This window comes from Companilactobacillus mishanensis (genome assembly GCF_003946505.1).
Taxonomy (GTDB): Bacteria; Bacillota; Bacilli; order Lactobacillales; family Lactobacillaceae; genus Companilactobacillus; species Companilactobacillus mishanensis.
In genome coordinates, this window is sequence record NZ_RHON01000005.1 from 173,015 (window position 1) to 230,685 (window position 57,671).

The 57,671-nt window shown below is 37.2% G+C and carries 59 protein-coding genes, 1 tRNA gene and 1 pseudogene (2 of these 61 running past the window's edge); 12 read left to right on the top strand and 49 right to left on the bottom strand.

Annotated elements, in window-relative coordinates; genetic code table 11:
* The 12 genes from selB to prdC all read right to left on the bottom strand — a co-directional run.
* On the bottom strand, positions 1 to 305 hold the 5' end (the start) of the coding sequence (gene selB / locus EKM63_RS07500) for a selenocysteine-specific translation elongation factor (protein ID WP_125705268.1). The gene continues 1,606 nt to the left of window position 1, outside the view; only the first 305 of its 1,911 coding nucleotides appear in the window; it begins with the start codon at positions 303 to 305; its stop codon lies off the left edge, out of view.
* A gap of 9 nt (positions 306 to 314) precedes the next feature.
* Entirely contained in the window at positions 315 to 581 is a 267-nt protein-coding gene (locus tag EKM63_RS07505) for a DUF3343 domain-containing protein (protein WP_125705270.1), read from the bottom strand.
* 10 nt (positions 582 to 591) lie between these two features.
* Positions 592 to 1,188 (bottom strand): sulfurtransferase-like selenium metabolism protein YedF, encoded by a 597-nt coding sequence (gene yedF, locus EKM63_RS07510; RefSeq protein ID WP_125705272.1) that lies wholly within the window; start codon positions 1,186 to 1,188, stop codon positions 592 to 594.
* Between the two features lie 13 nt (positions 1,189 to 1,201).
* The gene (gene selD, locus EKM63_RS07515) at positions 1,202 to 2,236 is read right to left on the bottom strand and encodes a selenide, water dikinase SelD (protein ID WP_125705274.1); all 1,035 of its coding nucleotides are present in this window, start codon (positions 2,234 to 2,236) and stop codon (positions 1,202 to 1,204) included.
* Positions 2,237 to 2,284: 48 nt separating this feature from the next.
* Positions 2,285 to 3,208 carry a sulfite exporter TauE/SafE family protein gene (locus tag EKM63_RS07520; RefSeq protein WP_125705276.1) on the bottom strand — a complete coding sequence of 308 codons (924 nt, stop codon included), beginning with the start codon at positions 3,206 to 3,208 and terminating at the stop codon, positions 2,285 to 2,287.
* Between the two features lie 14 nt (positions 3,209 to 3,222).
* On the bottom strand, positions 3,223 to 4,239 hold the full coding sequence (locus EKM63_RS07525; RefSeq protein ID WP_125705278.1) for a proline racemase family protein: 1,017 nt from the start codon (positions 4,237 to 4,239) through the stop codon (positions 3,223 to 3,225).
* Positions 4,240 to 4,249: 10 nt separating this feature from the next.
* A complete protein-coding gene (locus EKM63_RS07530) occupies positions 4,250 to 4,729 on the bottom strand; it encodes a glycine/sarcosine/betaine reductase component B subunit (protein ID WP_125705280.1) in 480 nt (159 codons plus the stop codon).
* 12 nt (positions 4,730 to 4,741) lie between these two features.
* Positions 4,742 to 5,482, bottom strand: coding sequence for a proline reductase cluster protein PrdD (gene prdD, locus EKM63_RS07535; protein WP_125705282.1), 741 nt, complete (start codon positions 5,480 to 5,482; stop codon positions 4,742 to 4,744).
* Positions 5,483 to 5,544: 62 nt separating this feature from the next.
* On the bottom strand, positions 5,545 to 6,270 hold the full coding sequence (gene prdB / locus EKM63_RS11545; protein ID WP_125705284.1) for a D-proline reductase (dithiol) protein PrdB: 726 nt from the start codon (positions 6,268 to 6,270) through the stop codon (positions 5,545 to 5,547).
* Positions 6,270 to 6,572 carry a CBO2463/CBO2479 domain-containing protein gene (locus tag EKM63_RS07545; protein WP_125705286.1) on the bottom strand — a complete coding sequence of 101 codons (303 nt, stop codon included), beginning with the start codon at positions 6,570 to 6,572 and terminating at the stop codon, positions 6,270 to 6,272. The genes prdB and EKM63_RS07545 overlap by 1 nt, the downstream gene beginning before the upstream one ends.
* 19 nt (positions 6,573 to 6,591) lie before the next feature.
* Positions 6,592 to 8,562, bottom strand: coding sequence for a D-proline reductase (dithiol) proprotein PrdA (gene prdA, locus EKM63_RS07550; protein ID WP_125705288.1), 1,971 nt, complete (start codon positions 8,560 to 8,562; stop codon positions 6,592 to 6,594).
* Between the two features lie 21 nt (positions 8,563 to 8,583).
* Positions 8,584 to 9,933, bottom strand: a complete 1,350-nt coding sequence (gene prdC, locus EKM63_RS07555) for a proline reductase-associated electron transfer protein PrdC (RefSeq protein ID WP_263852859.1) — start codon at positions 9,931 to 9,933, stop codon at positions 8,584 to 8,586.
* Between the two features lie 225 nt (positions 9,934 to 10,158).
* Between prdC and EKM63_RS11315 the strand changes: the two genes are divergently transcribed.
* Positions 10,159 to 10,255: transfer RNA gene (locus EKM63_RS11315), tRNA-Sec, on the top strand.
* A 123-nt stretch (positions 10,256 to 10,378) separates the two neighbouring features.
* On the opposite strand, the gene alr is transcribed toward EKM63_RS11315, so the two are convergent.
* From alr to EKM63_RS07575, 4 genes are all read right to left on the bottom strand, one after another.
* The gene (gene alr, locus EKM63_RS07560; protein ID WP_125705292.1) at positions 10,379 to 11,488 is read right to left on the bottom strand and encodes an alanine racemase; all 1,110 of its coding nucleotides are present in this window, start codon (positions 11,486 to 11,488) and stop codon (positions 10,379 to 10,381) included.
* A 2-nt stretch (positions 11,489 to 11,490) separates the two neighbouring features.
* On the bottom strand, positions 11,491 to 11,847 hold the full coding sequence (acpS, locus tag EKM63_RS07565; RefSeq protein WP_125705294.1) for a holo-ACP synthase: 357 nt from the start codon (positions 11,845 to 11,847) through the stop codon (positions 11,491 to 11,493).
* A 112-nt stretch (positions 11,848 to 11,959) separates the two neighbouring features.
* Positions 11,960 to 13,516 carry a DEAD/DEAH box helicase gene (locus EKM63_RS07570; protein ID WP_125705296.1) on the bottom strand — a complete coding sequence of 519 codons (1,557 nt, stop codon included), beginning with the start codon at positions 13,514 to 13,516 and terminating at the stop codon, positions 11,960 to 11,962.
* 79 nt (positions 13,517 to 13,595) lie between these two features.
* Positions 13,596 to 14,957: a UDP-N-acetylmuramoyl-tripeptide--D-alanyl-D-alanine ligase gene (locus EKM63_RS07575; RefSeq protein ID WP_125705298.1), complete on the bottom strand. Its 1,362-nt coding sequence runs from the start codon at positions 14,955 to 14,957 to the stop codon at positions 13,596 to 13,598.
* Between the two features lie 90 nt (positions 14,958 to 15,047).
* Here EKM63_RS07575 and EKM63_RS07580 point away from each other — a divergent pair, with 90 nt between their 5' ends.
* Positions 15,048 to 16,274, top strand: a complete 1,227-nt coding sequence (locus tag EKM63_RS07580) for a multidrug efflux MFS transporter (RefSeq protein WP_125705300.1) — start codon at positions 15,048 to 15,050, stop codon at positions 16,272 to 16,274.
* 23 nt (positions 16,275 to 16,297) lie between these two features.
* Here EKM63_RS07580 and EKM63_RS07585 read toward each other — a convergent pair whose 3' ends face one another.
* The 6 genes from EKM63_RS07585 to EKM63_RS07610 form a co-directional block, all read right to left on the bottom strand.
* Entirely contained in the window at positions 16,298 to 16,546 is a 249-nt protein-coding gene (locus EKM63_RS07585; RefSeq protein ID WP_125705302.1) for a type B 50S ribosomal protein L31, read from the bottom strand.
* A 99-nt stretch (positions 16,547 to 16,645) separates the two neighbouring features.
* The gene (gene abc-f / locus EKM63_RS07590) at positions 16,646 to 18,145 is read right to left on the bottom strand and encodes a ribosomal protection-like ABC-F family protein (RefSeq protein ID WP_125705304.1); all 1,500 of its coding nucleotides are present in this window, start codon (positions 18,143 to 18,145) and stop codon (positions 16,646 to 16,648) included.
* A gap of 240 nt (positions 18,146 to 18,385) precedes the next feature.
* Positions 18,386 to 19,660 (bottom strand): UDP-N-acetylglucosamine 1-carboxyvinyltransferase, encoded by a 1,275-nt coding sequence (locus tag EKM63_RS07595; protein WP_125705306.1) that lies wholly within the window; start codon positions 19,658 to 19,660, stop codon positions 18,386 to 18,388.
* 53 nt (positions 19,661 to 19,713) lie between these two features.
* Positions 19,714 to 21,327 (bottom strand): CTP synthase, encoded by a 1,614-nt coding sequence (locus EKM63_RS07600; protein ID WP_125705308.1) that lies wholly within the window; start codon positions 21,325 to 21,327, stop codon positions 19,714 to 19,716.
* Positions 21,328 to 21,486: 159 nt separating this feature from the next.
* On the bottom strand, positions 21,487 to 22,146 hold the full coding sequence (gene rpoE, locus EKM63_RS07605; RefSeq protein WP_125705310.1) for a DNA-directed RNA polymerase subunit delta: 660 nt from the start codon (positions 22,144 to 22,146) through the stop codon (positions 21,487 to 21,489).
* A gap of 46 nt (positions 22,147 to 22,192) precedes the next feature.
* Positions 22,193 to 22,633 (bottom strand): DUF1934 domain-containing protein, encoded by a 441-nt coding sequence (locus EKM63_RS07610; RefSeq protein ID WP_125705312.1) that lies wholly within the window; start codon positions 22,631 to 22,633, stop codon positions 22,193 to 22,195.
* A 58-nt stretch (positions 22,634 to 22,691) separates the two neighbouring features.
* Between EKM63_RS07610 and EKM63_RS07615 the strand changes: the two genes are divergently transcribed.
* The 3 genes from EKM63_RS07615 (at position 22,692) to EKM63_RS07625 (ending at position 26,649) form a co-directional block, all read left to right on the top strand.
* A complete protein-coding gene (locus EKM63_RS07615) occupies positions 22,692 to 23,516 on the top strand; it encodes a lipoate--protein ligase family protein (protein ID WP_125705314.1) in 825 nt (274 codons plus the stop codon).
* Positions 23,506 to 24,846 (top strand): HD domain-containing protein, encoded by a 1,341-nt coding sequence (locus EKM63_RS07620; RefSeq protein WP_125705319.1) that lies wholly within the window; start codon positions 23,506 to 23,508, stop codon positions 24,844 to 24,846. The genes EKM63_RS07615 and EKM63_RS07620 overlap by 11 nt, the downstream gene beginning before the upstream one ends.
* Before the next feature lie 111 nt (positions 24,847 to 24,957).
* Complete coding sequence (locus EKM63_RS07625; RefSeq protein WP_125705321.1) at positions 24,958 to 26,649, top strand: glycerol-3-phosphate dehydrogenase/oxidase; 1,692 nt, start codon at positions 24,958 to 24,960, stop codon at positions 26,647 to 26,649.
* Positions 26,650 to 27,060: 411 nt separating this feature from the next.
* On the opposite strand, the gene EKM63_RS07630 is transcribed toward EKM63_RS07625, so the two are convergent.
* Together EKM63_RS07630 and EKM63_RS07635 are read right to left on the bottom strand one after the other, a co-directional pair.
* Complete coding sequence (locus EKM63_RS07630) at positions 27,061 to 27,321, bottom strand: hypothetical protein (RefSeq protein ID WP_125705323.1); 261 nt, start codon at positions 27,319 to 27,321, stop codon at positions 27,061 to 27,063.
* A 108-nt stretch (positions 27,322 to 27,429) separates the two neighbouring features.
* Positions 27,430 to 27,963, bottom strand: coding sequence for an SLAP domain-containing protein (locus tag EKM63_RS07635; protein WP_125705325.1), 534 nt, complete (start codon positions 27,961 to 27,963; stop codon positions 27,430 to 27,432).
* Positions 27,964 to 28,131: 168 nt separating this feature from the next.
* Here EKM63_RS07635 and mscL point away from each other — a divergent pair, with 168 nt between their 5' ends.
* Complete coding sequence (gene mscL / locus EKM63_RS07640; RefSeq protein WP_125705327.1) at positions 28,132 to 28,554, top strand: large conductance mechanosensitive channel protein MscL; 423 nt, start codon at positions 28,132 to 28,134, stop codon at positions 28,552 to 28,554.
* A 29-nt stretch (positions 28,555 to 28,583) separates the two neighbouring features.
* On the opposite strand, the gene EKM63_RS07645 is transcribed toward mscL, so the two are convergent.
* From EKM63_RS07645 to EKM63_RS11485, 12 genes are all read right to left on the bottom strand, one after another.
* Positions 28,584 to 29,570, bottom strand: coding sequence for an ornithine cyclodeaminase family protein (locus tag EKM63_RS07645; protein WP_125705329.1), 987 nt, complete (start codon positions 29,568 to 29,570; stop codon positions 28,584 to 28,586).
* 294 nt (positions 29,571 to 29,864) lie between these two features.
* Positions 29,865 to 30,848: a ribose-phosphate diphosphokinase gene (locus EKM63_RS07650; RefSeq protein WP_125705331.1), complete on the bottom strand. Its 984-nt coding sequence runs from the start codon at positions 30,846 to 30,848 to the stop codon at positions 29,865 to 29,867.
* A 15-nt stretch (positions 30,849 to 30,863) separates the two neighbouring features.
* Positions 30,864 to 32,252, bottom strand: coding sequence for a bifunctional UDP-N-acetylglucosamine diphosphorylase/glucosamine-1-phosphate N-acetyltransferase GlmU (gene glmU, locus EKM63_RS07655; RefSeq protein ID WP_125705333.1), 1,389 nt, complete (start codon positions 32,250 to 32,252; stop codon positions 30,864 to 30,866).
* Between the two features lie 74 nt (positions 32,253 to 32,326).
* Complete coding sequence (purR, locus tag EKM63_RS07660) at positions 32,327 to 33,169, bottom strand: pur operon repressor (RefSeq protein WP_125705335.1); 843 nt, start codon at positions 33,167 to 33,169, stop codon at positions 32,327 to 32,329.
* Between the two features lie 187 nt (positions 33,170 to 33,356).
* Positions 33,357 to 33,632: a Veg family protein gene (locus EKM63_RS07665; protein ID WP_125705337.1), complete on the bottom strand. Its 276-nt coding sequence runs from the start codon at positions 33,630 to 33,632 to the stop codon at positions 33,357 to 33,359.
* 82 nt (positions 33,633 to 33,714) lie between these two features.
* Positions 33,715 to 34,605, bottom strand: a complete 891-nt coding sequence (rsmA, locus tag EKM63_RS07670; protein ID WP_125705339.1) for a 16S rRNA (adenine(1518)-N(6)/adenine(1519)-N(6))-dimethyltransferase RsmA — start codon at positions 34,603 to 34,605, stop codon at positions 33,715 to 33,717.
* Entirely contained in the window at positions 34,592 to 35,170 is a 579-nt protein-coding gene (rnmV, locus tag EKM63_RS07675) for a ribonuclease M5 (RefSeq protein WP_125705341.1), read from the bottom strand. The genes rsmA and rnmV overlap by 14 nt, the downstream gene beginning before the upstream one ends.
* Positions 35,171 to 35,173: 3 nt before the next feature.
* Positions 35,174 to 35,938 (bottom strand): TatD family hydrolase, encoded by a 765-nt coding sequence (locus EKM63_RS07680; protein ID WP_125705343.1) that lies wholly within the window; start codon positions 35,936 to 35,938, stop codon positions 35,174 to 35,176.
* Positions 35,938 to 37,959 (bottom strand): methionine--tRNA ligase, encoded by a 2,022-nt coding sequence (gene metG, locus EKM63_RS07685; protein WP_125705345.1) that lies wholly within the window; start codon positions 37,957 to 37,959, stop codon positions 35,938 to 35,940. Before metG ends, EKM63_RS07680 begins: the two co-directional genes overlap by 1 nt.
* 64 nt (positions 37,960 to 38,023) lie before the next feature.
* The gene (locus EKM63_RS07690; protein WP_164504930.1) at positions 38,024 to 38,725 is read right to left on the bottom strand and encodes an NAD-dependent protein deacylase; all 702 of its coding nucleotides are present in this window, start codon (positions 38,723 to 38,725) and stop codon (positions 38,024 to 38,026) included.
* A 37-nt stretch (positions 38,726 to 38,762) separates the two neighbouring features.
* A complete protein-coding gene (locus tag EKM63_RS11480; RefSeq protein WP_225418272.1) occupies positions 38,763 to 39,296 on the bottom strand; it encodes a hypothetical protein in 534 nt (177 codons plus the stop codon).
* Positions 39,297 to 39,317: 21 nt separating this feature from the next.
* Positions 39,318 to 39,719, bottom strand: coding sequence for a hypothetical protein (locus tag EKM63_RS11485; protein ID WP_225418273.1), 402 nt, complete (start codon positions 39,717 to 39,719; stop codon positions 39,318 to 39,320).
* Between the two features lie 42 nt (positions 39,720 to 39,761).
* Here EKM63_RS11485 and EKM63_RS07700 point away from each other — a divergent pair, with 42 nt between their 5' ends.
* On the top strand, positions 39,762 to 40,271 hold the full coding sequence (locus EKM63_RS07700) for a YbhB/YbcL family Raf kinase inhibitor-like protein (protein ID WP_125705349.1): 510 nt from the start codon (positions 39,762 to 39,764) through the stop codon (positions 40,269 to 40,271).
* On the opposite strand, the gene EKM63_RS07705 is transcribed toward EKM63_RS07700, so the two are convergent.
* From EKM63_RS07705 to EKM63_RS07715, 3 genes are all read right to left on the bottom strand, one after another.
* Positions 40,268 to 41,194 (bottom strand): Ppx/GppA family phosphatase, encoded by a 927-nt coding sequence (locus EKM63_RS07705; protein WP_125705351.1) that lies wholly within the window; start codon positions 41,192 to 41,194, stop codon positions 40,268 to 40,270. The two genes, EKM63_RS07700 and EKM63_RS07705, sit on opposite strands and share 4 nt — an antisense overlap.
* Positions 41,195 to 41,264: 70 nt before the next feature.
* Positions 41,265 to 42,038: an ABC transporter permease gene (locus tag EKM63_RS07710; RefSeq protein ID WP_125705353.1), complete on the bottom strand. Its 774-nt coding sequence runs from the start codon at positions 42,036 to 42,038 to the stop codon at positions 41,265 to 41,267.
* Positions 42,038 to 42,679 (bottom strand): ABC transporter ATP-binding protein, encoded by a 642-nt coding sequence (locus EKM63_RS07715; RefSeq protein WP_125705355.1) that lies wholly within the window; start codon positions 42,677 to 42,679, stop codon positions 42,038 to 42,040. Before EKM63_RS07715 ends, EKM63_RS07710 begins: the two co-directional genes overlap by 1 nt.
* Positions 42,680 to 42,901: 222 nt before the next feature.
* Between EKM63_RS07715 and EKM63_RS11320 the strand changes: the two genes are divergently transcribed.
* Both EKM63_RS11320 and EKM63_RS07720 read left to right on the top strand, forming a co-directional pair.
* Complete coding sequence (locus EKM63_RS11320; protein WP_153494244.1) at positions 42,902 to 43,039, top strand: hypothetical protein; 138 nt, start codon at positions 42,902 to 42,904, stop codon at positions 43,037 to 43,039.
* A gap of 568 nt (positions 43,040 to 43,607) precedes the next feature.
* A complete protein-coding gene (locus EKM63_RS07720; protein WP_125705356.1) occupies positions 43,608 to 44,432 on the top strand; it encodes a 2-keto-4-pentenoate hydratase in 825 nt (274 codons plus the stop codon).
* Positions 44,433 to 45,089: 657 nt separating this feature from the next.
* On the opposite strand, the gene EKM63_RS07725 is transcribed toward EKM63_RS07720, so the two are convergent.
* The 7 genes and pseudogenes from EKM63_RS07725 to trpS form a co-directional block, all read right to left on the bottom strand.
* Positions 45,090 to 45,293, bottom strand: coding sequence for a helix-turn-helix domain-containing protein (locus EKM63_RS07725; protein ID WP_125705358.1), 204 nt, complete (start codon positions 45,291 to 45,293; stop codon positions 45,090 to 45,092).
* On the bottom strand, positions 45,290 to 45,766 hold the full coding sequence (locus tag EKM63_RS07730; protein WP_125705360.1) for a DUF2975 domain-containing protein: 477 nt from the start codon (positions 45,764 to 45,766) through the stop codon (positions 45,290 to 45,292). Before EKM63_RS07730 ends, EKM63_RS07725 begins: the two co-directional genes overlap by 4 nt.
* A gap of 9 nt (positions 45,767 to 45,775) precedes the next feature.
* Positions 45,776 to 46,255: a DUF2975 domain-containing protein gene (locus EKM63_RS07735; protein ID WP_125705362.1), complete on the bottom strand. Its 480-nt coding sequence runs from the start codon at positions 46,253 to 46,255 to the stop codon at positions 45,776 to 45,778.
* A 125-nt stretch (positions 46,256 to 46,380) separates the two neighbouring features.
* Positions 46,381 to 47,103, bottom strand: a complete 723-nt coding sequence (locus EKM63_RS07740) for a DUF4811 domain-containing protein (protein ID WP_125705363.1) — start codon at positions 47,101 to 47,103, stop codon at positions 46,381 to 46,383.
* A pseudogene (locus EKM63_RS07745) lies at positions 47,103 to 48,601 on the bottom strand (MDR family MFS transporter). The gene EKM63_RS07740 and the pseudogene EKM63_RS07745 overlap by 1 nt, the downstream one beginning before the upstream one ends.
* Before the next feature lie 50 nt (positions 48,602 to 48,651).
* On the bottom strand, positions 48,652 to 49,086 hold the full coding sequence (locus EKM63_RS07750) for a MarR family winged helix-turn-helix transcriptional regulator (RefSeq protein ID WP_125705365.1): 435 nt from the start codon (positions 49,084 to 49,086) through the stop codon (positions 48,652 to 48,654).
* A gap of 132 nt (positions 49,087 to 49,218) precedes the next feature.
* A complete protein-coding gene (gene trpS / locus EKM63_RS07755) occupies positions 49,219 to 50,235 on the bottom strand; it encodes a tryptophan--tRNA ligase (RefSeq protein WP_125705367.1) in 1,017 nt (338 codons plus the stop codon).
* 282 nt (positions 50,236 to 50,517) lie between these two features.
* On the opposite strand from trpS, the gene helD reads away from it, so the two are divergent.
* Positions 50,518 to 52,794: an RNA polymerase recycling motor HelD gene (gene helD, locus EKM63_RS07760; protein WP_125705369.1), complete on the top strand. Its 2,277-nt coding sequence runs from the start codon at positions 50,518 to 50,520 to the stop codon at positions 52,792 to 52,794.
* A gap of 136 nt (positions 52,795 to 52,930) precedes the next feature.
* On the opposite strand, the gene EKM63_RS07765 is transcribed toward helD, so the two are convergent.
* Positions 52,931 to 54,061, bottom strand: coding sequence for a hypothetical protein (locus tag EKM63_RS07765; protein ID WP_125705371.1), 1,131 nt, complete (start codon positions 54,059 to 54,061; stop codon positions 52,931 to 52,933).
* A 169-nt stretch (positions 54,062 to 54,230) separates the two neighbouring features.
* Between EKM63_RS07765 and EKM63_RS07770 the strand changes: the two genes are divergently transcribed.
* Positions 54,231 to 55,052 (top strand): Cof-type HAD-IIB family hydrolase, encoded by an 822-nt coding sequence (locus EKM63_RS07770; protein WP_125705373.1) that lies wholly within the window; start codon positions 54,231 to 54,233, stop codon positions 55,050 to 55,052.
* 102 nt (positions 55,053 to 55,154) lie between these two features.
* Here EKM63_RS07770 and EKM63_RS07775 read toward each other — a convergent pair whose 3' ends face one another.
* Entirely contained in the window at positions 55,155 to 55,820 is a 666-nt protein-coding gene (locus EKM63_RS07775) for a CPBP family glutamic-type intramembrane protease (RefSeq protein ID WP_125705375.1), read from the bottom strand.
* A gap of 123 nt (positions 55,821 to 55,943) precedes the next feature.
* On the opposite strand from EKM63_RS07775, the gene EKM63_RS07780 reads away from it, so the two are divergent.
* Positions 55,944 to 57,095, top strand: coding sequence for an acyltransferase (locus EKM63_RS07780; RefSeq protein WP_125705377.1), 1,152 nt, complete (start codon positions 55,944 to 55,946; stop codon positions 57,093 to 57,095).
* Between the two features lie 170 nt (positions 57,096 to 57,265).
* On the opposite strand, the gene EKM63_RS07785 is transcribed toward EKM63_RS07780, so the two are convergent.
* On the bottom strand, positions 57,266 to 57,671 hold the end of the coding sequence (locus EKM63_RS07785) for a collagen-binding domain-containing protein (protein WP_125705379.1). The gene runs 1,517 nt beyond the window's last position; only the last 406 of its 1,923 coding nucleotides appear in the window; its start codon lies off the right edge, out of view; it ends in the stop codon at positions 57,266 to 57,268.

Genomic DNA, 57,671 nt, shown 5'->3' on the forward strand with positions numbered 1-57,671 from the left:
TCTTTAGTCTGTGGCATGATACCCTCAGCAGCATCAACAACTAGCAAAACTAGATCGATACCACTTAATCCAGCAATCATATTCTTTAAAAATCTCTCATGACCTGGCACATCGACGATTCCGACTTGTTCATGATTCGGTAAATCAAAAAAGGCGAAGCCTAAATTGATAGTTAAGCCACGCTTTTTTTCTGCTTCCATAGTATCAGTATCGATACCTGTTAAAGCTTTGATTAAAGTCGTTTTACCATGATCAACATGTCCGGCCGTTGCAATAATAATTTGATCTTGACCAATTGTTTCCATGATATCCCCCTACTGGTCCAACTCGTAAGTGCTTTTAACACCGACTCTGTTGCCCTTGTAAATCTGTTGATAGCTAAAACCTTTATCAGCTAGTAATTGAAGAATGGCGTTCTTTTCGTCGTAATTAAATCTAACACTCATTCCACAACCTGCAGAAATACTGCCGGGAGTTGAAATAATACTTGAGGTATAGTCAGGGTTTTCATGCAAAATATCCTTGATTTGAATAGCCTCATGCGTTGTATTAAATGTCATTAATCCAAAAGTTTGTCCCATTTTTCTGCCTCTAATCTGGTCTAACAATACGATTATGTTTTCTCATTGTTTCAACAATATTGAACATATTTGTAACTGAACCTACAGCAACTTTATCTTTCAATCCAAAGTAATCAAGACAAGCTCCACAAGCTTGGATCTCAACTCCTCCTTCTTCAAGTGCTTTAAGGTCTGTCAAATAATCTGAACCTTCTGTAACCAAATGAACTCCACCGTTATAGCAAAGAATCTTATCTGGTAATACATCTTGTTCTGTCAATGAATAAACAAAACCGTGAAGTAAGTTTTTACCTAAAGTTTCATCACCGTGACCCATAGTATCTGTGTTGATAACTACGATATATGATTCACCTTGTTCGTTGAAACCATTAATAGGAACATCGCCTTCAACAGTTTTATCAGTCTTCTTTAATGTAACTGTAAATTGACCATTGTCTCCATTTTCAACATTGTAATCATATTTCTTTTGATCAGCTAACTTTTTCAAGTTTTCTGGAGCCATGTCATCATCTACTAAGATTTCAACAGCGTCATTCTCTTTCAAGGCTTGCTTAGCCATGATAATTGGAGCTGGACAAACTTTATCTAATGCATCGATTTTTTTCATAATAGCACCCCTCTTAATTAACAGTAATTTCTTTATCCTCTTTATCCACAACTTTCCCGATACGAGCACTTCTCAAGCTCAACTTGTTGAGCTTACCGAGAACTTCGTCGGTATATTGAGGATCAATACTAAACAATAGCCCACCAGAAGTTTGAGGATCATACAAAACTTCTTCTAAGGCATTATCATCAAACGTAAAGTTGATCTTACCATCTAAGAATTTACGATTACGTTGTCCACCACCAGTTACTAGCAATTCATCAGCTGCCTCATAGGCTGAAGGAAGAATCGGTATATCTGTTGCGTTTAAAACAGCTGAATGTTTGCCGTTCAAGAATTCGTTCAAATGACCTAGTAAACCAAATCCTGTGACATCGGTACATGCTGAAACTGGATATTCTTTAATGATCTCAGAAGCATATTTGTTCAATGTTGTCATACTTTCAACTGCACCATCGAAAGCTTCTTTGCTGACAGCATCTGCACCATATGCTGAAGTGATGATTCCTACACCAAGTGGTTTAGTCAAAATCAAATCGTCGCCAGAGTTGCAGGTATTATTTCTGAGGATCTTTTTCGGATCAACAATTCCATTTACAGATAATCCATACTTTGGACGTTGATCTTGGATCGAATGACCTCCGGCTAAGAAACCGCCAGATTCAGTCACCTTTTCAAGACCACCTTGTAAGATTTTCTTTAAAATATTTTGATTCATTTCTTGTGGAAAACAAACAATGTTTAGAGCTGAAACAACCGTTCCACCCATTGCCCATACATCGCTTAATGCATTTGCTGCAGCAATTTTTCCAAAGATGTAGGGATCACTAACCATTGAAGGGAAGAAATCGATAGTTTGAATAATTGCTGTGTCGTCGTTAACTTTCAAAATAGCAGCGTCATCAGTCGTTTCAAAATCGACCATGACATCAGGTTGTTTATCTTGATGAAGATCTTTTAAGAGATTCTCCAATTTTCCTGGTCCCATTTTTGCGTTACAACCACCACAAACAAATAATGTTTCACCTTTATCTACGGTTGAATCCATAATAATCATCCCTCACGTTCAATAGATTAGTGACCCTCTCAAATCACTTTACTTAGGGTCAGATTCAGTACTTTCATCAGCGTTAGCTTGTTGTACTGATTCTGATCTTTGTTTGATACCTTGATATAACATTGATAAACCTGTGTATGTAACAACCACAATGATCAACCATGTTAAAACATTTAAATCCAAACTCTTAACAAACAAGACAGCAATTGCAACACCGATAACACCACCGATAGTGATACCTAAACTGGCATTACGGTTGTAGTTACCAGATTTAATAAACTCGTAACTAGCAATTGGCATCAAGACAGCAGCTGATGTCATCATGATTGGGAAAGCAACAGCTGGACTCATTCCAAGCATGTAAACTAATGCCATACATGGAGCATAAAGACCAACACCTGCAGTCATCAATGCACCAAGAATGAAGTTACCAACTACAGCAATAACAAGGTTGATACCGTGTAAACCAATAGCTGTATTTCCAGCACCTAAAGCACTTAATACACCTAATTGTGAAAGCAACATCAATACGGCTGTTGCAACTAGTGCAATTCCCATAACGATTCTAACGATTTTCTCGTTAAACTTAGTCATGACTTTCGAACCGATAGCCGAACCAACACCTGCAGCTACAACCATGGAAATAAGGGTTGGACCCTCGACCTTGATTGTGTTAGTAAAAAGGAATGCTTCAACAATAACAGGTATTGAACAGGCAACTGTTAAGGTACCTGGAATAAGCTTATCTGACTTCAAGTACTTTGTAGCTTTAAGTAACAAAGTAGTTGGAGCGTAACTTCCGATACCCAGAGCATCCAAGAAGTTAGTAACAAAACCGATACCTGTGGCAACTGGAATACTTCCGTCACTCTGATGCTTGTGCTTTATCAAATCTCTACCAAAAATAATGGCAACGTAAACTAGTAAAATACCTAATACAATTTGGATTAAGCGTAATATCATAATAATTCCCTCCCCTATTTCAATTCGAATCCGTTAGACAATGGATCTGTTGGGTCGAACACAAACTGGTTAAACCCAGTGATCCATGCTGATCCAGTAACTTCAGGAATTATAGCTGGTATGTCGCCCTCCTTTGTCTCTTTTACAACACGACCATAAAACTTGGTCTTCAAAATACTTTCGTAAACAAACTTTTCATCAATACCAAGTTTACCTTTGGCATGTAATGTTGCCATCTTTGCACTTGTTCCGGTACCACAAGGTGAGCGGTCAACTTGACCATCACCAAAGATAACGACGTTTTGAAGTGTTGATCCAGCATCTTTTGGTTCACCATACATTTCGACCAAATCAACTGTCTTGATGTGTGACAATGTTGGATGTTGAACTTCAACTTGTTCGTTAACTGCATGAAGAATCTTCATACCAATATCGGCAAGTTTTTGAGAATTATCAGCTTCGATTTTTTCGTTAACTTCAGAAACTGGCAAGATAGCGAAGAAACTTCCACCAAATGAGATATCCAAAGTAACTTCACCAATATCTGGTACATTTACTTTGACATCTTTTTTATATAAGAATGAAGGAACATTTTGGAAAGAAACGCTTTCCACTTGATTTCCTTCCTTCAAGTGTGCAGTTGCATGAATCAATCCAGCCGGTGTATCCAAAACAACTTTCTTTTCAGTTGCTCCAGGTTCTACATCTACCATACCTGTTTCAACGATAGCTGTCACGGCTGCAATCGTATTATGTCCACACATGTTTAAATAGCCACCAGTATCCATGAAAACGATACCATAATCTGCTTCAGGATTCACTGGTTCCATCAAGAATGCACCGAACATTTCGCCATGACCACGTGGCTCTAACATTACTGCAGTCCTGATATCATCATAATTATCAATTAAATATTGTTTCTTTTCAGCAATCGTATTTCCCTTAAGTCTCGGGACGCCGCTTGTAATAATACGTGCGGCTTCACCAGCTGTATGAGAATCGATTGCTGTCATCATCTTTGTAAATTGCATGACTGTCCCCCTAATGAACTACTTGTCCATCATGTCTCATTTTAAGTTTTAACAATCCCAATGCTTTGTGCGCGTCTTTGGAATCCAAATTATTTTCACCGACAACCTCAGTTTCAATTCCCGCGGGAGATTTGTTGATGTCCTCGACGAATTTGGTGTACTCGTTTTCCACCACAAATCCCGCTTGCGCTCCAATAAATTTCAATCCAACTATACTGATACCTTTGTCACCGATTTCTGCCATTGTATTAATGAAGTCAACATCTGAGTTGCCCCAACCATCGGCAGAAATTATAGCTCCATTGGCACGCATGGCATCAAGCCACACGCTAACTCTCTTACCAACAAGATTTTTTAGATAATTGTCCTGAGGTGTACCAACTAAGATCACACCTAGAAAATCTACATCAGGATCATTTGATACCTCTCTTACAAGCGGATCATGAAAATGATGTAAAGTTGTTTCTTTTGTGGAAGGTCCTATTCCCATAACTTATCCCTCCTAGACCAGAGCATGAATAGCACCATCGCGGTATTCATTAGCAGTTAATAAAACTGGCATGTTATCCATATCGATAATGGAAATACCCTTTTCTATTCCTGCTGGCTCCTTTGGAAAAATTATATTATCGTACATGGCACCCTGACCGGCTACTTCTTTTACGACAGCAACCTTTGGTTGACCAGGATTCTGGGTATCTACATATTCAATGTCATCAGTAGCATCTCTGCCCATCAACATTTTCAATTCTTCTCTTATTGGTTGTAAAAATTTATCAGCAGTTCTAAACACCATTTCACAGGTGTCACGGTTAAATTCAAAATTCTCTTTCAAAACGACGTCGATCAAAATTACTACGTCATCTAAATCTGGAGTACCATCACGTCCAAACATGATTTTCTGATCTAAATAACCATCTGAAGACCCAAATTCATGTAACTGAACTCCAGTCTCATCAGCACCAGTCAAAATTACATTGACGCCTGTCAGTGTGTGAGTGAGCCCATATCCTAATTCTCCCAATACTTTGGTTGAGATAGGCATGACATCCATAATGGTATTTATTTCAAAATGACAATCCCTTGGGTCTACCAATTTGATAGTCATTTCTTTAAGTCGATCATCCAAATCAAATAGTGCATGATCCGGTATCTCTAAACTATTTTTTGTAAGGTGATATTCTGTTCCAAACTTAACGCTTTGCATTGAAAATGCCTTGATGTTCAACGTATTTTTTTTCATAGGAATAGCTCCTTATAAATAATAAAGGAGGGCATACTTATGCCCTCCTAAAATACCCAAAATTAAATTTTGGCTAAATATTCATATGGTAAAGGTACGATCTTTCCAGGTGAATCAAGAACTTCAAACTGTTTCAACGTATCTTTAACTATTCCTGTTTGCATTTCGACGTTATTAGGTTCTCCGGCGTTAGCCCCCATTGGTACACGAGGTGCAACGGCTCTTGGTGAACCATTTTGACGAACTACAGGAGGTAAAGCTGCTATTAAGATTGTAGGAATCCCAACGGATTCAATTGCTCTCTGCACGATCACGGCAGATCTATGACAAGTTCCTCAACCAGCTGTCATGATGACGCCGTCAACGTCTTCAGCTTTAAGTTTTTGTGCAATTTCTGGACCAGTACTGTCAGTGAAGGCTTCGATGTCTCCACCACCACCCATGAATCCATATTCAATAGGTGCTAGTCCTCTAATAAATCCTGCATCCTTCAATTCACGTAATCTATCAATTGGGAACATGCAGTTGATATCTTTATTAACATCACTGTTATCATATCCACCATGAGAAACCATCAATTCATCAGATGGTGTATCCCAAGGTATCTCTCTATATGTTGTATCACCAGCCAAGTTAAAGCGTTTATCTGATTTCAGATGAACACCAGCAGCTGTGGCGATAGCAATATTCATTTCTTTTAATGGCTTTGTAACGGGAGCCCAGACAGGCTTCGGCGTAATTGGAACAAATATTTCTGACTGTAGGCCATCATATTTCTTTAAGGTCATTACTTTTCCTCTCTTTCCTTAGTGCGCTGTTTAATTTCTTCTCTATGTTCTTTATAATCTTTGAAAGCTTGCACATAATCTGGATTTGGGGTTTCGGATAATACTTCTGGGTAAGACATTAAGAAACCAACTTCGTGCCCAACTTGTGGGTCGTGTTCACAGATCAACATTCGCTTAGGGACAGTTAAGGTTCCCAGACGACCTTTTAATTCGATCGTGACACCTGCATCGGTCACCTCCGAAATAACTCCTTCGTAGACTGACTCTGTTGATGCATAGTTTAGCTTATCGTATTCATCCATTCCTAATACCCTTCATTCATTATTCTTTTTCGTAAATTTCTAGTCTCTTCTTACTCTTAGGTAATGATTGCTCATTAGGTTCAACGTCAATCTTAACTCCATCATGTTCTTCAATAACTTTGATGTTATTTTCTTTAACATTTGGATTCCATTTACGTTCTGGTTTGTCGATCTTGCCACCAGCCATCTTTGTTTCCAACATAGCTAATGCTCTGATTGCATCTTCAGGACATAATGTATTATTTTCGAAGATTTCGTTTTCGATACCTTGAGCAGATTTGTTATTATCAACCATTGCATCCATGTACTTGTTACCAACAACAAGAGCACCTTGAACAGCAGAATAAGTCATACCAACAACTGGAACGCCTCTCTTACCGATTTCTTCAATATGTGATGCAAAGTCGATATGGTTGTTACCAAATCCTTCAGTTGTAACAATGGCACCATCAAGGTCCATTGCTTCAATTGTCATACCAAGTCTCTTAGATACGTAGAATTTCTCTGTGTTTGCTTGTGGAGATCCAACGAACAATACACCTACTAGATCGATGTCTTCATCGTCCATAGCTGCTTGTACCATTGGTTCACGCCAGTAATGACGTGATGTTTCCTTAGAAGCAGGTCCGATACATGTCAAGGCATGGATACCACCATCTAGAACTTCTAGAGGTGAAAGCATGATAGGCAAGTTACCAAGGTCAACGTTAGGTTTTGCACCCAATGTACCAACTGGTTCGATAGGCATGATCAAGTTATCATGCATAGCTCCTTGTCCCATGATTTCCTTAACAATAACAACACGTTTTTGATTTGGATGACGTTTTTGTTGAACTTCATCCTTCTTAACTACCAAGCTGTCATCGGCCTTCTTCAAGGCTTCTCTTATTTCTTGAACAATAACGTCAGCGGCTTTATGGGAAGCTAGAGGACCAACACGTTCCATGTTACGTCCGGCTTCAATTGTAACTTGAGCTTTAATGAGGATATCGCCCTTATCAGGTGATCCTGGACGACCCCACATAATATTTTTGTTTAGTTCACCTTCTGAAGAACCGAATTCACCAATTTGAATTCCGTTTTCATCAGTACCTGTAAGCATAAAGACAGTTCCATCAAGAACACGTGTAACACCTGTTCCGATTTCTCCTTCTTTTTTACATGCTATAGGTTGAACATCCATGATTGTTTCACTGTATTTGTCATAATCGTCTGGTGTAATAATTTCCAAAGCCATATCTTTTACGATTTTTTCAGTGTCAGCAGCTTCTTTACATAGATCTTTAGGTGTTCTAATAGTCAAAGTTGTGCCATTGATCTCTGTCTTGTCGCCAAATACTACTTTGTCGATTTTGAAGTGATCACGTTCTAGTTCACGAACAACTTTTGTTTCAACTTCATCATCTGATGAAGCATCACTGTCATCTGAACTAGTTGCATCATTGTTTGATGCAGCGTCAGCATTTTCTGTTGCATTTACTTGTGCAGCAACAGGAGCGGCTGTTTGGTCTTGAACGGCAGTTGCTGTCATAGGAACTTCTAGATGAATTCCCTTACCTTCAGCAATGTCGATCTTGATTGAACCATTAGAAACTGAACTACTTGAAACTACTGGTGCTACAGTACTTTGTACTGGTTGATCAGTGTTTTCTACCGGAGTAGAAGCATCATCTGTGGAATCAGTTGCTGCATCGTCATCATCTGCATCTGAGTCATCACTTGAATCGTCAGAAACTGATTGGATGTCATCAACGTTATCAGGTGTCAATGGAATCAAGGCATCTGTTGTTTCCTTTAATTTTGCTCCTAATACTTGTTCGATTGTTAGAACATTGTCTGGTAGTTCCAAAAGGCCAGAATCAACATAGTCATCAAATAATGAAGGATCTTCAAGATTTGGTGCTTCGATTGTAATTCCGCCTTCTGCTCTACAGCATAGTACAGCAGGATCCTTTGCGTGATCCATGGCTGTTTCTTTTGTTATAGACATATTGTCTACCTCCCTTGATTTCTACTTAGATTGAAAATCTTCTGGAAGATGACGATATAATCTATGACCTGCTGCTCTTAAAACATGATCTGTTGAATGATAAACTGAAACTCCTACACGAGGAGCTATACCTGCGACGGTATTCGTTCAATCTTGACATGTTCCAGTTAAGATTGCTTCAGCTCCCTCTTTCTTCATACCAAGAACTGCTTCAGCCTGTCCGGGACAAATTCCCGGTAGACTACACCGATATCTTCCATTTACTAAAACCATCCGCTTGCAGCGACGAAAGGCAACAACTTCACTGCCCATCTTCTCAGCAATTTCACGAAGACGTGGTTCTTGGCCACCACACTCACATTCAAGAAGACCAATCTTCTTATGTGCTTGTGGATAAGGCATTGCTACTAAGAAAGCTCCAGTTGTCTTTGTAACTGGTGTTTCTTCAGTTCCTGTTTTTCCTGTAAATGGTCCACCAACTGTAATGTCACCATGCGGGCTTATATAGCCACCTGCTGCATCGATAAACTTCTTAGCTGGTAATCCAATAGGTACATTTTCGAAAACTGTTGAATGTTCTTTGATACGACCATCCAAAGTAATATCCTTGTCGATAAAAGGCTTTCTATCCTCAATTGCTTCTGTAATACGTTTGATTGTTTCAGTATTTTGAATAATTGCATTGGCTTTAATTGGTAGTTCACCAGGTTTAAGCACAATATCAAGTAGTTGACGAACGATAACTCTTTCATCACCTGCTGGATACATGTTTGTAAGTAACTTAACTTTGATGTTAGGTTCGTTCTTACATGCTTTACCTAATGCGAGAAGTGCTGCGTGGTGGATTTTCTTTGTAGCAATATATCCAACCTTCGCATCAGTGATCTCCATCATGTATTTCATACCTCTAACGATCTGGTTTGCATAACGCTCTTCAACTTCAGTGTTGTGACAAAGTAAAGGTTCACACTCTGCTGCGTTAGCAATCAAATAACCGCCAGTGATTTTGTTTGATAATTTAACATCTGTAGGGAAACCTGCACCACCAGCTCCGACGATTCCGGCATTTTTAATATCTGTCAAGTAATCATCGGAATCTGGAATATGTACATAATCATCCTTATTTTGTTCTTCATCGGCATCAATATCGATGCTTTTATCATTTACTGAAATAACGGTACCGTTCAAACTTGCATGAATGTTTGCTCCCAAACCACTTGGTTCTGCAATTAGTTCACCTCTACGAACACGTTGGCCTTCCTCAACGATTGGTGTATCAGGGCCTCCAACATGTTGTTTTAGTAAATATCTGACTTTTTCCATTATTTTCACCTCCTCCCGACTTTGATAGCGAAATGCACACGTTTTCATTCGCATGTTCATATTATCACATAAAATACTGTAAATTAAGTGAGAATTAATGATTTAATATAATTAATTTTCAGTTAATTATATGATTACCATGATATCAGTACTTATAGGATTTTCAGAAAAATATAATATTTTAAATTCAGGGAAAACCCCAAGAAATATTTAATAAATTTATGTAACCGTTTTAGATTGACATATGTACACACTGTGATAATATTTTTAATTGGGAGTGGATAGGTTCTGGTGTTCCTTCTAGTCTTCAAAACTAGTATGAGGGGTTAGTAGCTTCTTGGGTGGGTTCGATTCCCACACATTCCCGCCACGCATATAAATTGAATTGTATACAATTCAAACTAAAAACTGTTGATCGTTTTCAACAAAAAAAGAGTCGCATTTTAAAAAATGCGGCTCTTTTTTTCATTTTCCTTGTTAAAGTTTTCACAAATTAATGATAAAACCTTGGAAGCCTTTCAGAAAGGCAACAGAGTATCTCGTAATTGATTGTATTGGCATATTTTGCCACGTCAGTAGTCGTAATTTCATCATTACCATCCCTACCAATCAAAGTTACTTTTTGGCCTACAGGTAGCTTGTGTGGAAGTTTTACCATAAATTGATCCATACATACTCTACCAACTATAGGACAACGAACTCCATCAATCAAAACATCTGCTCCTTGCATCCTACGGAGCCATCCGTCAGCGTAACCCATTGGAACTGTTCCGATCCATTCATCGCCACTTGTTGTATATGTGGCACCATATCCGATACTTTCGCCAGCTGGAACCTCTTTTACAAATACTAGCTCTGAATGCAAGCTCAAGACTGGTTCTAGCTTATATGGAGTCTCTGGAATATCTGTCTGTGATGGGTTCAGTCCATACAATGCGATACCATATCTGACCATATTGATGGCTAAGTCACGGTGCCACAAGGCAGTAGCTGAGTTAGCACAATGAACATACTTGAATTCTACCGGCAGATCAGCTTTGATTTCATTGAATCGTTTTACTTGTTTCTCAAAATATTTTTTATCGGGATTATCTGCTGTTGAAAAGTGCGTAAATAGTCCTTCAGGTATAAATGATTCTGGATGATCTCTTAAAAAGTCACATGCTTCAACCAAATCATCATGATTGCGGAATCCAATTCTTCCCATCCCACTGTCGACGCCGATATGGACTTTAAGTTGATAGATGTTTTGACTAACAACATTTTTAAGCCATTCAAGTGATCCAACTGTCAGTGAAATATCTGCTTTATTAGCTACTTCAGCATATTTCTCAGGAGTTATACCTAACACCAAAATTGGTGCTACGATCCCAGAATCACGGATTTCCAATCCTTCATCTAATGTTGCAACACAAAGTCCAGATGCACCATTTTCAATTTCTGCTTTGGCAACTTGAAGCAGACCGTGGCCGTAAGCATTTGCTTTAACAACCGCAAATACAGCCGTTCCTTTTGGAACAGAGTTTATTTCATTTCGCAAATTTGTCCTCAAATTTGTCATGTTGATATCAACCGTTGCGGGTCTATGTAGTGATGGTCTCATTTTCATTCCTCCTCTAGAATTACTTCGGTAATAACCAATTCGTCAGTATCAGAAATTGAGATAAGAATATTTCCTTTGTAGATATCAGTCTTGATGTAAGGTTTTCCAGAATCATAATTCAATACACTTAAATCGTGGAAACCAATTTTTCCAAGTCCAGTGCCCATTGCTTTAGTAAATGCTTCTTTGGCTGAGAAACGCCCAGTTAAATAAGTCATTTGAGATTTTTCAGTACGCATAGATTTGAAAACTTCGATTTCATCATCATTCAAAATCTTTTCCAAAAACTTTGGATGTCTACCGTAAATTTTTCTAACTCTATCTATTTCTGCAATATCTATTCCTAAACCATTGATCATAGTAAATTCTTCACCTTTTTTAATAAAATAGGGACAAAGCAAATGATTGCTTCGTCCCCCATTTATTTTCTATTATAATTCATTTGATACTAAAATCACAAATCAACTTTTATTATAGATTTGTTCTGATCTTAAAAGCCTTCTTTGATTGTGCTGGCTTCTTGTTTTCATGACGTCTGTGGCTATTGTTGCTGTTGCCACTCTTGCCACCATGGTTGCTTCCGCCACCATTGCGACGATCATCATGTCTTCTACCACCACGATGTTCATTACGTTCGCCACCACGACGACCGCTATTAAAGCGATGGCGTTTGCCATGACCTGAACGGCTATGACTTTGTTTGCGACCTGGTAATGGACGTTCTGGAGCAATTTTAACTGGTACACTTTGTGCATCTTTGATTGCTGAAGTTAAGTAAACCATAACTAATTGTTCTGGTGTATATTCGTTCAACAATTCTTCAGTTGCATCCTTGAAACGATCCAAGTTCTTGTCATGAGATAAGGTATCTTTGATATCATCCTTAACTGATTCCATTTGACCTGATAAAACTTCTTTATCAGTTGGAGGTGACAATGGCTTCATGCGCTTCTTAGTCAAGTTTTCAATCGTACGTAAGTAGCTCATTTCGTTTGGTGTAACAAATGTTACAGAAACACCTGATTTACCGGCACGACCCGTACGTCCAATACGATGAACGTAACTATCAGGGTCTTGAGGGATATCATAGTTATAAACGTGAGATACGTTTGAAATATCCAAACCACGAGCAGCAACATCAGTTGCAACTAAGAAATCAAGTTTTCCGGCCTTAAATTTACGTAAGACGCTTGTTCTCTTATCTTGAGACAAGTCACCATGAATACCCTCTGCATTGTAACCACGAGCTTGTAATCCACGTGTTAGTTCATCAACACGACGTTTTGTACGTCCGAAGATCAAAGCCAATTCTGGTCCTTGAACATCGAAGATACGTGTCATCAAATCAAATTTTTCGAAATCACGAGCTTTAACAAAGTATTGATCAATGTTATCAGCAGTTAATTCTTTAGACTTGATCTTAACAACTTGTGGCTTTGTCATAAACTTATCAGCAATCTTCATGATAGGTTTTGGCATTGTAGCTGAAAATAGTAATGTTTGATGTTGATGTGGAACGTTTGACAAGATATTTTCAATATCTTCAACAAATCCCATATCTAGCATTTCATCAGCTTCATCAAGTACTACTGTTTTTACATTTTGTAATTTAAGTGTACGACGGTTGATATGATCAAGTAATCGTCCAGGAGTACCAACGATTACATGAGGATGGTTCTTTAAGGCATGGATTTGTCTTCTAATGTCAGAGCCACCATAAACTGATTGAACTCTAACTTTCTTTTTACTACCTAATTTGTACAATTCTTCTTGTGTCTGAATTGCTAATTCACGAGTTGGAGAAATAACCAACGCTTGAATATCGTTAGATGCCATATCTACAGCATCAAGGATCGGAAGACCAAACGCTGCTGTTTTACCAGTACCTGTTTGAGCTTGTCCAATCACATCATCACCAGATAATACTAGTGGAATAGTTTCTGCTTGGATAGGGGTTGTTTCTTCAAACCCTGCTTCATCCACAGCACTTAATAATCTTGAATCCAAATTTAATTCACTAAATTTCACAAAAATCCTCCGTTTGAACGTGGTAAAAAAATCATTTTTTTACAATACCACGTTATCCAATGTTACTCAACCGACACACTTAAATTAATTCATGTAAGACATTTTCTAGATGAATGCCATGACTCGCCTTTAGTAAAATGGTGTCATTTGAGTTTAATTCCTTATTAATGTCTTCAGTTAGTTTTTCTAACTGATCCTTACTATACCAGCTCAAATCTTGAGAGTCATACTTTTGAACTAGTAGGTCATACAATGCTTTCATCTCATCTCCGACAAGATATACCTTTTGGAAATCTTTCGGATCGATGTGGCTACTCAATGATTCGTGTAACTTTTTGGAAGAATCGCCTAACTCAAGCATATCTCCCAATACGACCAATTTGCGGCCCGTCTGCAAGTTCTTGAGATTATCCAATACTTCACTTGCAGCTGTTGGATTTGAGTTATAAACATCACTCAAAACATCAGCTCCATTTTTGGCTTTCAGCCATTCGGTACGATTCTCAGTCACATACAAATGAGTTAAGGCCTCCTGCATTGCGGAAACCTTAATATGATATCTTTGTCCAACTAGCAAGGCAGCCATAGCATTGTTGACGTTATATTCTCCCATAATCGGGATAGTAAATTCAACATCTGGCCAAAGATTTGTTTTGAAAGTAGTCTGGTTCTTATCAGACTTAACTTCCGTAGCAAAGATGGTGTTATTGTCATTACGACCAAAAGTCTCTGAACGCTGTTGTACGTTTTCGACACGTTCGTTCAATAACGGTTCGTCACCGTCATAAATAAATAATCCATCTTCTTGTAAATGATGCGTAATTTCCATTTTTGCATCGGCAATCTTGTCACGAGTACCGAAAAATTCAATATGAGCTTCACCGATCATTGTGATCACGGAAACATCTGGATTAGCCAAATCACTTAAATGATCGATTTGACCAGGACGATCCATACCCATTTCTACTACTAATACTTCAGTATTGATCGGCATATTTAAAATCGTAAATGGAACACCGATTTCATTATTGAAATTTTGAGGTGTCTTCGCAACATTATTACTAACAGCCAAGATGCTAGCAATCATGTCTTTAGTAGTTGTTTTACCATTACTTCCGGTAACAGCTACCACCTTAGGATTTACTTTAGCTAAATAGTACTTAGCCAAGGTATCAAACGCCTTCATGACATCATCAACGGCTACATATGGAATCTTCTTATTTGGGATTCCATGATCATTTTGCCAAACACTTGCTGCGGCGCCATTTTCGATTGCACTATTGATAAATTCATGCCCATCACGTTCCCCTTGTAATGGAAAGAACAAATCACCGTCTTTTGCTTCACGACTGTCAAAACAAACTCCGGTAATTTGGACATCAGGTATATTATCAGCTTTGATCTTCAAAGCTGAATAAACTTCTTGTAACTTCATTTTCATGAATACAGTTCCCCAGTTCCGAAAAAAATATTTTCTCCTAAAAAACTAAAAAGAGTATACTAATTAACTTAGAAAGGATTTGATGTATTAATGACTTCAAATACAGATGATACTCCAAAAGAGAATAACTATTGGAAAAAGAACTTAATTGTCCTCTGGTTTAGTACCTTTGTTACAGGTATTGGCTTTAGTATGATAACACCCTTTATGCCATTATACATTAATAGTTTAGGTAATTTCACAAAAAGTCAGCTAGTAGTTTGGAACGGTATTGCATTCTCATCGACGTTCTTGGTCATGGCTATTATCTCCCCTATTTGGGGCAAAATCGCCGACCGACGAGGTCGAAAATTAATGCTCATCCGTGCCGCACTAGGTATGTCGATTGTGATTACTCTACAAGCTTTCGTAACTGCCCCTTGGCAATTAGTTGTCTTGAGACTATTACAAGGTGTCTTCTCTGGTTTTGTAAGTAATGCTAACACTTTGATAGCATCAACAGCCCCAAGATCTGAAAGTGGAAAAGCATTGGGAACTCTAAACACCGGCGTTATCTCAGGTACATTACTTGGACCTTTGGTCGGTGGTGTTATAGCTCAATACATGGGATATCGTATCCCATTCATGATTACCGGTTCTCTATTATTCACTGCCTTCATTCTAGTGATCTTCTTCATCAAAGAAGATTTCAAACCTATTCCTAAAGGACAGGAAGCTTCCACTTCGGAGATTTTTCATAAGTTGAAGAATCCCAATATAATCTTGGCGATGTTCATTACGACAATGATCATCCAAACTTCGAATAATTCAATCAATCCTATCATCAGTTTGTACGTAAAACAACTCATGCAAGGATCAGATAAAGTTACTCTGATCGCAGGTGTTGTCGCAGCACTTCCGGGTATCGCCAACATCATCGCTGCTCCCAGGTTTGGAGCCTTAGGTGATAAAATCGGTACCGGGAAAATTTTGATTGGTGGATTGATATTTGCTGTTTTAGTATACATACCACAAGCATTTGTTACCAACATTTGGCAACTAGCAATACTTCGATTTTTAGTCGGGGTTTCAGATGCATGTCTAGTTCCACAAGTTCAAACGTTATTAGCTAAAAACACTGATACTCAATACACTGGACGTGTATTCGGATATAATCAGTCGTTCCAGTCAGTTGGTAACGTGTGCGGCCCATTATTAGGCTCATACATTTCGAGTGCTTTAAGCTACTCGGCTGTATTCCTGAGTACCAGTGGACTCGCACTAATAAACTTCATCTGGGTATTTACACACTTACATTCAAAAAAAGCCAAAAAATAAAAGCCATCCGAGAAAGGATGGCTTTATTTGTTTTGCAAACCATATTTCTTGTTGAAACGATCGATACGTCCATCTGCTTGAGCAAACTTTTGTTTACCAGTATAGAAAGGATGTGAATCTGATGATATTTCAACACGGATCAATGGATATTCTTGACCTTCGTAATCAGTTGTTTCGCTTGATTCAACAGTTGAACCTGCTAAGAACTTCTTACCAGTTGAAGAATCCATGAATACAACTTGGTGGTAATCTGGATGAATTCCTTGTTTCATTATAATGTCTCCTTTGCCCTAAATCTTTTGCAGAGATAGAGATTAATTTACTAACGGTATTTTATATTATCATGAACAGCAACAAGTTTCAATATAATTCTATTTTTTCAAGATTAGTTTTTGATCAGCTATCTCATCAATCAGTCCTAAATCGTGATCGATTATCAACATTGTTGGATGTTGTTTATGTATCGCATCAACGATTTGATCACGAGTTATTACATCCAAGTAATTGAATGGCTCATCCCATAAATAAAGATTTGCTTGTTCTGATAAACTGACGGCCAAAGCTACTTTACGTTTCTGTCCTTGACTCATTTCTTCTATATTATTATCAAATAGTTCTCGTTCGAAACCTAATTTTCTCAAATTAGAGAAAACCATCTCTGGCTCAACTTTCTTTCTTTCAGCCAACTCTCGTATTGTACCATGCAAATCATATTCTTGAGCTAAATAAGAGATTTTTACAGAACTTGGAACAACTATACTACCAGAACACTCAAATGGCTGTGCTATCCCAAGGATCTGTTTGAAGATAGTTGTCTTACCGATACCATTTCGACCCATCAATGCAAGTACATGATTTCGTGGTAATTTAAAACTGACTTTTGGGGTCTCAACGTTGCGATTTTTTAATAAAAGATCATTCACTTCAATTAAATTCTTCAAATGAGAAATTTCCGCGTAATTTAATGATATCGGGTCATCGATCTCGATATTCTTCAACAACGTTTTTTTAGTGTTGAGTGAATCGTCAACACGATGTTGCATACTTTTGGCTTTCTTCATCATCTTAGCTGACTTGGCACCAATAAATCCTTTATCAAGATTGGCATGCTTATCCATCGAAATGTTTTTCTTCTTACCCTTTTCGGTTTGACGGGACCAATTTTCTTTCTTGACTGCAGAATCATGTAACTTATTTATATCCTTGGTCAATTGACGTTTCTGATCAGCTTCATACGTGTCTTGAAGGTTTTTCTCATGTTCCCAAGTATCAAAGTTACCTTTGTACACATCAATATCGTTGCGATTGATTGAAATAACATGATCGATTATTTCGTTTAAAAAATTTCTGTCGTGACTGATAACGATAAATCCTTTTTTTGTTCTTAAGTAGTCAGAGACTAATTTTCTACCATCGATATCCAAATGATTGGTTGGTTCATCGATCAATTGAAAGCCATCATCGTCAATAAACAGTACCGCTAATAGCACTTTAGTTCGTTCACCCGGACTTAATGTTTCAAATTGCTGATCAAGAATATCAAGACTGACTTGAAGTTTTTCTAACTCAGTCTCAACTCTCCAAATGTCATAGTCAGCCAGCCCTGAAATTTCTAAAGCAATTTCTTTAGTTGTTTTTGACATATCTGACACAGGCTGTGGATAATAGTGGAAATTTAGGTTGGAGACGACTTGTCCCTGATATTCTAAATTTCCTAACAAAATATTCAGTAAAGTTGTCTTACCTCGGCCATTACGACCAATCAAACCTAATTTCCAGCTCTCATCGATGCTTAAATTAATATTATTGAATAAGTTGTCGACCATTTGGTCATATTTAAAACTTAAATTATTTATTTGTATTGTTCCCAAATCGAACACCTCTTTTGGTGTCATTGGCTTTTACTTTACGGTACAAAAAAAGACGCTAAACAGCGTCCTAAACAGTATCTTATTGTTTAAGAAAGTACGCTATTGTAGAAATTAAGTCAAAGCCAAATTACACACTTATTTTGTATAATTTTGATTTTCAACTTAATTTCTCAACGGCTGCACTCCCTTTCTGGTTATATATCATAAATGAAATTAACAAATTATTTAATAGTTGTCAACTTATTTTAAATCATCTTCACCGACTAATTCAACATCAGCCTGCAATTGATGCAGTTTCCAGACTACACGATCATAGCCACGGAGAATATTTTCTGCATTCTCAATAACAGTTGTGCCATGAGCCAACAGACCGGCAATCATCAAACAAGCACCTGCACGAATCTCTTCAGCTGAAACAGTTGCCCCAGACAATTGAGAACCACCATGAACAAAGATAAGATCATTTTCACTTGAAATATCTCCGCCCATTTTCTGAAGTTCTGAAATATGCTTGATACGCTTTGGATAAATCGTATCAATTATCATCGCTTCACCTTGTGCTTGCAATAACAATGGCGTTATTGGCTGTTGTAGATCAGTAGCAAATCCGGGATATGGCATGGTTTTAATGTTAACTGCTCTAATATCTGGAGATGGTTTGACATAAATACTGTCTTCACCAATTTCCAAATTAACGTTCATCTCATCGAGTTTTGCAATAAATGCATCCAAATGTTCACTGATGATATTATTGATCAAAATGTCGCCACCATTTGCTGCAGCCAAACTCAGATACGTTCCGGCTTCAATTCTGTCCGGAATGATCGTATGTGAGTTATTTGATCGAAGTTGATCGACACCTTCGATACGGATAGTTTCCGTACCAACTCCACGGATTATTGCACCCATGTTGTTTAAAAATGTGGCTAAATCAATTATCTCTGGCTCTTTAGCAGCATTTTCAATGACGGTCGTTCCCTTAGCTTTAACAGCCGCAAGAATAACATTTATTGTGGCTCCAACAGATACCATATCTAAGAAAATTTTGGCACCTTTCAATCCATCAGCAGGAGAAGTAATGATAATTTGTCCCTGCTTATTTTCAACATGCGCACCAAGGGCTTCAAAGCCTTTGATATGTTGATCGATCGGACGTGGACCAATGTCATCCCCACCAGGGAAACCAACGACAGCTTTACCGAATCTTCCCAACATTGCGCCCATAAAGTAATAAGAAGCACGAAGACTGCTCACCTTACCACTTGGTAATTCAGCAAAATGTATTTTTGTAGGATCGATTTTCAAAACGTCATTTTTGACTTCTGAGGTCACATTCATATCTAACAAGATCGAACGTAGGTTATTTACATCTCTGATTTGTGGAACTGAATCCAGTACAACTGGCGTATCAGATAAGATTGCAGCAGGAATAAGCGCAACTGTACTATTTTTTGCGCCCCCTATTGTTACTTCACCTGATAATTTCTTTCCACCATTAATTACAAGTTTTTGCATAAGTTTTTCCCTAACTATTTTTAACTACTTCTACAAATAGAAGTAAATGACTGTTACATGTTTTCTTCAGCAAGTCCACTAGCAGCACCAATAAAGGCTTTGAACAATCCTTCAGGCTTTGTAGGTCTTGATAAGAATTCTGGGTGATATTGTGCAGCAACATGGAATTTGTTTTCAGGAATTTCAATGATTTCAACCAAATGGTTGTCTGGTGATACCCCTGAGAATACTAATCCATGATCTTCAAATTGTTTACGATATGTATTGTTAAATTCATATCTGTGTCTGTGTCTTTCTTGGATAACTGATTGATTATCATAAGCTGCGGCTGTCTTTGTTCCTGGCTTCAACTTACATGGATATGCTCCTAATCGTAGTGTACCACCACGGTTCTCAATATCCTTCTGATCTGCCATCAAATCAATGATTTTGTTATCGCCATCAGGATCAACTTCACCAGTAGTTGCATCTTTGATTCCGACAACGTTTCTAGCAAATTCAATACTTGCCATTTGCATACCAAGACAAATACCTAGATAAGGCACATCGTTTTCACGTGCATATTTGATAGTAGTGATCATGCCTTCCAAACCACGACTACCAAAACCACCTGGTACAAGAATACCATCTGAGTCTTTCAAAAGTTCAGCAACGTTATCTTCAGTAATTTCATCGGCTGAAATTTTTTCTAACTCGATATCTGTATTATATACGTATCCAGCCGCATTTAGTGCTTCTGTAACTGAAATATAAGCATCTTGTAACTTTGTATATTTACCAACTAATGTAATTTTAGTCTTATGCTTCAAACTGTGTACGCGGTCAACTAACTTTTGCCAGTCTGTCATATCTGCAGGCTTTGTATCCAACTTCAAATAACGACAAACGATTTCGTCAAAGTTTTGAGCACGTAAGTTCATTGGAACATCATAAAGTGAACTTGCATCACGTGATTCAATAACAGCTTCAGAATCAACATCACAGAAAGATGCAATCTTGTCTTTCATATTTTGTGGCATTGGTTTTTCAGTACGAACAACCAAGATATTTGGTTGAATACCAATTCCACGAAGTTCCTTAACACTGTGTTGTGTTGGCTTAGTTTTCATCTCACCAGCAGCTTTTAGATATGGAACTAAAGTCGTATGAATATAAATGACATTTTCAGAACCAACATCTGCTTTCATTTGACGTAATGCTTCAAGGAATGGTGTAGATTCAATATCACCAACCGTACCACCGATTTCAGTGATAACTACGTCTGAATCTGTAGTAGATGCAGCACGCATTATTTTTTGTTTGATCATATCTGTAATATGTGGAATTACTTGAACAGTTGCTCCGTTGTAGTCACCACGACGTTCACGACGGATAACCTCTGAATAAATCTTACCTGTAGTAACGTTTGAATATTTGTTCAAATCGTTATCGATAAATCTTTCGTAGTGTCCCAAATCAAGGTCAGTTTCTGTACCATCATTTGTTACATAAACCTCTCCGTGTTGATATGGACTCATTGTTCCTGGATCCACATTAATGTATGGATCGAATTTTTGCATTGTGACTTCAAGTCCACGATTCTTTAGCAATCTACCAAGAGATGCGGCCACAATTCCTTTTCCTAAAGATGAAACAACTCCACCTGTAATAAAAATATACTTCGTCATAGCTTTCCTCCACATATTCAACTAGGGATTTCCTACCAAAAATAAAAAAGTCCCCTATTCATACTGAACAGGGAACCTTGTAATTAGTCTATCTAATAGAGCCCAAACAATATAATACTGTTTCATAGCCCAATCGTCAAACCTTTAATCTGAAAAATTTTATTTGTTGTCATCTGAATCAGAATCGTCAGCGTCATCATCGTCTTCGTCGTCGTCATCATCTTCGTCAGATAAGTCGATATCTGTGTCATCATCATCTGCATCGAACTCAGTTAATTGACCCTCAATACCATCATCTAAGCCGGTATCTTCAGCATCATCGTCATCGTCGTCATCAACAGATAAGTCAGTATTTGTGAATTTAGAAAGATCTGGACCATTGTCTTCACCAGACTCTTCGTCATCATCCATATCATTTACATCTAAGTCAGCATCGTCATCGTAATCAACAACGTCATCGTCTTCTTCATCATCACTTAAGAAGGCATTAACCTTTTGAGCTGCCTTATGTGTATTTTCGGTACCGTTATCCTCAGGATGATTAACTTCCTCATCAACTGAATCAAATGGATACCATTTACGTAATCCCCAAACATTTTCACCAAGTGAAAGGAAACTACCATCGTTATTCATATCAGTATAAAACTGAGGTAAATAAGCTTTGATTTCATCATCAGATTTTCCTAGGTATGTTTGAAGTTCATTAACTATATCAGAGAAGTTCATTGCTTCTTTTTTATTCTCATTGAGAATCTCATAAGCTACTTCAATCATAGATAGTTCATTTTTATTTTGATTCTTGAATTTTTCAAGTTTCAAACGGGTACACGTCCTTTCACAGCGTCTTACTACATATAATATATATTTAAGCGCTAAAAATCAATCTAAACTTGTAATTGCCTACTATATTATTATCATAAATCAGGTCATAATCAATATTTATTTTCCCAACTAATGGCTTACTTTGAATTTCTACTAAAGAATCTTTGGTATATGTAGTCATGTTCATGACTCCATATTCGGTGTGAAGCCTGCCCTCACTATGTTTCTTGTTCGTAAAGTAAAGCATTGACTCAATATTGGCAGACTTGGCACTCCGCTTCAAATGAATTTCGCCTTTTTCAGTAATTTTTACTAAAATAGAAGCATGTTCACCATCTTCAAGACTTTCATCAAATCTCAAGTAATCGGCATTTCCCATTCTGGTGAATTTGCCTGGCTCGCTGATCTTTGTATGAGTCATCTCTCCAGCTTGAAAAATGCTCATGTTTAAGTCAACGTTTACATTTGTAGTATTATTTTCCAATATTAATACCCCCGCATGATAAAATTAATACATCAGACTATTTTAAAGAAGTGATCACGTGAATAAACAAATATTATTATACAATCAAAAAATCAATTCGTCTCAAGAGATGCTTGATCCATTTGCTGATACAGGTGCGATTCTCCAATTTGTTTCTGAGGAAAAAATCCCTGTAGCTCATTTTTGGAATACCAATCCAACAATCATTTTAGGATTGCAGGATCAAAGACTAAGCAACCTGTCCGGAGGACTCAAGCTGTTAGAAGATGAAAACTATATCTACTATCTTAGAAACTCCGGTGGATTAAGTGTCGTTTCTGATCCAGATATTCTCAATTTCACACTTTTTCTTTCCAATAAAGACAATATCACAATTGATGAAGCATATGAAAAAATGCATCAAATAATGCAAAAAGCTTTTTCAGATAAGATTGAAACTGGAATTATCGAGCATTCATATTGTCCTGGTACTTTTGATCTAAGTATAGACGGTAAAAAACTAGCCGGAATTTCTCAACGTAGGTCTGGTGATGCCGTCGCAATCATGGCCTATATCAGTGTTACGGGGAACCAAAAGTATCGCTCACAGCTAATGAAAGACTTCTATGAAATCAGTGATTACCCAATTAGTGAAAAAATTGGTTTTCCAAAAATAGACGTTCATTGTATGGAAAACTTAGATGTATTAACTGGACAAGACTTAACTGTTGAACTTGCTCAAGAAAAAATCATTGCAGCATTGCAAGATGACGGATTCAGCATTGATCGTGAAAATTTCAATATTGTCCAAAAATCAGCACCATATGAAGAAGCTTACACCAAGACCTTTGAAGATTTAGTTTACAAGAATAAAAAACTATTAGGAGACAACAATGACTTATAACATTCAAAAACTACCTCGTGAAAAAGTATTCCGTGATCCCATCCATAACTATATTCATGTTCAACATAAAGTTATTTTAGATTTGATCAACACTCGTGAATTCCAACGTCTCCGCCGAGTTAAACAACTTGGAACTTCATCTTTCACATTCCAAGGCGCTGAGCATTCAAGATTTACACATTGTATGGGAGTCTACGAAATCACTAGATTGATCTGTGACAATTTCAAACGTAACTATCCTTCACAGTCACCTAACGATGGACTCTGGGACGACAACGAGAGAATCGTTGCTTTGTGTGCCGCATTATTACATGACCTTGGACATGGTCCCTATTCACATGCGTTCGAACACATCTTCAACACTGACCATGAACAGTGGACTCAGACAATCATCACATCCCCTGAAACTGAGATCAACCAAGTACTCAGACAAGTTTCACCAGAATTTCCAGAAAAAGTCGCTAGTGTTATCGCTAAGACTTACAAAAACGCTCAAGTTGTCCAAATGATATCCAGCCAAATCGATGCTGACCGTATGGACTATCTACTTCGCGACGCCTACTTTACAGGAACAAAATATGGCATGTTTGATTTAACAAGGATCCTCCGTGTAATGCGTCCTTATCAAGGTGGTATAGCTTTTGATGCTAACGGAATGCATGCCGTTGAAGATTACGTCCTATCCCGTTTTCAAATGTATCAACAAGTTTATTTTCATCCTGTATCTCGTGGAATGGAAGTTGTTTTAACTAAGTTATTGCGTCGTGCCAAAGACCTCTACGAGCACAATCAAATGAACGGTTTCGAAATGCCTAGTCTGCTAGTTCCATTCTTTGAAAACACCGTTACGACCGAAGACTATCTTTCACTTGATGATGGGATTTTGAATACCTACTTCACATTGTGGTTAGGATATCCAGATGAAATTCTCAAAGATTTATCGTATCGATTTCTAAATCGTAAACCTTTCAAATCAGCTCAATACACTGAAGAAAGTGAATACAAATTACCTGAACTGGCAAACATCGTCGAAGCAGCTGGTTTTGACAAATCTTATTACACTTCAACTAATACTAGTTACGACCTTCCATACGATGTTTACAATCCTCGTGAACATAAGAGCAGAACGCAAATCGAAATTATGCAAAATGATGGTTCATTAATTGAACTTTCAACATTGAGCACCCTTGTGAATGCATTAACTGGTAAAAATCTAGGTGACGAACGCTTTTATTTTCCAAAAGCCATGCTTCAAGAACATCCAGATGACATTTTCAGCGAGGAATACATTAAATTTCAGAAACATATTTACAACGATATGATTATTTAACAATATCTAGTCCTCTTTTAAAAAATATCGGTTTTTCGAATAAAAACGCTTTCAAACTTTCACAAATTTTACTATTATATATATAGAACATTTTCCCGAGGAGGAACTTTCATGAAAGAATTTTCAAATGAAACTAGAGCCAAAAATTTACAAGCAATGCAAAATGAGGAATTGGATCTGCTTGTTATCGGTGGAGGTATTACAGGTAGTGGTATCACTCTTGATGCACAATCTCGTGGTATTCAAACCGGATTAGTTGAAATGCGTGACTTTGCCTCAGGTACATCAAGTCGTTCAACTAAGTTAGTTCACGGTGGACTACGTTATTTAGCACAATTTGCGCTTAAAGAAGTTCACGAAGTTGGTAGTGAACGTGCAATTGTTTACAACAACGCACCTCAAATTACAACTCCGTTGAAAATGATGCTACCATTCTATGCCGGTGGTACATACGGACCATTCACAACCTCAGTTGGTCTTGATGTTTATGATCGTCTTGCACAAGTTAAAAAATCAGAACGTAAAATCATGCTTGAACCAAACGAAACAATCGACAGAGAACCTTACGTAAAAGCTGAAGGATTATTAGGTTCAGGTGTTTATGTTGAATACAGAACAGACGATGCTCGTTTAACTCTTGAAGTTGCTAAGAAAGCTAGTGAATTAGGTGCCCTAATTGCTAACTATACTAAAGTTACTGGTTTACTTTACGATGAAAACCACAAAGTATGCGGTGTTAAATTTGTTGATGTTCAATCAGGTGAAACTGGTGAAATTCACGCTAAAAAAGTTGTTAACTCATGTGGTCCTTGGGTTGATGAAATCCGTGATATGGATGGTTCAAACAAAGGTAAACATCTACATCTTACAAAGGGTGTTCACTTGGTTATCGACAATGCTAAGTTCCCTATTTCAAACTCACTATTCTTCGATACACCATTCCATGATGGCCGTATGATGTTTGCCATTCCTCGTGAAGGCAAAACATACATCGGTACAACAGATACAACATGGGAGGAAGATCCAAAGGAACCAAACATTACAGTCGCTGATGTTACATACATCCTAGCTGCTGCTAACCAAATGTTTGAACTTCCACAAAAACTTACACCAGATGATGTTGAATCAGGTTGGTCAGGAGTTCGTCCACTTATCCAAGAAGAAGGAAAATCACCTTCAGAAATTTCACGTAAAGATGAAATTTTCCAATCAGATACAGGACTACTTTCAATCGCCGGTGGTAAATTAACTGGTTATCGTAAGATGGCTGAAAAAATTGTTGACCGTGTTGGTGAACAATTAGCAGCCGAAACAGACTACACATTCGAAGGACAACAAACAGAACACCTATTACTTTCAGGTGGAGATGTTGGTGGTGACGAAGGTTGGTCATCATACTTCGATAAGATGGTTCACGAAGGAATCGTAAATTACGATCTTGAACGTGAAGATGCTGAAAAACTAGTTCAAAGATATGGTTCAAATGTTGCTGACATTTATGAACTATTGCCAGATGGAGAAGAAAAAGATGGACTTCCACGTGTTGACTGGGCAATGTTGAACTACGGTTTGAAAGCAGAAATGGTAGAACACCCAATCGATTACTTACTACGTCGTAGTAGCCAAATGCTATTTAACATCAATCATATGAATGAAGTTAAAGATGCAGTCATCGATTACATGGCAGATTACTATAACTGGGATGAAGCCACAAAGAAATCAATGACGGACGAAGTAAATACTAAACTAGCACTTACAGATCTACATGAAATCAAAGACGCATATGCAGCACATGAAGCTTAAAGCAGAGCGTTAAAAACAGCGAAAAAAAGCCTGGACATAGCCTAGACATTGGAATTACCAACGAAGTTGGTGAGGCCAGTGTCGTAGCTATGACCAGGCTTTTGCTGTTTTTAGCGCGTTTTAGAAGCAAAAAGAGAGTGTGGAGAGCCACGGTCTGATTCCTGTCATAACCTAGGCAGCGTAATTGCCAACGCAGTTGGCAAGGACGTTGACGTAGTTATGTAAAGGAATCAATGGCTCGCATAATTCAGAGTGTGGAGAGCCACGATCTGGTTCCTGTCATAACCTAGGCAGCGTAATTGCCAACGTAGTTGGCGAGGACGTTGGCGTAGTTATGTAAAGGAATCAGTGGCTTGCAACACGTTTAAGCAAAACTAGAGTGTAGACGCTTTTGACTTTTACGCACAAAACCTATCCCACAAACAACAAAATAACAGGAAGCAGCATTAACAAAATCAATACAACAATAATTCCCCAAAGAACATACCTATTAGTTTTATTCGGATACTTCTTTTCATTTTTCTTACCCAGAACATAAGCTGTGATTCCAAAAACAACATAGGCAACCAATTGCCAGCCTTTACTGATGATTCCATAGTTTCCTAAGGTCAGGATGCCAATCATCAAAACAACCGCAATCACTGGATAAACAATTCGAGTGTCTTTAAACATAACGTCGCTCCCCTTACTCTATAATTACCAAAATCATCTCATATAATCAAAAAAATCACAGCAAAAAAAAACGACATCCCTCGATGTCGTCACAAAATCCGATAAATTCTAACGTCCGATAAGTACGTCGGTAGCTTTGACCCATTGGTCAGTTGAAACACGATACATAATTTCACCATTAACAGTCTTTCTTTGATCTGTTACGTAAGTTACACCTTTTGGCAATGTTCCAACCACTGCACCTGTAGAATCATATAATGATGCTGGATTTGTAGCTTGGACCAAAGTTCTACCAATTGGATTGATAAATGTTACGTCGGCTGGTTTTACCCATTCATTTGTTGATACACGATAAAGAACTGGTTTGCCTTCTGACATATACATACGGTCGGCGATCCAATATGAACCTGCTGAAAGTGTTCTGCCAGTGGATGTTCCTTTATCGTTATAGATGGCAATATCACCGTTTGTTTGAACTTCCCCGTTGATGACTTGGTAAGAACCATTATAATAACCATCAGAATCATATTGATTATTGGTGCTTACATTATTGTTGTCAGCTGTAGCGAAAACTTGAGTAGTTGTCATTGCACCAAGGCTTAGAGCTACTGCTCCAGCAAAAATAATTTTTGTAAGTTTCATTTTTTGCAACCCCTTTAATAAATATTTTGCTTTATATTATTAATATAACATTTTTTAGCATACTATAATTGCATTAATGTTAAATTATTTAGTCAAGTCTTTAATTTTTTATAAATTATAGTAAAGTAGATGCATTAATGGATTGAAATAAGCAAAGGAGATATGTAAATGTTAAAGGAATTCCAAGAGTTCATTTCTCGTGGTAGTGTTGTTGACTTAGCTGTCGGTGTTATTATTGGTGCCGCATTTAATAGTCTGGTATCAGCTTTGACCACCTACATACTAAATCCTTTAATTGGTCTGATAATTGGTCGTATTGACCTAACTGATATGAAATTCACAGCTTGGGGGGCTACTTTCCTGATAGGTGATTTCATTAATGCAATTATCAACTTCTTAATCATCATGTTTGTTATCTTTATTATTGTTAGATTAATGAACAAAATGCGTCGTGATGGTACACGTAGTAAATTCGATAACGTTGAAGAGACTGATCCTCAACTTGAATACTTACAGCAAATTCGTGATTTGATGAGATATCAAGCACAACAACAACAGAACAATAACCGCAATAATCAAAATAATCGATAAAAAAAGATTGGGAAAATTCCCAATCTTTTTTATTGCCATTCTAATCCGACGTTATTCTCCTGTGCTTTCTTATAAATTCTATCTGCAGTAATTAAATCTTGTGCTGCGATACCAACAGTTTTAAAGAAAATGATTTCTTGATCATTCTCCCTACCCTTAACTTTGCCTGAAACGACCTCTCCTAGGTCACCAGCAAACTTATCTTTAGTAATCGTCTTATCCTTCAAAGGTATCAATAGATCTCCTGATTCGGACAATACGGCCTCTTCTGAGTCGAAATAAATCTTTGATGCGTGGGATACTAGTTCTGAAGGTGTCTCTTGCATGTCCGGTTGAAAAGAACCAACTCCACAAACAGTTGCACCAGCTTTTACCTTATTTCCATCAAAAACAGGTTTTTTCGATGGTGTCACAGTTATTATGACATCTGCCTTTTCAACTGCTTCATCAGATGTTTCCACAGCTATAATATTGGTTTTATATTTGGCCAACTTCTTAGACATCTTTTCCACAAAATTCTTCGCACGTTCAAAATTTAAATCATTGACTCTAACTGTTTCCAGATCTCTTGCAGCTAACATCGCCTCCAACTGAGTTTCAGCTTGGCCGCCAGTACCTATCAAAGCGCCATCTGAGACAGATTCCTTGGCAAGTAAATCAATAGCGGCACCAGATGCAGCACCAGTTCTCAATTGAGTAATATAATTTCCGTCAATCATTGCATCTATCAACCCAGTTTCAGTATTCATCACCATGACTTGTGCATTAATAGATGGTAATCCCTTGTCGATATTTTTAGGAAACATGTTCAAAATTTTTACGCTAGATGTGTTTTGCTCTCCACAATAAGCCGGCATACACAGGAAATCCCCATTTCCATCATCTGTTGGTAATTGTGTTCTCAATGGCACATCGATTTTTCCTTCTGAAAACAGTTTAAAAGCATCTTTATCAGCTTGAATTGCATCATCCATCGTGAAAAAGCCTTCAACCATGGCTCTAGAAAGTAATAACATTTCAGTCCCTCGATTTCTTTTTGATGACTTAATTGTATCATGTGAGCGTTTTCTTGAAAGTTGAGATTTACTGTAGCATTATTTCAATTACACAATTGATCCTCCAACGCAAAAAAGAATGATATCACCAATGGATACCATCCTTTTCTAATAACCCGTGGAATTCCACGCTCTGATTTAAACGCGTTGCTTTCCACAACTTCCTCCGCATAACAAAAATTCTGATATCCATACAACGGATATCAGAATTTCGTGTTATTGCTCAGAAGTAACCCGTGGAATTCCACGCTCTGATTATTGTCTATTTACGCGTTTGAATCGTGTATCGAACAATGGACTTACTGGTTCATTGTTGTGGACACGTTCGATTGCATCTCCAAGTAGTGGTCCGACTGATACTTGAACCATACGATCAATAATACGTTCTTTTGGTAAGTTGATTGAATCTGTTACGATCAACTTTTTGATTGGTGATGCTTCAATTCTTTCAACTGCTGGGCCAGAAAGAATCGGATGTGTACAACTTGCATATACTTCAGTTGCACCAGCATCGATCAATGCTTGAGATGCCAGAGTAATTGTTCCAGCTGTATCGATCATATCATCGATGATGATTGCTCTCTTGCCTTTTACGTTACCAATAATGTTCATAACTTCGGCAACATTGGCACGTGGACGACGTTTGTCAATGATGGCAATTGGTGTCTTCAAGAATTCAGCCAATTTTCTAGCACGTGTAACACCACCATGATCAGGTGACACCACAACAGCATTTTCTTCCAAATGATTTGATAAGAAATAGTCTGCCAATAATGGTGCACCCATCAAATGGTCAACTGGAATATCAAAGAATCCTTGAATTTGAGCAGCATGCAAGTCTAATGCAAGCACACGGTTAACGCCGGCACGTTGTAACATATTAGCTACTAACTTAGCTGTAATTGGTTCACGTGAACGTGATTTACGGTCTTGTCTTGCGTAACCGTAATAAGGGATAACTACACTGATAACATGAGCTGAAGCTCGTTTAAGGGCATCAACCATGATCAATAGTTCCATCAAGTTATCATTAACTGGTGCTGATGTTGATTGAATCAAGAATACATCAGCTCCACGAATACTTTCTTCAATGTTAATTTGGATCTCACCATCACTAAAACGTGTAACAGAAGATTTACCAAGTGGAATTCCCACTTCTTTAGCAATTTTTTCTGCCAATGGTTTGTTTGAATTTAATGCAAAAATTTTGAGCGGACGTTCATTATTATTATATGCCATTAATATCTCACCTTTTTATTTCCATTCTTCACTTTTTGATAGTGGTAGTCTGTCCCAATAATTTTCTTTATTGGTTTGTCTTGGTCGAGCTATTGCCATTGCGTGCTTCGGAATATCTTTATTGACTGTTGAACCAGCTGCAATAAATGAATGATCTTCCATTTCCACAGGAGCAACAATATTTGAATTGCTTCCGATAAACGAGTGATCACCGATGTTACTATGCCATTTTTGAACACCGTCATAATTAACAAATACTACCCCGCAACCAACATTGATGTCAGTTCCTAAAGTGGCATCCCCAACATATGAAAGATGTCCGATTTTTGTTCTTGCACCGACAGTGGCATTCTTAACTTCACAGAAGTTACCAATATGTACTTCTTCGCCAATATCAGCTTTTGGTCGTAAATGCGAATTGGGACCAATATCACTGCCATCGTGCATAACGGCACTGTCGATCGTTGACGAAATAATATTTACACCATTTCCGATCGTAGCGTTATCTAATCGTGATCCTAATCCAACTAAACAATCTGATCCAATCGTTGTCTTACCAAAGATTTTGGTATTTGGTTCGACAACTGTATCGTTACCAATTTTAACATCAGCATCAATATAAGTGCTTTCGGGATCAACAATCGTAACACCGTCACGCATATGGGCTTCGTTGATACGCTTTTGCATCAATTTTTCAGCTTGCGATAAGGCAACACGGTCATTAACACCAAGTGATTCACTCAAATCGTCCATTTGATATGCAACGATTTTTTCACCTTGTGACTTCAAAATGGAAACTACATCTGGTAGATAATACTCGCCTTGAGCATTCTCATTGTTAACTGAATGTAAGTTTTCAAATAACATCTTGTTGTCGAAACAATAAACGCCAGTATTGATTTCTTGAATCAATTTTTCTTCATCACTAGCATCTTTTTGTTCAACAATTTTGGAAACATTTCCTTTTTGGTCTCTGATAATTCTTCCATAACCAAAAGGATCTTCTGCATGAGCAGTCAAAATTGATACCGCTACATTTTGTTTCTCATGGTAAGTAAAAAGTTTTTCGAAGGTATCAGCTGTAAATAGTGGTGTGTCACCATTTACTATCAAAGTCATACCTTCTTTATCACCGAGGTCTTTTTCGGTTTGTAAAACAGCATGCGCTGTTCCTAATTGTTCTTCTTGTAGTGCGTATTTTGTACGATCACCTAACAAGTCTCGAACTTTTTCAGCTCCAGTACCGATCACAGTTTCTACAAAGTCAGGTTTGATTTTCTCGACTTGAGTAACAACGTGATCAACCATTGCCTTACCTGCAACTGGGTGAAGTACTTTGTAAAGTTTTGACTTCATCCTTGTACCCTTACCAGCAGCAAGAATTATTACATAACGATTCGACATTGGAAACTTCCTTTCAGTCACACAAATATACAAATATATAATAGCATTATTCCGGTCAATGCCTCAATTAAGATTTATTCAAAATAACTAAAATCTGTCTTGGCCAAGTAGTCGCCTGGATCGATCTTAATTACTTTATTTTCCATATCAATATTGCTTACTTTGAAAATGGAAGTAACATCTCCATCACGGACCTCTGGGTCGATCAATGCATTTTCCGCGAATACAGTGACGCCAACAAAAATAGCATTAAATTCTTCGATCAGACTGCGCATACCATTAATGGTGCCGCCACCCTTCATGAAGTCATCAACAACTAGAACCCGTGAACCTTCGTCCAAGCTTCGTTTTGACAATTCCATTTTTTCAACACGATCTGATGAACCTGAAGCATAGTTAACACTGATAGTTGAACCCTCTGTGATTTTTGAGTCACGACGTACGATGACAAAAGGAATATTCAAAAATTCAGCAACGCTTTGTGCAATCGGAATACCCTTGGTTGCGACTGTCATAACCACATCAATCGAACTCTGTGAGTATTGTGTTGCAATCATTCTTCCGATAGTTCTCAAAAGATTTGGTTCAGCCAATAAATCTGTAAGATATAGATATCCACCTGGCAAAATTCGATTTGGTTCAACCAAACGTTGTGAGACTTTTTCTATAAACTCAGTTGCTTCTTTTTTGGAAATACCTGGTGTAAATATAACTCCACCACCAGCACCTGGCAGTGTCTCAAGTACACCCGTACCTCTAATCATAAATGTTCGACGTAAAATACCTAGATCCTCAGAAATAGATGATTTTGCTGATTCATAACGATCTGCGAAAAATGCCAATGAGATCAATGTATGTGGTCTCTCCAGCAAATAACGTGTCATATCTATCAAACGTTCGCTTCTTCGTGTTTTCATCGCTTATTCTCCTAAAAACGTATCCTTCTTAAAATTATAAAGTAATTTTCCCAACAATTCATTTATTTTCCGCTAATTTATTTGTATTTTCAACAATTTTTATTAATTAACAACGAAAATTGTTCGTATTTTAGCCAAAAAAAAGGAACACATCCATGATGTGCTCCACTTGTACTAAGAAGCTCTATTATTCTGCGTCTGCTTCTTCCTCGTTAACGTCTTCAGCATCGCTATCAAAAGTAATGTCGATAGACTTTGTTAGTAAGTCAGCATAGCTATATGAAACTCTTTCAAAAGAGTTTTCATTTTGATCTAAGTTGACTACAAAAACTGAATGGAATGTTTCTGATAAAGTACCGCGACGACGGATAACTTTCTTGCGTCCGGCCTGTGCAACTACCGTCAAGTTCTCACCTAGATGTTGATCCAAGTTTGTCTTGATTGTTTCTAATGACGTTGGCATATAATAATCACTCCTTAGGAGTGAAATTATACCACGTTTAAATTTCATTTTCAAGCTTGTTACATTAATGTAAATTAAATTTTTATTTTGCAAAAAACTTCTGCAATTCAATTGCCACTTGTTTGAATTGCTCGATTGAAACTTGTTCTCCACGTGCATTTTCAGCAATTCCACACGTTTCAAAGACATTTTTTAAATTGGCGCGGTTATCATCTGTACGTCCAAACATATTGAGCAAATTATTCATTAAACTTTTTCTTTTTTGTGCAAATGAAGATCTGATCAACTTGTTGAAGAAATCCATGTCTTGGATTCCATCATTAGGATTTGGCAATCTTTCCAAGACAACTACTGCAGAATCAACTTTAGGTCTAGGGACAAAGGAGTTCTTACCCACTATCCGATCAATTCTCGCACTCATTTGTGTTTGCACGCCAATCGTTAGTGAACCATATTGACGATGTCCAGGTTCAGACGTGATTCGTTCAGCAACTTCTTTTTGCATCATCAAAACTAATGACTCAAATGGATAGTCACTGTTGATCAAGTTCAACATGATAGGAGTCGTAATGTAATATGGCAAGTTTGCGACTACTTTGATTGTCTTACCTTCTAAATGATGCTCTTTAACGAAATCATCTAGATCCACTTTCAAAATATCGTCATTGATAACTTCGACATTCTTGTAGTCGAACAGAGTTTCATCAAGCACCGGAATAAGATTAGGATCGATTTCAAACGCATAAACTTTTTCGGCAACTTGAGCTAATTTCTCAGTCAAAGCACCAATACCAGGTCCAATTTCTATAGCAATTTGATCTGGTTGTAGCCCACTGGCGTCTACAATATCATTCAGAACCTTTTCACTTGTTAAAAAATTTTGTCCCAAACTCTTTTTTGCACGTAATTTATATTTTCTCAATATGTCATTAGTACGAATAGGATCAGAAATACTTAGTCTATTTTGAGTCATCTGTAATTTCCTTATCAAATTTTTTAACTTCTTCAAGCAGTTCTTGTGGTGATACTTGCAACATATTCAAACGAATCAAAAACTGCTTTGCATTTGTGTAACCAATTTTTAATTGTTCACCAACAAATTCACGACGTTGCTTGGATTTAGCGTCACCAATCAACTTCAAGGCAATCATGTCATTCTGAGAATATATTTTAAAATCATTATCATCCATTGAATATACCGACTTTAAAGCTTGTCTAATATCCTCGTCACTAGCGTGCTCAATTCCTAAACTACCGTCACTTTTTTTGGGAACAGCCTTTGCTCGAGAAAGAAAAGCCTGCTTTGCATCTGGAACAATTTTTTCAATTATTGTACGTAATCTGTTTCCGTTGAAATCTGGATCTGTAAAAATGATCACGCCACGTTTTCGTTGAGCTTCTTTGATACGAACTTTGGTCATTTCACTAAGTGCAGAACCATTAGTTTCAATAGTATCAACATCCCCCAAGCAATCATGCAATCTGCTTGTGTCAGACTTTCCTTCAACGACAATTACTTCTTTAATTTTTTTTACCATAAGCTAAGCCAAATTATAAACTTTCATAGCATTGTTAAAGGTATGTTCCGCCACTTCGTTAGGTGAAATGTCTTTGTATTTTGCAATAGCATCAACGACATATCGTGTATATCCAGGTTCGTTAGGACGACCGCGATATGGTTCTGGGGTCAAATAAGGTGCATCCGTCTCAACTAGCAACCTGTCGAGTGGAGTTGCCTTAGCTGATTCATGAACTTCAGGTGCATTCTTGAATGAAACAACACCGCTGTATGACACCATCAATCCTAAGTCTAGGAACTTATTCAACCATTCAATGTTTCCATTAAAACTGTGCATGATTATTCCTGACTTCGACATATCATGATTTTTCAATATGTCATACATGTCATCAAAGGCATCACGACAATGAATTGAAACTGGCATGTCATATTGTTGAGCAACATCCAATTGTTTGATCAAAGTTGCTTTTTGGATCCCTGGATCAGGATCTTCATCCCAATGATAATCCAACCCGATTTCACCAATTGCTACAACTTCAGGCAACTTAATTTGATTAACAAGTTGTTCTTCATTATATTCTTTGGCAAACTCAGGATGCCAACCAACTACAGCATGCAATGGTTGATAATTTTGTGCCAAACGAATCGCTTCAATATTGAATTCTTCGTTTGAACCAATAATCGCCATTTCATCGACATCAAGTTCTTTGGCACGTGAAATGTATACTTCAGTCTTACCTTTGAATGCTTCATCATTAAGATGTGTATGCGAATCAAAAATTTTCATTAGCTAAGAATTGCTCCATTTTTGTGTGAATTATCAACTGTTGCAAGAATGACATCGTCACCCTTTTCAGATGATAACAACATTCCGTTACTCCATTCGCCACGGATCTTTCTTGGTTTCAAGTTCACAACAGCAATGACTTTTTTACCGATCAACTTTTCAAAATCTGGGTAAAATTCATAAATACTTGAAAGGATCTGACGTTCTACACCAGTTCCGTCATCAAGTTTGAATTGTAATAATTTGTCAGCGTTGGCAGCACGTTTGACGTCCAATATCTCACAAACGACCATTTTCACTTTAGCAAAGTCGTCGTAGTCAATTTCCTTTGGATATTCGTCTTCTGCGTCAGCTTGAGCTTTGGCCTTGGCTTGAGCTGATTTACTCAACTTGCCACCACCATTTTTGGCTTGTTCTTCAGCCATCTTGTCTTTGATATATTTGACTTCAACTTCGGCATCAAGTCTAGGGAAAATTGGTGTAGGATAACTTGTAACTGTTGTACCAACTGATGTTTCACCAAATTTCAGCTCTGTATCCTTATCAATATCAAGACCTAATTGAGCAAAAATCTTAATAGGTGATTGTGTCATAACTGGTTGAATCATCAAAGCAACCAAACGTAAAGATTCAACTAAGTGTCCAAGTACTGATTTCAAAGTATCGGCACCGTCAGGATTTTTAGCTAATAACCAAGGTTTTGTCTCATCAATATATTTGTTTGCACGACCGATAAAGGCCCAAACACTAGCCAAAGCATCTGGAAATTCAAACTTATCCATATGTTCACGGTAATCTTTGATAGTTTGTTCTGAAGCTTCAACCAAACTCTTGTCAAAGTCTGTCAAGTTTTCGACGGTTGTAACTTTACCGCCTTCATATTTATTGATCATTGAAATTGTTCTGTTCAACAAGTTTCCGAGGTCATTTGCCAAATCATAGTTGATTCTGTCAACGTAATCTTCTGGTGTGAAGACTCCATCATTACCAAATGGCATAGCGCGCATCAAATAATAACGCAATGAATCAAGTCCGTAACGTTCAACCAACATTTCTGGATAAACGACGTTACCTTTAGACTTGGACATCTTTCCGTCTTTCATCAATAACCAGCCGTGGCCAAATACTTGCTTAGGCAATTCAATTCCTAATGCCATCAACACGATTGGCCAATAAATAGTATGGAAACGCACGATTTCCTTACCAACAAATTGAACATTAGCAGGCCAATAACGGTCAAACAATGTTTGATCATCAGAACCATATCCGAGTGCAGTTATATAGTTAAGTAATGCGTCGATCCAAACATAAACAACGTGCTTTGGATCACTAGGAATAGGAACGCCCCAATTGAATGTAGTTCTAGAAATGGCCAAATCTTCCAAACCTGGTTTGATGAAGTTATTGATCATTTCATTTTTACGAATTTCAGGCTCAATAAAGGTAGGATTATCGTCATAGTACTTCAATAATCTATCTGCATATTTGCTCATCTTAAAGAAGTATGAAGGCTCCTTAACGAGTGAAACTTCATGACCTGATGGAGCTTTACCGCCAATGACCTTTCCTTCTTTGTCACGGTAAACTTCAGCCAATTGTGACTCAGTGAAGTATTCCTCATCATCGACAGAATACCAGCCCACGTATTCACCTAAATAAACGTCTCCTGATTCGATAAGACGTTCAACTATTTTTTGTACAGCCTTAACGTGATAATCATCAGTTGTACGAATAAATTTATCATTAGAAATTTCAAGCAATTTCCAAAGGTCTTTAATTTTACCAGCCATCATGTCCACATATTCTTGTGGTTTCATTTTCATAGCTTCGGCTTTTTGTTCGATCTTCAAGCCGTGCTCATCTGTACCTGTTAGAAAGAACACATCGTATCCTTCTGCACGCTTGTAACGAGCCAAGGTATCAGCGGCAATTGTTGTATATGAATTACCAATCGTTAATTTACCAGATGGATAGTAAATCGGCGTTGTAATATAAAAAGTTTTTTTGTCTCCAGTAGTCATCTAGTGAGCCTCCACTATATTAAATTGAATTAATTATAGCATAATCAAATTTTTGTTATTTTAATTAAAGTTTCTCAAAAACATTTGTTGCATCGTCTGTTATCGCCAATACGGAAGAATCCAAATCCAAGTTTTCTTTATTAACAGCGACTAATTTTGTATTTGCATTCTTATAGGAAAGAAGACCTGCAAATGGGTACACCTTAAAACTAGTTCCAACGACAACTATCAGATCAGCATTTTCAATAGCTGCAACAGCATTTTCGATGTTATCGGGATTAATTCCTTCTCCATAAAGAACAGTCGTACCTGGGCGAATTATCCCATCATCTTCATGATGACGATAATCCTTGATATATTCCTTGTAATCGAATTCCTTACCACATGTTAGGCAATGAATATTGTCATACAAGTTACCGTGGAATTCGACGACATGCTTGGCACCAGCTTTGGTATGAAGTTTATCAACGTTTTGGGTAACTATCGTACCTTTCTCATTGCTAATTTCAGCCATTTTGGTATGAATAATATTGGGTTCTGCATCAGGAAAGTACATATTTTCCACAACGAATTGATGAAAAATATCAGGATGCTTGATCAGATTATCATGGCTCAGCATGTATTCAGGTGGAAATTCATATTTTTGACGCTTATACAATCCACCTTTTGAACGATAATCAGGAATACCTGATGGCACCGATACACCAGCGCCCGTCAAGAATGTCACATAATTAGCGTTCTCAATCAATCCTTTTAATTCTTCAATCTTTTCTGCTTCGTTTTTTTCAGACATGAAATCCTCCCTATCTAATTACATAATCGATATTGTTGGCTTCAAACGTTTCCTTTACAGTCTGTTGATAGAATTTCTTGTAGAATTCTGGATTTACTTTATCCACATCAAAACCAAGTGAAGCGACACTTTGACCATCATTGATTGCTAACAATGAAAAAGCATCTTCCTTTGTTTCATTCATTTTAAATACAGAATGTTTGATCTGATAAGTCTGGTTAAGTGACAAACGGAGTTGACGTTCAGAAACGACCGGTGTCACTGCCAAGAATTCGTGATAGTTCATGCTTTCATATCCGGCTGCGGTTATCATTTCGTTGTAGGCATCCAAAACATTTACTAAGGCTCGTCTAAACTTGAAAGGAACGGTCAAATCATTTTCCTTGATGATTTCCATTGCCTTATCAACAAATCTAAATGCCTTGTTGTAGTTTGTACGCCATTCAGTATCATCTTTAACTTGACCGAAAATAATTGCATCTAAAAGTACTAATGATCTGTAGAAAGTCATATTGGCAGGATCAATATCCGCATTTGGTTCCAATGCGACATTGATACCCTGGATTTAGGCTTCGTGGACTTCGTCCGTCAAGCTTCCATCTGCCACTTGTTTTTCAACAATTTTAGCATGTTCTAGTGCTTCAAATATTGCATTAGCTGTTGATAAGATTCTTCCATCAACATCTGTTTGTCCACTCGTGACCGAAACATTGATTGATGGTTCGTCGGATATTTCCAATTCAATATGATAAAGTTCATGCAATAATACGAAATCAGCATATTTCTCATTAGTGATTTGAACTTTGATGACTTCATCACCAGTAACATGAGTAGCTTGATCAAGTGTCAAAGTATCGTGCTCTTCAAACTCACTGTATACTTCGACCTTTTTATTACTTTTTTGTTCTATAGTATCAATCTGATTTACAATATTGTCAGATAGATCATTTCTATTTATTTTTTCCAAAATTATTACCTCTCATCAAAAATATCAAAAGGAGATTCCTTTATGAAAATAAACGTAGATTTGAAAGACGGTTTGTTGCCTGACAAATATGGTAAATTTGCTCCTAGTGAATACATTAAAAACGGGAAACCGTTGATCAGTTTCCCTGTTGATTTTTCCGATATTCCGGAAAATGCAAAATCAATTGCATTTACCTTTACTGATCCTGATTCTATTCCAGTTTGTGGATTTGAATGGATCCACTGGACTATGGCAAATATCCCAGCTGACATGCTTAGTCTACCAGAAAACTTCAGTCATGACGCATCTGCCAATTTTATTCAAGGTAAAAATAGTTCAGCAAGCAAGTTGTTGGATAATGTCGATCCAGAACTACAATCTGGCTATAACGGCCCATACCCACCAGATCAAACACACGATTACGTGATACACGCGTACGCACTGGATAAAAATTTGGATATTAAACCTGGCTTTTGGATGAATGAATTGCTTCATGCCATGGATGGGCACATTTTAGATTCAGCAACATTCGTAATTCCAAGTCGTGCCTAATTTGCTTCACGCATTTTATTAACCTTGTAAAAATAATTAAACACATAACCTTCTCTAACACCGAAGTTCGAAAATCGAATTTCTTTAGAGGGGGTTTTTTTGATGATTTCAGTCAAAATCAACATTCCACCAAGGATAACTTCAAAACGTCCATCACTTAACTCCTTGATTTGACTACGTTCTTCGTTTGTCGCGTGAAGTAGACGATCAAATAGAGCATCCATTTGTTTACATGAGATAACAGAATTATGAAGCGTCTTCTTTTTCTTTCCTTCACGATTCAAGATACTAGCTAAAGCACGCATCGTACCACCAAGTCCAACAAAAGTTGCTGGCGTATTGATCCACTGTAACGATTCTAAATGCTCATTGATAGCTTCACGAGCGCGCTTTAGTTCGCTTTCTTTAATGGGATCACTAGTCAAATAGACATCCGAGATTGAAATTGCTCCAATCGGAATGCTAAGTCCCTGCTTCAAGCGGCCCTTTTTAGCTAAACTAATTTCGCTACTTCCACCACCAACATCAACAATCAGAGAATCCTTGATTCGCATGGTATTACGAACAGCTACATAGTCGTAATATGCTTCTTCTTTTTCGTCGATAACTTCAAGTTGAAGTCCTGTTTCCTTTAATACTGCAAAAATTAATTGCGATTGATTCTTTGCTAATCTGACTGCTGCAGTTGCAATCAAACTAACTCTATCAACGTCGAATCTTTGAATCCTTCTTTGAAACTTCTTTAGAACATCAATTGTTTCTTCAATTTGTTCGTTTGTTAAAAGTCGGCTCTGTGCAATAGATTTTCCTAAACGCACTGGTTCACGCCAGCGATCAAGTGTTTTGAAACGATTCTTTTTGGAAGATCGATAAATTGATGTTCTAATGGAGTTAGATCCAATTTCAATGACTGCTAACTTCACATTACATCACATCCTATTAAAAACAATTATATAAAAAAAATAGCCCACATAGTAGGTTATTTTCACAAAGTTAAGAAATTAAATTGATATTTAATTGTTTTTGTTCGTTATAGAACTGTTTATAGGCTAAATAGCAGGAAATTATCGAGCCAAGACTTGTACTTGCCAACAGCATAAAAGTTACCATTATTTGGTATTTGATAGCTTTCACTGGATCAACTCCAGCAAAGATAAGTCCTGACATCATACCTGGCAAGCTGACCAAACCTAAAGTTTTAATGGAATCAATCGTTGGTTGCATACCACTGCGAATGCTATCTCTTAAAATATCTAACGATGCCAATTTAACATCAGCACCCAAAGCTAACTTTTCCAAAATTTGTTGGTGTCTGTCTGAAAAAGTTTGTTTCATGTTGCGATAACATAATCCAATAGCAACCATAATATTGCTGGCAATCATACCAGTTACTGGAACTATTTGTTCTGGAACAAACTTGATCGACCCTGTTAAGACCAGCGTTCCAAGCGTTACTATCGTACCGACAGAAATTGCCAATAATGAGAAACGAAAGGCTTTAGGAATACCGTTACCTCGTTTTCCAGCGTTATACGCAGCATTGATAACGATGATAACGAAGCAAGCTAATGTCAGCCAAATATCATTTGTTTTAATAACAAATTTCAGAATATATCCAACAATAGAAAGTTGAACGATAGCTCTGACAACGCCAATAACAATATCTTTATCTATTCCTAATTTTTCTTTGTAACCAATGATCAGAGCCACGATCACCAGTACAAATCCTAAAGCTAGACTACCATTTGAAACAGTTAAATTAGACATTATTTCATCTCCCCGTTTTCTATCCGTATCGTTTTACTAGCACTAGCAATTTCAGCATCATCATGAGTAACACGCAAAACTGTAACGCCGTTATCGTGATTGAATTTATCAATTAAATTTCTAACAATAGTTTTGTTGTCAGCATCTAAGCCAGTCGTAACTTCGTCAGTTATCAATACTTCTGGTTGAAATATCAGATTACGTAATAACGCGATACGTTGTTTTTCTCCACCCGAAACATCATTGACACTCTTATCGATATAACTTTCACTCAAATTGACCATTTCAAGATACTTACTTACTTCAGTGCGATCAAATTCCTTATTTCTAACCAAGTATGGGAATTCAAGATTATCCTTAACCGTTTTCCCAAATAATGTCGGCTGTTGGAAAGCATAAGAAACACGTTGTCGATATTCCGTAGGCTCATATTCATTGATATTCTTTCCATCAAAAATAACTTCCCCAGAAGAAGCATTGATCATATCCGCTAAAATTCGCATCAAAGTACTCTTTCCACTTCCAGACGGACCAATAAAAGTCACATAGCTCCCCTTTTCAATATTTAAAGTAATATCCTTGAGGATTTTTTGTTCATCTGCTTGGTAAAATAAGTTCTTCACTTCAAGTATATTTTCCATAATGTCCCCTTTAATTTGAAAATATTTCTTTTAAAATATTATTCTTTTTTACTACTTAATGCGACCATTTCATTCCTAATATCATTAAAATATTCTCATTTAATTTTAATTTTAACCTTGACAATCCCATTAAAAGGGATTAAATTACAAGCAATCATTAATTTAATAAAAAACGTTTATCAGGAAATTGGTTTTTCATATCATTCAGAAAGTTGCCGGTCGATGCGAGACAATACAACATATGACGAATCAAAATCACCTGTCAGTTGCACTTCAAAACGAGAAATCGAAGTAGAAAGTGATGGTAGCACCCATTATCGTGCCAACAAATTGTTCGCAGTTTGTCCAAGGTGTTACTAGTAATAGTAGCACGAATAAAGGTGGTACCACGCTAGTAACGTCCTTTGATGACATAAGTCATTGAGGGGCGTTTTTTTAGTGCCTCTAGTTGCTACGCAACGTAGAGGCACTTATGCAGATGCCAAAGGCATCTACGTTCCATTGTAGAGGCACTTATGCAGATGCCAAAGGCATCTACGTTCCATTGTAGAGGCACTTATGCAGATGCCAAAGGCATCTACGTTCCATTGTAGAGGCACTTATGCAGATGCCAAAGGCATCTACGTTCCATTGTAGAGGCACTTATGCAGATGCCAAAGGCATCTACGTTCCATTGTAGAGGCACTTATGCAGATGCCAAAGGCATCTACGTTCATTTGTAGAGTAACTTATGCAGATGCCAAAGGCATCTACGTTCCATTGCACTGGCACTTACATAGATGTCATACACACAGAACAAAATCAAAAAGAATCACTAAATAAACTGAAAGGAAGTGAGTCCCTATGGAAAGCAATATTAGCAACATTAACAGCGATGGTCAGATTCAGATTAAAATACAAAATTTAAACTACTATGGAGGATTCACTCATGACACAAAATACAACAACCAAAGAAAGAACTAACGACAATCAACTAACAGAGGATCAACAAAAATTTGCGAACGCACTTACAAATGCCTTCAATTCTCGCGAACCACTTACTGAAGCAGATTGGAGCGACTATGCACCAGACGAATCTACAGCATACAAAGTTCAAGAAGCATTTACCAGATTAAAAAAGGGTGAAGTTGGTGGCTATAAAGTCTCTCTTACCAGCAAACAGACGCAGGATATGTTCGATTCAACAGAACCACTATACGGAGCTGAAATGCGAGATAGATTTTTAAAAGCACCCGCAGATGTTAAATTGAACAATCTAATGGATCCGCTAGTAGAAGTAGAAATGTGTTTCCGCGCCAAAGAGGATTTAAGCCCTGATGACACTTTGGAAGACTTGATGAACAAGACAACAGTTGCACCAGCACTAGAGGTGCCAGATTCAAGATTCAAAGATTGGTTCCCTAGCCTTTCTAAATATATGGTAATGTCAGACGGAGCCGTCAGCGGACTAGTAGTCTATGGCGAAGAATTTGATACTAACAAGTTTGGAACAGTAGAAGCTCTAGAAAATGTCACAGCCACCTTGTACCATGACAATGAAAACTTAAAATCCGGGAAATCATCAGAAGTACTAGGCAATCCATTGAAATCACTTCAGTGGTTGGTAAAGAAGCTGGATGAACAAGGTAAAACATTATTGAAAGATCAACGAGTATCGTCAGGTACTTTCGTTCTACCACCATCATTAACAAAAGGCGAATGGCATGCCACTTTTGATAATGGATTAGGAACTGTTAATTTAAATGTAAAATAAGTTTTTTATGAATGAGAAATACTTAGGATCAAATACCGAAATACCAACAATTTTGAGGTTTAGGTTTTGTGTTGTCACCTGCGGATGACAGAGATTACGGCTGCTGTGGGACCGTCCTCGGCCAAAGTTCGGTCCGTGGACTCGGTTTTAAGCCTGACCAAAATCACGTCAGTCTTAAAACACGTCCTACACTGTAAGCTGCTTCCCAGCTAACAGCGTTGTCACAGCTGCCTCCACCTCTGTCTTCCTCCGGTTGGATTTGCTCAGAACTAATGTATAGTTCCGTGTGGGGTATATTTACTGGAGTGAATTTAGAGTATGTATATATATTTATAATCGGATACGCTTTAATAGCTCTACCTTCAACCATTCAAGACACAGTTCTAACGATTGAAATCAAATTCAGTGCGGAAGATTCCAAGGATGGAACCAGCTGTGAAAATGGCATTAGCGGCGTGAAACGCTGCTTAGGCCTTGGGAGACTTCGAAGACACGCAAAGCGTGGCTTCAAAGCGAGACGGAAGCCCGCCCTTCGGCTGGAGACGTCCCCACAGCAGGTGTAATCCTTGGAATCTGGAGCACGGCATCACAATTAACCAAAATAAAACCTAAAAACGTTCAACAAACTAGTTGTAGCCTAGTTTATTGAACGTTTTTTTATTGAGCCTTATACTCCAATATATCTCCAGGCTGGCAATCCAAAACTTTACAAATCGATTCCAAAGTAGAAAACCGAATTGCTTTAGCCTTCCCATTCTTCAATACCGACAAATTGGCCATTGTGATACCAACTTCTTCAGATAAAGTCGTTAAACTCATCTTGCGTTTTGCCAGCATCACATCCAAATTGATGACTATCATGCTTTGATTGCTCCTTTATTATCAGAGTTCAAAACATTTAGGCAGATGTGTTCGAGTACGTTTGCGAATACTGATATTGATAATCCCAGTATAATCAGAAATATGTCGACAACAATTGGACCAGTTTGGCCTTCATTCATTGTTAATGCAATCACTGAAGGTATTACTACTGCATAAATAATTGAAATGGATGATCCAGAAATTTTTATCCATTTAAAGAAAGAGACTGTTTTGACTGTAAATATTTCATTCTCATCAATCTGTTTAAGCAGTCTCCATGCCATTAAGATGATCCCGTATGAAAAGATTCCTGAACCATAAATGCCTATTCCAAATAAAATTATCAAAGCAACATTCATCTCAATTTGAATCAAATACATAATCAAGCTTGGAAACATATAAACGCAAAAGAATGTTAATCCTACAAACAAACACAATAGTGAAAACCTCAAAAACTTTGTTAACTTTTTCATAGTTGCCTCCTAAATAGTTAAATCATTTTCTGATTTAATTTCGATTGCTCGCTGTAAAAGAATCTGTAACAAATTAGCAAATATAGCAATCACTAGTGGAGCTCCAGCAAAAATAATTCCAATAATAATCAAACCTGGTGCGTCATCTTTTTCGGCGAAAATATAAAATACTGGTAACTCTAAAATGAATATTCCACAAATTGAATATGCAAAATATTTAATTCTCCTCAATGCATCGACTGCGATTTGAGAAAAGGCGGAATCGTGATCGATGTAATTCAATAATTTCCAAGCTTCACCCAAAACTAAGAAAAACAACACTGCGGCTACCGCACAACCGACACCTAGTAATAAGGATTGAACTAGAACTCCGGACATTGTTTTATAAAATCCTAGTAAAAAATGCGGTATGACAAAGATACAAAAAGCTAACATTGCTAGTCCCATTAGTAAAATGGTGATACGTAAAAAGACAGTTTTACTTTTCATCAAGACATTCTCCTCAACTAATTTATGTTTTGATTATAGCATAATTTATCGTTTATCGATAAATTATTATTTTTAAACAATAAAAAAAAGTAGTTTGGCCTTTCGACCAAACTACTTAAATTATATTATTTGAGTGTTTTAACCAAGTTCTTTGCTGCTTGAACCTTGAATGCGGATTCTGCTTGCTTTGTAACTTTGGCAATTTGTGCTTTTGTCATTGAAGGATTCTGTTGCATTGCCTTCATAACAGTTGATTTAACGTATTTCTCACCTTCACTCTTCATCTGAGCTTGGACTGATTTGTCTTTCATTTTCTTACTTAGTTTGCTTGCTTGATCAGTTGTTAAAACCAACCAATCAGAGCCAACATTGAATGTATTCTTTTGACTGACAAAATCATTACCATTTCCTGAAAGACCAAACAAGAAGTCATAAAATCCATTCTTATAATTCCAACGAGTGGTCTTTTGAGTCAATGTTGCTGATCCGTTATCTTCTACCTTAACTTTATTATCAACGTGCAAGTCAGCTTTGGTATGAAGTGGCTTTTTGGCGTCAACTGTATCTGGTGTGCGGTAAATATAGACGTTCTCTTTACCGTTGGTACCGACTGGTTTATAAAGCAAGACATTGGATCCTTTTTGAACAGTACTGATTTGGACTGTTCTATCTTTAGTAACTTTTTCCATACCAATGTGGTTATATTCATTTCCAACTAACAAGCCGATGCTGAGAATAAATAATGCGACAAAAGTAAATGATAAACCGTAACCAACCTTTTTATTGGTTATAAACACGGCAAAATAATATGCCAATCCGGCAAAAATCAGAATTGAAATTTGTATCATTACTTGTCACCTGCCTTTACAGCAGCTGCAGCATCTTTAGTCATGTCAATCGACTTTGACTTTGAGCTGTTTTTGACCATAAATGAGATACCAAAGGCAATCAAACAGAATAAGATTGCGACAGCAAATGCTGCATGGTAACCACCTAAGGTTGCATTAAAGAAGTCATCTTTATATTGAAGTGGTGCTGAATGCAACAAACCTTTACCAGGTTTTGTAGCATTTGTAACGTTAGTAAGAATACTGATCAAGATGGCAGTACCCATTGAACTAAATACCTGACGAACAGTGTTATTTACGGCTGTACCATGACTCATTAAGTCGAATGGTAAAGCGTTCATACCGTCTGTTGTAGTAGGCATCATAACCATTGAGATACCGAACATACGAATCATATATAAAATAACAATATCAAGAACTGGAGTATCTTTTGTTAAAAATAGGAAAGGAATTGTTCCGGCTGTAAGCAAGAACATACCCATTCTAGCCAAGTCTTTTGGCCCATACTTATCGAAAGCACGACCTGTAATTGGTGACATAACACCAATTAGCAGAGCACCTGGTAACAGAGTTAAACCAGAATGGAATGCTGACATACCTTTAACGATTTGAAGGTACAATGGCAAGATCATTTCGACTCCGACCATGGCCATGTTTGTTGCTGAAGATAGTGCTGCAGCAACTGAGAACTTCTTAACCTTGAAAACACGAAGTTCCAAGAATGGTTCGTCCATTCTCAATTGACGAATACCAAATAAGACGATGAATACTAGTCCAATGATAATCGTGCTGATAACAATTGGTGAACCCCAACCGTCATCACCAACTGAAGAAAATCCATACAAGATGGCACCGAAACCTAATGTTGATTCAATTAATGAAAGTACATCAAGTTTAGTTTTTCTAGTCTTGATAACTGGGTGCATGAAGAAAACTGCAGCCACAAGAACCACGATAACAATAGGAATGATCATTCCGAATAAATCACGCCATGAAAAGTTATCAATGATCCAACCTGAAAGTGTTGGTCCAATTGCGGGGGCAAGTCCAATAACTAATCCACCCAGTCCATGGCAGTACCACGTTGATTGGCAGGGAATATTGATAACATAATGACCTGCATAAGTGGCATTGTGATACCAACACCAATCGCTTGAATCAAACGACCAATCAATATTGTGGCAAAGTTTGGTGCAATAAAAGCTAGTACAGTACCGACTAAGAAAATTGACATCGCAGTCAAATAAAGAATCTTTGTACTATAGTTTGTACTTAGCCAAGCTGTAACAGGAATCATGATACCATTTACCATTAAGAATCCTGTAGTAAGCCATTGAACAGATGATGTCGAAACATCAAACGTGCTCATTAAAGTGGGAAAAGCTGTGGTCAAGATAGTTCCGTTCAAAACTGTACAGAACGTTCCGACTAAGAGGACCAACACCATAAGATTACGGTTGAAGGGTTTCCCATTTACATCTAAATGTTTACTATTCATTATAGTAATAACCTCTTCTCAAATTTTAAAAACAATTTATGTGCCCTCAATTATTTTGGAATGTCGATTTTATCAAAGTTATTGAACACATGTGTCAAAATTTCTTCCAAAGATTTCTTATCTTCTTCTGAAACATCCTCGAATAATTGATCTGATATCTTGTGATCAGCTGCTTTGACTTTAGAAAGAAATTCTTTTCCTTCTGGAGTCAAATTCACTAGCTTTTTTCGATGATTAGTCGGGTGAACTTTACGTTCAGCAAATCCACTAGCTTCGAGCCGTTTGAGTGCGCGGGCAATGCTAGCACCGTCAAACAAGGTTATCTCACCAATTTTTTCTTGACTGAAATCTGGGTGTTTATCAATAAGCACCATCAATATTCCATCAATTGTATTCAAATCCTTTTGCTTAAGGATCGTTGATAACGTTCTTTTCTTCGTCATCATATATCTTGTAGCAAAACCAGTTAAAATCGAATAATCCAATATATTATCTCCGAATTAAAAATATAAATTCATTTTTAGAGCCAAAAAATATGCTAACCCCTACTCTTGATAAAATCAAGTGTTAAGTCAGCATATTTTTTTAGAAAACGTTTTTAATTTTTTGAATAATTACTACTTGAAGTAATTTACTCCAATTGCATCCCTTACTTCATCCAAAGTTTGATTTGCAATTTCATTGGCATCGTCACTACCTTTTTTGAGCATAGCGTATACACCAGGAATATCTTCCTCGTACACAGCACGACGTTTGCGAATTGGGTCGAGTAAGTCTTGCAAAACATCATTTAGATAACGTTTTACTTTAACATCACCTAAACCACCAGCTTGATATTGTTCCTTTAATTCAGCAACTTTATCAGTATCTGTAGCGAAAGCATCAAGATATGTAAAGACCGTATTACCTTCGATTTTACCTGGGTCTTCAACATGAATATGATCTGGATCGGTATACATTGACATAACTTTTTTAGTTACATCGTCAGCAGTGTCAGATAGATAAATACAGTTACCTAATGATTTACTCATCTTGGCATTTCCATCGATACCTGGTAGTCTACCTTGTCCCTTAGGAGGAAATACACCTTTAGGCTCAACCAAAACATCTTTACCATATGTACTATTAAATGTACGAACGACTTCACGAGTTTGTTCCAACATTGGTTCTTGATCATCACCAACTGGAACAGTGTCAGCCTTAAAAGCTGTAATATCAGCAGCTTGACTGACAGGATATGCTAAGAAACCAGCAGGAATACTTTGTCCAAAAGCTTTTTGTTGAATTTCTGATTTAACTGTTGGATTTCTTTCCAAACGTGATACACTGACCAAATCGAGATAATACATGGTCAATTCGTTCAATGCAGAAATTTGTGATTGAACCAAAATATTTGTTTTTTCAGGGTCGATCCCAACTGACAAGTAATCCAAGGCAACTTGTACTAAACTGTTACGAACTTTTTCGGGATTACGAGCGTTGTCAGTCAAAGCTTGCATATCAGCAATCATAATATGCATCTTATATTTACCTTCATTTTGTAACTTTACACGGTTCTTCAATGAACCAAGATAATGTCCGATATGAAGCTTTCCTGTAGGTCTGTCACCTGTCAAAATTGTATTTGTTGCCATGATTTTTCCTCCTTATATATAAAAAAAGCGCCCTATTGATTATCAATAGGACGCTCATGCGTGGTACCACCTGTTTTGTAGACTATTGTCTACCACTCGAGGCTGTAAGGTAACCACCCATATCCATTTCCCGATCCAAGGCCGGTAGCTATTGCAGAAAAGAAGCTACTCTCTGATTCAACTTACTTGAATTAGTACTCAAAAATGATTATGATTTAATATACTTTAATTCGGTAATAAGCATAATGAATTTAAATTCAATTGTCAACGAGAGGTAATTTGATGTCCCTAAATGAAACAAAAAAAGACGAGCAAAAACGCGTTGATAACGTTGCCGAAATCATCAATGACAAAATCCAAAAAGCCACTGACGATCTCGCAAAGGCTCACTCTGAAACAGGTAAGATCGAACGTAATTATGGCGAAAATACCAAGGTCAACACTTTTGAAGTCGATGACCAAATGGAAACCAATGCTTCTGTTCAACAGCAGAAACAGTTGGTTTATTTAGCTGTCGAAAATGAGAATATTCTTGAATCAAATAAATTGAAATTGGAAAATCTTCAAGGTTCTCCATATTTTGGAAGAATCGATATTGTTGAAGATGGCGAAAAAGACACTTTATATATAGGAACTTCAACATTGCAGGACGATGATGGTGATTTTCTGATATATGACTGGCGTGCACCTATTTCTGGTATTTATTACAATGGAACACTGGGCAAAGTCTCATATCCGACACCGACGGGAACCGCTGAAGTTGATCTCAAGCGCAAGCGTCAATTTCAAATAATCCAAAATAAAATTAAAAATATGTTCGACACCAATGAGACAGTTGGTGATGAAATTCTTCAATCAGTTTTATCAGAATACAGTGACGAATATTTAAAAAGTATCGTTGCAACTATTCAACACGAGCAAAATACAATTATTCGTGATACACATTCCGATGTTCTACTAGTGCAAGGTGTGGCCGGAAGTGGTAAAACATCTGCCATCCTACAACGTGTTGCGTATCTTTTGTATCATAGTCGTTCTACATTGAGTGCAGACCAAATCATTTTATTTTCACCTAACAGACTTTTCAGTAACTATATCTCTGAGGTATTGCCAAGTTTGGGTGAAAGAAATATGCGCCAGGTCACACTAAATGAGTTTATATCATTAAGATTAACTGGTATCCAAGTTGAAACACTGTTTGAACGCTATGAAAAAGATGAACGTAATTTACCTGAAACTATGGTAAACATGCGTTTATATAAAGAAAGTGCTGACTTTCTGACTGATTTGGAAAATTTGGAAAACAAGAATAAAAATCACTTGTTATACTTTGAAGATATTATCTTTGAAGGTCGTCCTTTCTTTACTAAGGAAGAAATTTCAGATATTTTTGAATCTCAGAATAAAGCTTTCAGCATCCCTGATAGATTTCTCAAGACCAAAAATACATTGATAAAACGACTACAAAAACGTATTCGCCATGATCGAGATGACGACTGGGTCCAAGCTGAAATTGATAATCTTTCTGATGAGGATTTCCAACAAATAATCACCGATCACAAAATTGAGGAATCAACTAATCAACGTTCAATCATTGCTGAAGAGTTCTTGAAGGATCGTTATGCTCCAATCTATAATGCTTTGATCAACAATTATTTCTTTGATCCATACAAAGAATATCTTTACTTATTGAGTCATATGCAACAAGATATCGTCTCTCAAAAAATCTGGGATACGATGATCGAAGCTATCGATCACAACGTTGAAGCTCATAAACTTAGCTTGAATGACGCAATTGCCACATTATATCTACGTGATTACATCACTGATAGCGGAATTAATGGTGGGATTCAACATATCTTCATCGATGAGATTCAAGATTACACGATGGCACAACTAAAATACATCTCTCATGCATTTCCAAATGCTAAATTGACACTATTAGGTGACCGTTCGCAGGATGTGTTGACGAGTGCATATCGCAATAAGGATGTCATAACTTCTATCAATGAATTGTTTGCAAAAAAGCATGTCACGATGATCAGCTTAAATCAGAGTTATCGTTCAACTGCTGAAATAACTAACTTCGCCAGTCAGCTTTTGCCAGATACAGAGAAAATAAAAGCATTTTCACGTAAAGGTGAAGTTCCAACTGTGAAAGTCTTCCCTGCTGAAACCGACTACTACAAAGGCCTGAAGGATACAGCCAGAGAATTGAACAAAAAGTACGAGACTGTCGCTATTCTGACAAGAAACCAGGCACAAGCCGAACAAGTTTATGCGCATTATGGTGATGAATCATTAGTCACTTTGGTAACTGCAGATTATCGTTCAGTACCCAAGGGAATCTTGATCTTACCAATTTACTTGGCCAAAGGATTGGAATTTGATGCCGTAATAGCACACAATGTATCGGCTGAAAACTATCCCGATAGTCGTAGTCGCGATACACTCTACACAATTTGTACACGTGCAATGCACAGTTTGACACTTTGTGCTGAAAAAGAGTTATCACCTTTGATCAAGATGCCAACTGAAATTCCAGAAAAAGTAAATTAAAAAAAGAACCAGCTGTATAGACTGCTTGGAAACATGGTTTCCAAACTGCCACAGCTGGCTTTTTTTATATAAATTTAATTTAAAATTCAACGATATTGAAGCTTTAACTACCGACCAATTTTGTCAGCACAAAAAATTATTCGGCTGGAACTCTATCAGTTATTTGACCTGCTTCAGGATCAGTAAGATAGTTGATGCTTTTACTCATCTCTAGGAACGATGCATCAGATTTAGCTGTCAAAGTCGATGCAGTCTGGCCTGAAGAGTGATTATCGGAATTTTTGAAAACGTCCATTTCATTAGTGGATAAATCTGATGGAGCAATAATATTATTCAACTTGTCATATGTCACAGTCTGTCCACCACCAATTCGCAACATTTTTTCTTTACTGAGAAAAATGTATAAATAACCTAAACTGTCGCCAGTAGCAACACTTTTCTGTGAAAGGTCATATCCAGCCCTTGCAGCGTTTCTTTTCTGTTCGGAGTAAGTGTTATTTTGGTTTAAGGAAACTAAGGAATACTTCTGCAAATTTTGTATTGCTGAACGTTCGATACTGTCAAAACGTTTTTGATAGAAAAAGCCATCCTTGATCAATACTTTTCCACTATCTGTTGCGCTGGTCGTGGTTTCAGGTGCAACCCAAGTTCCATTTAGCTTATCGACAGGAACATTAGTAATGTCTTTTTTAACCCCAGTATCGAGATATGATTTCCCTCGTTCAATGGTTCTCAGATCTTCAACATCACGATATTCTGCGGTCACTTGGTAAAGATGATTGCCATCAGCAATAAATCCGTCAGTCAAATCGACTCCATTAGACTCCGTCTGTAAGAAAATCAAATCCGATAATTGATCAATTGTGACGTTTGCGCCCAATTTCTTGAGGGAAGCGTTAATTTGTTCGACAGTCAAATAATGAATTGTATTTTGAGCTTCTTTTGTAACGTGACTTTCGATACCTTGTTTCCATTTTTTCAGAGAAACCTGATGGTATTCAATGGCACCATTATGGAATTTTTTATTCGAAGTGGACCAAGTTGTTTCCATTGAGGTTTTCTTCATTGAGGAGACAGAAATATCATTAGAAAGTGTATGTTTTTCCATGTTCGAACTAATCGATTTATCGAAGACCCATGTCTTTGAAGACGAATTGAGAACTTTTTCCGTGTTCTTCTTTACGTGATTATCAGAGACTGTCTTATTACCACATCCTGTAATTCCAATTATGGTTAATAGTAGTACAAGTAGTGAAATCTTTTTCATAACTTACCTCTTTTATATTATCGAATTGGCCAATTTACAGCTTCAGGTAGGTAAAATTATCACATCAGTTGTCGATCGATTCTAGAGGAAATCTGATATATTGTAATATATCAGTAAATTGTAAAAACTAATTCTTACAAAATAATTTCGAGGGACTTGGGTAATTAACATGTATAAAATGATTGTTTGTGATTTGGACGAAACACTAATGAACGATGACGGGACCCTATCTGAAACTAATGCTGCAGCAATTAAGGCTGCCACAGCAAAAGGAGTATTTTTCGTACCAAATTCTGGGCGAAGCTACACATCATTTCAAAATGATCTGGAAACAATGGGTCTACTAAATAAAACCGACCAATACACGATTTCGTACAATGGAGGTCTAATTAGCGAAAATAAAGGTAATCGTGCAATTGCTATCAATTCCATGCCTTTTGAAATTGCTCAAAAAGTTTTTGAAACAGGGATATCAGTCCCAAGCGCCGACACTCATATCTATACTCAAGATAAATTGTATATTTATCATCCTAATGAAGATGATGCAAAATATCTTCATAACCGAGGCGTCTCTTTTGAAGAAATTAACGATGTAAACCTTGATCGTTTCAAAAACGATAATATTATGAAAATAATTATGGATTTACCAACCATGGACCAAAGAAAAAAGATGCAACAAAAAGTTGAATCTGTTGTAGATCCACAACAACTAGCAGTGACCTTTTCATCAGATCGTTATGTAGAATTCAATCCGGCCGGAGTTGACAAAGGTACAGCATCAATTCAGTTGGGAAAGATTTTAGGAATCAAACCTGAAGAAATCATTTCAATTGGCGACAACAATAATGATTTACCGATGTTAAAGGCAGTTGGACTCCCAGTGAGTGTTGCAAATGGTATTGATGGTGTCAAAAAAGTAGCCAAGTACGAGACCTCTGTGGATAACAATCATGGTGCAATCGCAGAAGTCATCAATAAATTTATCTTATAAAGAAAAAAAGATGATAATCATCCGAAAACGGAGAATTATCATCTTTTTACTAATCTTTTATATTCAATTTAACAGTGACACACACCAGATAAGTCGAAAGTATTAAATCATTATTGTTCCAATCAAAGCCCCAATAATCGCAATGAACATCGGCATTTTCTCATCTTGTGTATACAAATAAGTAAAGGCATAGCATAAACCAAACACGGTATTCATGAAAAATTGTAACCATGTTCCAGGCAATGTTATTGCTCCAGCAATCAATCCACTGACGATGATCCCGCCGACAGCACTTGCTGGCGAGCTTTTTCTAAAGAAGTAGTTGAAAAAGAAACCGGTTGATACAAGCTGTTGTTGAACAGCTATTATCAATACATTTGCTATCAAATTAAAGATAAACACTTTTTGATCTGAACTTGTTACATCGTCATTCTTAAATTGTGGCAATTTTCCAGTGACCTGCAAATAGCTGATCATCATACGTAAAACTGTCATCAAAATAATCATTAATGTTATAAAACCAATATTATTTACTAATGAAGCCATAAATTTTTTGCTAGGCTCAGAGAAGCTACTACGTTCTCGCAAATATCTACGTATCATAAGAGCCAATGTAATTATTCCAAAAATAAAGAAAACAGCTACAACGATGGTATTAAGGCCATTCGCATTTGCAGCAAAGTTTTTTAGAATCAATGTTATAACAGCAAACGCTGTCCAAATTAGGTATCTTGAAAAATCGGTACCTGGTGACTCTCCTACTCGCATATATCGTTCTTCCATTCAATAATTTTTCTTCACACATTATATCATACGAAGTGTCTTCATTTTTGTTCGCAATTCATCTATTATAGGAGTTACTTACTTTTATAGTAATTGTGGAGGGGACAAATGAAAGAAAAACAAGGAAGGATCTTTTACCTTGATTTCATCAGAGTTTTAGCAATTTTTCTAGTAATATTTATACATGTTTCAGCAATCGACACAACTTTACACATAGGTAGTACACAGTGGCAAATCACCAGAATCTTGAATTACCTTGCCCACGTCAGTGTACCAATGTTTTTCATGATCTCAGGCGCTCTGTTATTAAGCAATCCACGCACCGAATCGATTTCGTACACTTGGAAAAAACGTATTCCCAGAGTCGTGATTCCATTCGTGGCATGGTCACTTCTATCAACATTCTTTATAGCACTATACGCCCATTCATTCGACTTGGGTGGAGCTTTAAAAATGTATGCACAGTTCTTATATCAACCGGTCTCACCAACATTATGGTTCATGTATCCATTGATTGGACTATATGTTTTGTCACCAGTATTAAGAACATTTGCCAAAAAAGCTAGTACCAAAATGTTGGTATACATTACGTCGATTTGGTTGATCACCAACTCATTGATGCCAACTTTATCACCATTCTTACCCAAGAGCATCATGCATGCACTCGAATTTAATCCTGCATCTAGTTTTTATCTCGTCGGTGGATTTGCAGGTTACTTTATTCTTGGATATTTGATCACTAGACTTGACGTCTCAAAAATCAGCTACTGGGCATTGATTCTAATTTTCTTGATCTGCCTTTTTGCTGGAGATGCTTATTCAACAGCTTATCCAAAAACAAATGACATGTGGAATCAGTATTACGTTACTTCTATCTTTGTTTTAATAATGTCACTATCGTTTTATCTTATTCTACAAAAACTAGGTCAAAGAACCCAATCCGTTGGCGTTAAAAAAACTTTTGCCTTCTTTTCACCACTAGTTTTTGGAATCTATCTTGTTCATAATATTCTTATTTTATTCCTTGAACCTTGGTTCATGGCAAACTTACCTTATCAAGGACTATTAGCCACATTTACGAGATACTTTGCTGTCGCTATTTTGGCCTCCTTAATAATTTGGTTGCTAAGTTTGATCCCAGGTATAAACTATATTTTAACGGGGACACGAGGAGGAATAGGTAAAAATGAATACCACTACAATAATCGGGATAGTTCTACTGATCATATTTCTGACGATCCACTTCATAGTGCTGAATAGAAATACTGTTTATAAAAAAGAACATCACGTAAAGAAGACACCATTGTTACCATATGTAATTGGTACCGGAATACTAAATCTGATTGGTTTAGCAGTCTTAATTTATGGAGTATTCCATTAAAAAAGCTTGAGGAAAATTTCCTCAAGCTTTTATTTTTATACAAATATAATTATTCTCTTCTACGTCTGAAGACAAATGCCATTCCAGCTAGAAGTGCCAATCCAGCTGCTGACAAAATAGCTGATCTTTCAGCACCTGTTTGTGGCAACTTGCCATTCTTGTCATTAGCATTTTGATAAGGAACTTCTGGAATTATTGAATTTCCATTTGTATTCTTATCTACATTTGAAGTTGAAGTACTGTTTTCATCTGATTTTTCATCAGGCGAAGTAATATCTTCATCTTCTTCACCATCTTCACCTTCAGCAGACGTGTCGACATCAGGTTCGGCAGGGATTTCAGGACCACCTGGATTTTCAACATCAGGAACTTCAGGAGTTTCTGGATCCGTAACGCCTGGCGTCTCGGGTTCTTCTGGGTCTGTTACATCTGGTGTTTCGGGTTCCTCTGGATCT

What these genes read in the sequence shown, in the direction of transcription:
- EKM63_RS07505 (WP_125705270.1), bottom strand. Translation starts at nt 581, where the DNA reads ATGGGACAAACTTTTGGATTAATGACATTTAATACAACGCATGAGGCT.
- yedF (WP_125705272.1), bottom strand. Translation starts at nt 1,188, where the DNA reads ATGAAAAAAATCGATGCATTAGATAAAGTTTGTCCAGCTCCAATTATC.
- selD (WP_125705274.1), bottom strand. Translation starts at nt 2,236, where the DNA reads ATGGATTCAACCGTAGATAAAGGTGAAACATTATTTGTTTGTGGTGGT.
- EKM63_RS07520 (WP_125705276.1), bottom strand. Translation starts at nt 3,208, where the DNA reads ATGATATTACGCTTAATCCAAATTGTATTAGGTATTTTACTAGTTTAC.
- EKM63_RS07525 (WP_125705278.1), bottom strand. Translation starts at nt 4,239, where the DNA reads ATGCAATTTACAAAGATGATGACAGCAATCGATTCTCATACAGCTGGT.
- EKM63_RS07530 (WP_125705280.1), bottom strand. Translation starts at nt 4,729, where the DNA reads ATGGGAATAGGACCTTCCACAAAAGAAACAACTTTACATCATTTTCAT.
- prdD (WP_125705282.1), bottom strand. Translation starts at nt 5,482, where the DNA reads ATGAAAAAAAATACGTTGAACATCAAGGCATTTTCAATGCAAAGCGTT.
- EKM63_RS07545 (WP_125705286.1), bottom strand. Translation starts at nt 6,572, where the DNA reads ATGGATGAATACGATAAGCTAAACTATGCATCAACAGAGTCAGTCTAC.
- prdA (WP_125705288.1), bottom strand. Translation starts at nt 8,562, where the DNA reads ATGTCTATAACAAAAGAAACAGCCATGGATCACGCAAAGGATCCTGCT.
- alr (WP_125705292.1), bottom strand. Translation starts at nt 11,488, where the DNA reads ATGAGACCATCACTACATAGACCCGCAACGGTTGATATCAACATGACA.
- acpS (WP_125705294.1), bottom strand. Translation starts at nt 11,847, where the DNA reads ATGATCAATGGTTTAGGAATAGATATTGCAGAAATAGATAGAGTTAGA.
- EKM63_RS07575 (WP_125705298.1), bottom strand. Translation starts at nt 14,957, where the DNA reads ATGAAAATGAAGTTACAAGAAGTTTATTCAGCTTTGAAGATCAAAGCT.
- EKM63_RS07580 (WP_125705300.1), top strand. Translation starts at nt 15,048, where the DNA reads ATGACTTCAAATACAGATGATACTCCAAAAGAGAATAACTATTGGAAA.
- EKM63_RS07585 (WP_125705302.1), bottom strand. Translation starts at nt 16,546, where the DNA reads ATGAAACAAGGAATTCATCCAGATTACCACCAAGTTGTATTCATGGAT.
- EKM63_RS07595 (WP_125705306.1), bottom strand. Translation starts at nt 19,660, where the DNA reads ATGCAAAAACTTGTAATTAATGGTGGAAAGAAATTATCAGGTGAAGTA.
- EKM63_RS07600 (WP_125705308.1), bottom strand. Translation starts at nt 21,327, where the DNA reads ATGACGAAGTATATTTTTATTACAGGTGGAGTTGTTTCATCTTTAGGA.
- EKM63_RS07620 (WP_125705319.1), top strand. Translation starts at nt 23,506, where the DNA reads ATGACTTATAACATTCAAAAACTACCTCGTGAAAAAGTATTCCGTGAT.
- EKM63_RS07625 (WP_125705321.1), top strand. Translation starts at nt 24,958, where the DNA reads ATGAAAGAATTTTCAAATGAAACTAGAGCCAAAAATTTACAAGCAATG.
- EKM63_RS07630 (WP_125705323.1), bottom strand. Translation starts at nt 27,321, where the DNA reads ATGTTTAAAGACACTCGAATTGTTTATCCAGTGATTGCGGTTGTTTTG.
- EKM63_RS07635 (WP_125705325.1), bottom strand. Translation starts at nt 27,963, where the DNA reads ATGAAACTTACAAAAATTATTTTTGCTGGAGCAGTAGCTCTAAGCCTT.
- mscL (WP_125705327.1), top strand. Translation starts at nt 28,132, where the DNA reads ATGTTAAAGGAATTCCAAGAGTTCATTTCTCGTGGTAGTGTTGTTGAC.
- EKM63_RS07645 (WP_125705329.1), bottom strand. Translation starts at nt 29,570, where the DNA reads ATGTTATTACTTTCTAGAGCCATGGTTGAAGGCTTTTTCACGATGGAT.
- EKM63_RS07650 (WP_125705331.1), bottom strand. Translation starts at nt 30,848, where the DNA reads ATGGCATATAATAATAATGAACGTCCGCTCAAAATTTTTGCATTAAAT.
- glmU (WP_125705333.1), bottom strand. Translation starts at nt 32,252, where the DNA reads ATGTCGAATCGTTATGTAATAATTCTTGCTGCTGGTAAGGGTACAAGG.
- purR (WP_125705335.1), bottom strand. Translation starts at nt 33,169, where the DNA reads ATGAAAACACGAAGAAGCGAACGTTTGATAGATATGACACGTTATTTG.
- EKM63_RS07665 (WP_125705337.1), bottom strand. Translation starts at nt 33,632, where the DNA reads ATGCCAACGTCATTAGAAACAATCAAGACAAACTTGGATCAACATCTA.
- rsmA (WP_125705339.1), bottom strand. Translation starts at nt 34,605, where the DNA reads ATGACTCAAAATAGACTAAGTATTTCTGATCCTATTCGTACTAATGAC.
- rnmV (WP_125705341.1), bottom strand. Translation starts at nt 35,170, where the DNA reads ATGGTAAAAAAAATTAAAGAAGTAATTGTCGTTGAAGGAAAGTCTGAC.
- EKM63_RS07680 (WP_125705343.1), bottom strand. Translation starts at nt 35,938, where the DNA reads ATGAAAATTTTTGATTCGCATACACATCTTAATGATGAAGCATTCAAA.
- metG (WP_125705345.1), bottom strand. Translation starts at nt 37,959, where the DNA reads ATGACTACTGGAGACAAAAAAACTTTTTATATTACAACGCCGATTTAC.
- EKM63_RS07700 (WP_125705349.1), top strand. Translation starts at nt 39,762, where the DNA reads ATGAAAATAAACGTAGATTTGAAAGACGGTTTGTTGCCTGACAAATAT.
- EKM63_RS07710 (WP_125705353.1), bottom strand. Translation starts at nt 42,038, where the DNA reads ATGTCTAATTTAACTGTTTCAAATGGTAGTCTAGCTTTAGGATTTGTA.
- EKM63_RS07715 (WP_125705355.1), bottom strand. Translation starts at nt 42,679, where the DNA reads ATGGAAAATATACTTGAAGTGAAGAACTTATTTTACCAAGCAGATGAA.
- EKM63_RS11320 (WP_153494244.1), top strand. Translation starts at nt 42,902, where the DNA reads ATGCGAGACAATACAACATATGACGAATCAAAATCACCTGTCAGTTGC.
- EKM63_RS07720 (WP_125705356.1), top strand. Translation starts at nt 43,608, where the DNA reads ATGACACAAAATACAACAACCAAAGAAAGAACTAACGACAATCAACTA.
- EKM63_RS07725 (WP_125705358.1), bottom strand. Translation starts at nt 45,293, where the DNA reads ATGATAGTCATCAATTTGGATGTGATGCTGGCAAAACGCAAGATGAGT.
- EKM63_RS07730 (WP_125705360.1), bottom strand. Translation starts at nt 45,766, where the DNA reads ATGAAAAAGTTAACAAAGTTTTTGAGGTTTTCACTATTGTGTTTGTTT.
- EKM63_RS07735 (WP_125705362.1), bottom strand. Translation starts at nt 46,255, where the DNA reads ATGAAAAGTAAAACTGTCTTTTTACGTATCACCATTTTACTAATGGGA.
- EKM63_RS07740 (WP_125705363.1), bottom strand. Translation starts at nt 47,103, where the DNA reads ATGATACAAATTTCAATTCTGATTTTTGCCGGATTGGCATATTATTTT.
- trpS (WP_125705367.1), bottom strand. Translation starts at nt 50,235, where the DNA reads ATGGCAACAAATACAATTTTGACAGGTGACAGACCTACAGGAAAGCTT.
- helD (WP_125705369.1), top strand. Translation starts at nt 50,518, where the DNA reads ATGTCCCTAAATGAAACAAAAAAAGACGAGCAAAAACGCGTTGATAAC.
- EKM63_RS07765 (WP_125705371.1), bottom strand. Translation starts at nt 54,061, where the DNA reads ATGAAAAAGATTTCACTACTTGTACTACTATTAACCATAATTGGAATT.
- EKM63_RS07770 (WP_125705373.1), top strand. Translation starts at nt 54,231, where the DNA reads ATGTATAAAATGATTGTTTGTGATTTGGACGAAACACTAATGAACGAT.
- EKM63_RS07775 (WP_125705375.1), bottom strand. Translation starts at nt 55,820, where the DNA reads ATGCGAGTAGGAGAGTCACCAGGTACCGATTTTTCAAGATACCTAATT.
- EKM63_RS07780 (WP_125705377.1), top strand. Translation starts at nt 55,944, where the DNA reads ATGAAAGAAAAACAAGGAAGGATCTTTTACCTTGATTTCATCAGAGTT.